Raw genomic sequence first — 57,671 nt, 5'->3', positions numbered from 1 at the left:
CCCCCAGCTTGCTGAGCTTTGGCGCTTTCCCCTCCGAGCCTATGTACTTCTGTATCAGATCAAGCTGATTTGTTGGAACATAAAGATAGTCCCCTTCATTGTACTGAATTTTGAGGTAGTCTTTTTTTATGTTTTCTACCACCAGCTGTTGAATTCCTACATATTTTCCTATTCCATGAAGCTGATGAACAACATAATCACCGACATTCAAATCGGTAAATACACTTATTTTCTGCCCCTTGGTGGATTTATGCTTTCTTAATTTCTTGTCCTGACCAAACAGTTCTTTTCCGCTCACTACCACAAAGCCAATACCCGGGTATTCAAAGCCCCGGTTTAAAATACCATGGGTTATTATCACCTCTCCGGGCTGAATCTCCCGATCGGGCTCTTCCATGTATACAGCTTCGATATCTTTTGTCCTTAAAGTCTCGGCCAACATTTCACCGCGGCTCTTGGTGCCTGAAAGTATGACCACTCTTGCATGGTTTTTCTTCCAGTGATTTATGTCTTCCGCCAGTATCTCCAGATGCCCCTGATAGGAATTTAGGAGTTTGGACGCTATGTTTTCCCTCTTGCTCCTCTCCTCATCGTTTGAAGGAAGGGTGCTTAAATACAATGTATTTTTGCTTTTCTCCAGCCTCTCCCACAAATGATTATAGTCGAAAAAGATATCAAAGCTTCCCGCAAGAAGCTGTCCGTTTTCCATGAAGCTTTTGCACATCTCGTTGCTTTCCATCAGAAGGGTCTCAAGTCTTTGCTCAAATCTTTTCGGCTCGTCCACAAAGGTGAGTATCTCAGAGCCTATATACTCGGTTATGATAGATGGCTTTTCGATAATATAAGGTATATACCTGTCCATCCCCGCAAAATAGTACTCCTGTTCAAATCTCTCGATGTCAGAACCGATTTTGGCTTCTAATTTTTCTATCTGGCTCTTACTGTTTTTACCCCCCATTTTCTTTATTTGCTCTTTAAGGTCATAGGATATCTTTTCTAATATGCTATCCCTCAAGCTTAAGGGGTAAATCAACTCTCTTGCAGGCAAAACAGTTATCCCTTCATGATTTTCCATCGATCTTTGTGTCATGGTGTCAAAGCTTCTTACTGAGTCTATTTCGTCGTCAAAGAGCTCAATTCTAACAGCAGTGTCACTGTTTACCGGGAAAATGTCTATTATCCCTCCCCGGACTGCAAACTGGCTTTTCCCTTCAACTGTTGTCACTCTTTCATAACCTATAGATACAAGCTTCTGAGTAAAAAGGCCGAGATCAATCCGATCCCCCAAGGCGAGGCTTATTATGCTTTCTTTAAAAAGCTGCTTATCAATCAGTTTCTGGCACAATGCTTCGGCACTTGTTACTATAAAGCTGTAGTCATCGTTTACAATCCTGTAAAGAGCACTTATTCTTTCATAAACCGAATCATAGCTCTTTGCCTCCACATCATGAAGCATAATCTCCTTTGATGGGAAGAATACAGCATCTCTTCCAAAGAAAAATGAAATATCCTCGAACATTTTTCTTGCCTGCATCTCATTAAAAGCTATATATATACCTTTTAAACCCAAATGGCAGCATAGCCCGCAGGCCACATGAACCTTTTGGGATTCCGAGGGGCCTGTCAGAGTTGTAGGTATTCCCCTTTTGATGTTCTCAAGCACATCAGTATACTCCTTTATCTCAAAAAGGGGCTCTACCAGATACTGCTTATCCTTTAATATACTCATGATTAATAAACCTCTTAGCACCAGTATGTTATTTGTTGAATTTATTCATTGCACTGTCAATACCCGATTTTATTATAGTCTCAATAGCATCCGCCGCACTCTCAATAACTTCTTCCATCTTCTTTTTTTCGTCACCGGAGAACCTTCCAAGAACATAATTGGCCAGGTCCCATCCCTCCGGAGGCTTGTCAACACCGATTCTTACTCTGGGAAATTCATCGGATTGTATCTGATATATCACAGATTTCATTCCGTTATGTGTTCCGGCACTTCCTTTTGGCCTTAATCTAAGCTTTCCCACAGCCAAATCTATGTCATCATATACTATTATAATATTTTTTACAGGAATCTTATACCATTCAATTATTTCCCGCACACTTTCACCGCTGAGATTCATAAAAGTCTGCGGCTTGACAAGAATTACTCTCTTTCCTCCTATGTCCCCATCGCCGATAAGCGCCTTATGCTTAAGCTTTGTAATCTTTATATTGTGTCTTCTTGAAAGAAGTTCCACCGTATCAAATCCCACATTATGTCTTGTATTCTCATATTTAGTCCCCGGATTGCCCAATCCGACTATTACAAGCAAATCCTCCAAATTCGTCACCTCTTCTCACAATGTTTACACGACCGTATTTAAAATAAAACGACCACTAATAAATTGCCTCCCTAATTTTCTTAAGGAGGCAATGTAAAATTTTATAATATGTCATTTATGCACAACAACCGCTTAATTAATATTTACCAATAATTAATCCTGCTGGGTAAAGAGTGAGCTTATGGAAATATCCCCATATATCCTTTCGATAGCTTCAGCAAATACAGAAGCAACGGACAACGAGACTACTTTGTCGATTCTCTTATTCTCATCCAACGGGATTGTATTTAATGTAACAAGCTCTTTCATTCCGGACTCTTTGATTCTGTCAATTGCAGGCCCCGACAAAAGTCCGTGAGTACAGCATGCATATACTTCCTTTGCCCCTATTTCGATAAGAGCATTTGCGGCATTAACGATTGTTCCTCCTGTGTCAATAAGGTCATCCACCAATATTACTCTCTTATTGTTAACGTCGCCAATTATGTTCATTATTTCGGAAACATTGGCCTTTGGCCTTCTCTTATCAATAATAGCCAGGGGAACATCCAACCTCTGGGCAAATTTCCTTGACCTCGAAACGCTGCCTACATCAGGTGATACCACGACAACATCGCTTGTATCCTCAAATTTCTCCAAGAAATAGTTCGCCAGTATAGTACCTCCAAGCAGGTGATCCAGCGGGATGTCAAAAAATCCCTGCAACTGAGGTGCATGAAGGTCCATTGTAAGTACCCTGTCTGCTCCCGCAGTTGTGAGAAGATTTGCTACAAGTTTTGCTGAAATAGGATCCCTTGCTTTAGCTTTTCTATCCTGTCTTGCATAGCCAAAATACGGCATTACAGCAGTTATCCTTCCTGCTGAAGCTCTTTTTAGAGCATCTATCATAATCAATAATTCAACAAGGTTATCATTAACAGGCGGACATGTAGATTGTATAATAAATACATCGGACCCCCTCACAACCTCGTTAATGTTAATTGCAGATTCGCCATCGCTGAACTTCCCTACATTTGCCAACCCAAGCGGAAGACCAATTTTCTCTGCGATTTCTGAAGCCAACTCCTTGTTTGAGTTCCCTGCAAAAATTTTAATATCCTTGCCATGTAAATTCATCTTATGTTCCCCTTCTTACTTTTATATTTTATTAATAATAAAAATTAATAAACATAATTAATTAATAATTTATTTGCTTTGATCTTTCTCTTGCTTATTTAGTATTCTCCTTTTTTCAACCCAGCCTTCCTTGATCACCTGCCGGCTTCTGGCAATAGCAAGAGAGTTTTCCGGTACTTCATCTGTAATCGTAGAACCGGCTGCCACATATGCGTTGCTTTTAACTTCAACCGGTGAAATTAGGTTTACATTGCAACCCACAAATGAATTGTCTCCAACAATTGTCTTATTCTTTTTCTGTCCGTCATAATTCACCACTACAACGCCGCATCCAAGATTAACATTGCTTCCGATTTCGGCATCTCCCACATAAGTGAGATGGGATATCTTGGTTTTGTCTCCTATTACGGACTTTTTAACCTCAACAAAGTCACCAATCTTAACCTTTTTGCCTATCTTGCTTCCCGGTCTTAAATATGCAAAGGGACCTACTTTTGTATCATCATCTATCGAACTTTCCAGCACAACAGAATTCTTTACCTCTACCCTGTCGGATATTTGAGCACTCACAATCCTGCTTCCCGGACCAATTATACAATCTTCACCTATTTTTGTCTTCCCCTCGATAATTGTTGAAGGGTAAATCACCGTATCAATACCTATCTCCACATCCTCATCAATAAACGTTGAAGCAGGGTCAATTATCGTTACACCATTATCCAAATGTCTTTTCAAAATTCTGTTTCGAATTATTCCACCAGCCTCAACAAGCTGAGCTCTGTCGTTTATGCCCAGTATCTCACTGCTGTCCTCAACTTTTATTGCTCCAACCTTTTTTCCTTTGCTTATAAGTATTTCAATAGTATCTGTCAGGTAGTATTCTCCCTGACTGTTGTTATTATCAAGCTCCTTCAATGCTTCTGTCAAATCTTTTATACTGAAGCAGTACATCCCGGAGTTAATTTCTTTTATGTTCCTTTCCTCCGAAGAAGCATCCTTGTGCTCAACAATTTTCTTTACACTGCCGTCACTGCTCCTTACTATCCTACCATATCCATCAGGTTTATCAAGCTCTGCAGTGATAATCGTAGCTGAATTTGCATTTTCTTTATGATAATTAATGGTATTTGAAATGGTCTCAGAAGAAATTAGAGGTGTATCTCCGCACAACACTATAACATAACCGTCTTTATTATTCAGGTATTCCTGGGCCTGCATCACTGCATGTCCTGTACCCATTTGCTTTTCTTGAAAAGCGTATAGGGCCTTGTCTCCCATTTTTTCTTTTACCTCTTCTGCCTTATGCCCAACCACAAGTACAACTTCATCTACTCCTGCGTTTTTTACCGATCTATAAACCCATTCAACCAAAGGCATACCGAAGATTTCATGCACTACCTTTGCTTTTTTGGACTTCATTCTCTTTCCCTCTCCAGCTGCAAGAATGACTGCCATCAAGCATCCCATTAAAAGTTTCCTCCTTCTTAGCTCCATGAAGAAAAAAAGCTCTCAAAGCACTTTGAAGATTCCTTTATATTATTCTATTAATATCTATAAAAGAAATTCTGCAATTAATCTATGAAGCTTTTTAAATTTAATATTCAATAATATTATTATGCATTAATGAGTATTTTAAAGCCACATCTATTTTCTCATTTTTTAATAAACTTTTCAACAACAAAAGCAAATTTTCGCACAAATAAAAATCGTCAAAAGTACGCATTAAATTACAGCATATTCATCGGAACATTAGTCCCCTTCACATTCTTTCCAATCCGACCAAAAGTCCGGTTGACAGGACAAATAGCCGCACCATGAAAAAACGGAATAAACATGGATTTAATGCAGTGCTTTTCACGATTTAGTAATTTTAAATTTCATTATCTTATTATTTTTAATATGGTTTTGGAATAATTTGATTATTATTCTATACCTTCTTCTGTCTCAATGCTGCCTGAAGAAATTGACTCATATTTATCCAAAATGGCACTCTGGATCTTGCCCCTAGTTTCTGCATTGATAGGATGAGCAATATCCCTGAATTCCCCATCTGGCGCTTTTCTGCTCGGCATTGCAATGAACAAACCATTCTGACTTTCAATAACCTTAATGTCATGAACAACAAATTCATTATCAAAGGTTACAGAAACGACAGCTTTCATTTTTCCTTCTGAATCGATTTTTCTGATACGAACATCGGTAATTTCCATGAGATGTTACCACCTTCCGTAAATTGTGTATTCATCGTGTACTTAATAATATATTCGGCATTATTTCTGATTTTCCTTCTTATTTTTTTATCATTTTTATTTTTATTTTAAATTTATAAAGTAAAACCTTTTTATAGCATTTCTCTTTATAAATATATTATTCATGATTTAAGGAAATCCGGTTGAAAAGTATCTATATATTTTGCAATAAACATTTTACATTGATTTTGGATATTGCAACATATATACTTCTACAAATGCTTGACTTGGCCTATAAAGAAAAAGGGGGATTGGGCAAACTTTCATAAAAATTTGTTTGCCCTTTATATTTCTTACCTTTGCCCATAAATATTCTTAACAAAATACTCCATAGCAACAATATTCTCTTCTGAAATCTTTATATATTCTTTTCCCATGGATTTTATCATATAATAAATTTGCGCAGTGACTTCAAGCACAGTTGATACTTTAAACGCAGCATCCATTGTTTCCCCTACGCATACTGCACCGTGTGACATTAAAAGACATGCGTTTGATTTCGTCCCAAGTGCTTTTATACAATTGTCAGCCAGTTCCTGCGAACCAGGTAGAGCATATGAAGCTGTTTTTACAACATCGCCTAGCGTTTGGGCTGCTTCGTCGATTATAAGGGGAATGTCTTCTCCAATACATGAAAAAACAGTTGAGTAGATAGGATGGGTGTGTACAACAGCATTTACTTCCGGTCTGGCTTTATAAACCGCCAAATGCATTCCTTTTTCTATAGTCGGCTTCCTTTTTCCTTCAACTATATTGCCGTCTAGATCACAAACTACAACATCATCTTCAATAATAGCTGAGTAATCCATTCCGCTAGGGGTAAGATAAACTAAATTTGATTCCTTGTCACGAAAACTGATATTTCCCCATGTTCCGACCGTAAGTCCCGAATTTAGCATGCGAATTCCGGAATCCACAATGATTCTTTTGATATTCATATTTCTCCTCTTTTCCAACTTTTTATAGACATACCATTATCGGTTATGACATGCATATTTCCCATTTGACTATAGAGGCCACCACAACAATTGTGATGACCACTATAGTATAGGAAAATTTACTGATGTTATTTATTCTGCAAATTGTTTAACATATTCCTGATGCTCGTCTACATTTGAAGGTATAATGAGTTTTGCACCTGTGTCAATATACTCTTCAACTTTCTGACCTTTTATAAGTTTTACTGCATTTTCTACTCCGAGTATCCCCATTTCGGCAGGATACTGAGCAACAGAGCCATAGAGTTCACCGGATGAAATTAAATTAAGAGCTTCCGAAATACCGTCAAATCCAATTACTTTAATCTGGTCGCTTTTCTTTGCCTCCTTAACAGCACGAAGTGCACCGATAGCCATGCCATCATTACCACAGTAAATCAATTCCAAATCCGGATTGGCTGTAAGAATATTCTGAGTTGCTGCATATCCCTGATCAACCTCCCAGTTTGCAGATTGTTCCGCAACGATTTGAATCGCATCCCCCGCTCCCTCAATGAAGCCATTTTTTCTGTCAGCTGCATTCTGTTGTCCCGCTATACCGGTAAGAATCGCTGTCTTCGTTCCAGTCTTAAAGTTAGCCTTTACATATTCACCGGCACGCTTTGCCCCTTCATAGTTATTTGTTCCGTAGAACGGTACGCTCATATCCGCTTCCTTAAGAATATCCTCACTTAATTTTGTGTCAAGGTTAATAACAGGGATATTTGCTTTTTTACATTTCTTAAGTGCAGCAGCCAAACCTTCTGAGGAACTGGGAACTATACAGATAGCATCAACACCTGATGTTATCATATTTTCCACTATTGTTAACTGATCTGCCGCATTTGCATGTTGGTCACCGGCTTGCACTTTAAGCTCAACGCCAAGCTCAGCAGCCTTTTTCTTTGCTCCATTAACCATTGTGATGAAGTACTCGTTGTTTAGTGTCATTGGTATAAAACCAATAACGGGTTTTGATGCATTTCCTCCTGTATTTGGCGAACTCCCGGATGGATTATTATTTGAACAGCCCGTCAGCATAACAGAAGATGCCAGCATAAGAACCATAACAACCGCTAATAATTTTTTCATAGTTTTAGCCTCCATCTTTTTTTATCTTAACACCATAAAATTTGGTGTTAGACACAAAATTTTACTCTGCCTTTCTTTCTTTTGCCTTATCCATATAAACAGCAAGTATAATTACGACACCTATGATTATTGTTTGATAGTAAACCGGCACATTTAAGATTTGCAGACCGCACTTGAGCATTCCAAGTATAAGTGCGCCAACGAGGGTATTTCCTGCCTTTCCTTTACCACCGGAAAGTCCTATTCCCCCAATAACAACTGCTGCAATTGCATCCATTTCATATCCCGATCCTGCATTGGGGTCAGCATATGATAATCTAGAAAGCAACAGTATTCCTCCCAATGCAGAGAATATCGCGGCCAGCATATAAGTTAACATCTCGATTTTATTGACTTTGATACCGGAAAGTTTGGCAGCGTTTGCATTTCCGCCTATTGCATAGATTCTTCTTCCGAATTTTGTTTTCTTCAGTGTGAACATAATAAGCGCGTAAAGAACAAAAACATAAAAGATAATAATAGGAATACCGAATATTTCAAATGCTGTCAACTCTGAAAGTGCATCCGGGAACCCAGCAACCGGCTTGCCCGAAGTTAAGACTTTTGTAACGCCCCTTATGATTTGCATAGTACCCAATGTTACTATAAATGCCGGTACCTTCCCATAACTTACAATATATCCGGTCATCAATCCAATAATTGCAGAAACCGCAATACATATTAGTATTGTGAGTGGCAGAGATATACCGTTTTTTATAAGCATACCGCCGAAAATCCCTACGAAGCCTACAATTGAACCAACCGATAAATCTATTCCTCCTGTCAGTATAACCAAGGATGTACCGATAGCAACAACCGCTATAACCGATGACTGAGCAATAATATTCTGAATGTTTGATGTTGTCAAAAAATCCTTCCCATTAATCTTGCAAATTATAGTAAATGCAACAAGGATAAGTACTGCACCGATATATAGGGTTATTGACTTAATATCAATTTTCTTAAGTCTGTTAATCATATTATTCAATTTGTCCACCTCCGGAAAGAGCATAATACAATATTTGATCCTGGGTTAATTCATCGGTATTTTCCAAATCGGCTGTGACTCTGCCTTCTTTGAGAACGATAATTCTGTTGCACATTTTCTGAACTTCCACCATGTCCGAAGATATCATGATGATCGATGCTCCATTCTTCACCAAATCAACCATGATATTATAAATTTCATCTCTGGCACCAACATCTATCCCCCGTGTCGGCTCATCAAAAATGTAGATATCCGCATTTGAATACAACCACTTTGCAATAACCACCTTTTGTTGATTTCCGCCAGACAAGCTTTTTGCTTCTGCCATATGTGAAGAAGACTTAATCTTTAATTTGTTAATATATTCTTTTGTCACCGTGCACACTTTTTTATTGTTAAGCACAAATTTACATAACTTTTCATGGTTTGGCAGTGCAATATTGTCTGTTAACGGGTGTATTTGCACAAGTCCTTCATCTTTACGATCTTCGCTTAGATAGACAATTCCTTTGTCAATTGAGTCTTTAATATCCTTATCCTTCAACTTTTTCCCTTTAAGATAAACCGTTCCATTGCTCTTTTTGTAAGCTCCTATGATGCATTTTGCAAGCTCTGTTCTTCCTGCTCCCACCAGTCCGGCTAATCCTAATATCTCGCCTTTTTTCAGCTTGAAACTTATATCCTTCAAAACATTCTTATAGACGATATTGTTAACCTCAAGGACCACCTCATCCTCGACAATATAGCTATTTTTGAATCTTTCAAAAGATACTTCTCTTCCAACCATAAGCTTGGTAAGCTCATCAACATTGGTTTTATCAAGATCAAGAGTTTTTACATATTGACCATCCCTCATTACAGTACAGCGGTCTCCAATTTCAAACAACTCACTCATTCTGTGAGAAATGTATATAATCCCAATACCTTTTTTCTTAAGATTCCTCACAATTTCAAAAAGCTTCAAAGTTTCCTTTTCCGTTATGGATGCTGTAGGCTCATCCAGAACCAGTAGCTTTACATCCGTCGAGATTGCTTTGGCTATTTCAACCATTTGCTTTTGAGCTACACTCAATTCCCCCACTAAAGTCCTCGGATCAACTTCTAGGCCAATAAGGTCAAGGTACTTTTGGGCTTCTTGGATTGAAGATTTATGATTGATGATTCCGTACTTGCCGATCTCCTTGCCCAGCATGATGTTTTCATAAATGGGGACATAAGGGTTTAGATTGAACTCTTGGTAAATAACACTAACTCCCTTTTCTATCATCTGCTTCGGAGAACAAGCATTTAGTTCTTCGCCATCAAGAATGATTTTTCCACTTTCTTTTTGGTAAGCACCTGACAGGATCTTAATAAGTGTTGATTTTCCGGCGCCATTCTCACCAAGCAAGACATGAACCTCTCCTGACCTTACTTGTATTTGAGCGTTATTTAGAACCTGTACTCCAAAAAAACTTTTATTGATGCCACTCATTTCAAGTAAGATTTCTTCCACTCGCCTCACCCTCTCTATGGCATTTTCCTGTAACGTTCAACAGTTTCCGTTCCGTCTTTTGCTTCTACATATTCCTTTAAGGAAATAGAATTAGCTATAACTTCCCTAATCTTTCTGTAATCCAAACTCTCATCGAAGGCTTTAAGTTGTGCTGCAATGTTTCCTAAGGCTGTGCTTTCCTTGCTGCAAGCGATGACCTTTTTGCCGGTGCGTTTAGCTGTAAGTTTGTTTACCATAATATTTTTAGAACCGCCGCCAACGATATAAATACTGTCAAAGTGCTTTGACACTGTCTTTTCAAGCTGTTCTACGGTTACAGCGTAGCAGCAAGCCATAGACTCGTGAACAGCCTTAATGATTGCTCCCCAATTTAGTTCTCCCTGTACCTGACCCGTCTCTAAGAGATAATTCCATATTTCTTCGCTCATTTTGAAAGGATTAAAAAATCTTGAATTGTTAATATTGAAAAGAGGTGTTTGGCCGTCGTACTGCTCGGCAAGCTCATCAAGTTCGTCCCAAGTACTTGTCCTATTCATTACTGAATCAAACTCTTTTTTTATTCTCTGAATAATGAACATCCCAGCGCTGTTTTTCAAAAGAGTGATTTTATTAAAAGCGCCTATCTCATTTGTTAATGATGATTCCAAAACAATGTCATTTATAATCGGTTCTTCAACTTCTGTCCCTATAAGAGACCATGTTCCCGAGCTGATGAAAGCAAAGTCATTTTCCTGGGTCGGAATAGCCAGAATTGCAGACGCAGTATCATGAGATGGAACACATATTACCGGAATATCATAATTTACGCCTATTTCCTCTAATATATTTTTCTGCACCAAACCTATCTGCTTTCCGTGTTCGCCTATTTCGCAAAATAGCGTTTCAGAAATCCCAAATTCCCTGCAAATGTCCGGGCATATTTTTCTCGTCCTTGAACTCATAAGTTGGGTAGTACTCAACTCACTAGGTTCATTCATCATAACTCCTGTCATAAAATAATTCAATATGTCGGGTACCATCAATACCTTATCTGCAATTGAATAAACGTCGGGCATAATATCCTTTAGCGCCATTAAACGATAAATTGAATTGATCTTGTCACATATAATACCCGTTTTTTGAAACATTTCTTTCTTCTGCTCTTCGGTAAACTTATTTAAATAAATTTCACCCATATCATTTCTATAGGAAAGCGGATTGCCAATCATATTTCCGGATTTGTCAAACAGAGCAAAATCGACACCCCAAGTACAAATTCCGATAGAGTCAATGGTATCTACTTGACGAGCTATTTTTTTCAAAGATACTTTAAATCCTTCAAATATTTTCAAAATATCCCAGTAGAAATAGTCACCAATCCTTATCATATCATTTTGAATTTGATCGATAACCTCTGTTTTTATTGTTTCTCCATCGTATTTACCAAGCAAAACTCTGAACGAAGAATTTCCGCAATCCAGGCCAACGATATTTTTATTTACCATATTGAACCGTTCCCTTCGTTAGACTTTTATTGCTACATTATACTTTTTTTCATAATCTTTCAGAAATTGGATTTCAGTAAATTTCAAAGAACTCATGTCCGGCATTTCATATTTTCTGCCAAGACCCTGGTATTTTGAAATGCCCAACTTGTGATAGGGTAAAAAGTAGACTTGCTTTACATTTTTAAGTTTGCTGATATAGTCAAGAAAAGTTTCGATATCTTGCCTATCGTCATTGCATCCAGGAATGTATGGGTATCTTACCGACAGCTCACCCATAAAATTGCTATTCAACCATAAGAGGTTTTCTAGAATCAGCTCATTTCCCACCCCCGTTAATGTTTTATGTTTATTTGTGTCCATATGCTTTATGTCAAAGAATATATAATCTATATTCTCTGAACATACTTGAATATTCTTTAACGGAACATGCCCACAGGTTTCAATCAGTATAGATATTCCGTATTTTTTTAGCTCCGACGCACATTCATTAATAAACTCGTAGTGAAAAAAAGGTTCCCCGCCACTGAAAGTTACGCCTCCGCCTGACATTTTGTAATATTGCTCATCCTTCAGGACTTCTTTTATTACTTCGTCCACAGTATAATCAATTCCCACAATACTTCGCGCGTTTACGTAGCAATTATCAACACAAGCTCCGCACTGGTTGCATTCCTTTCCGGTAGTGATATAACCGTACCCTTCCATATCCTCTATGCATTTTCGCGGACAAACTTCCAAGCACTTCCGGCAGTTTTTGCATAAATTGCTTTTAAACATAATCTGTTTTTCAAAGAGCTGTGATTCAGGGTTGGCGCACCATTTACACCTTAAAGCACAGCCCTTTAAAAACACAACTGTTCTTATACCTGGTCCATCTTCAATTCCATAGCGTTCAATTTCGAATACAGTGGCCCTATCTATCTTCATTTTCTATCCCTACTTTTGAATACTAGGATTATTTTAGTAACATCTACAAACTGAATAATTCTATACATCAATCTCTGCCCGATTAATTACATCCATTTGACATTCAGGAGCAAGGGCTGTAAATAGTGCACTGTATCCAGATACTCTAACCATTAAGTCCTTATATTTTTCAGGATGCTCCATAGCGTCCTTATAAGTTTTGCTATCCACTACATTGAATTGGATCTGTTGTGCATACTGGCTAAATAATACTTTGATCATTGCTACGACGCGTTTACGCTGTTCAACTGTCGAAACCGCATTCTTTGTTAATCTCATGTTGAAAATAGCGCCCTTTTGGAACCAAATACTCGGTAGCTTTGCAATAGAATTGCAAACAGCAGTGGCACCATTTTTCTCAGAGCCGTTGGCAGGAGAGATACCATTATTAACAGGTTCTCCTTTCTTTCTGCCATCAGGTGTAGCGCATACCGAACGTCCAAAGGCTATATTTCCTGTAACGGGACTCTGGCTGTATGAATAACAGCAAGGTATAGGACCTTTGCCATATTTCGAACTCTTATACTCATGGCGATATCTGGAGCCTATAAAATCTTCAATAGCAACAACCCATTTATCTACCCTGTCATCGTCGTTTCCAAACTTGGGGGCTTTGTTCAGCATTATGGCTCTAATTTCAGGGCCCGTGGGTGTCGTCGTCATATCTTCATAGTTTGTTCTGCAAGCATGCAAAACCTGTTCTAAAGTCAATAATTTTTTGTCAAACACAATATAGTCTAGAGCCGCCATCGCATCTCCTGCGCTGATTGTTCCCGCGGTCGGACCACCATCAGCAGAATATACCGAACCACCTTCTACCAAGTCAAGACATCTTCCGATACAATCCTCCACAAGAGATGATCTGAATGCATTAATATCGTAAAGGCAATGGAAGTAATCATTAATATGTTCAGTTATAACCTGCAAATCCATAAAGTATGTAAGCATATCTGTATACTCTTTATAGATTTCTTCTATACTTGTACAATCTTCTATGTTTTTGCTCGTCTTTTTAAACAGTATACCTGTATTAAGGTCATATCCATTGTTCAAAGTGATATCCAACACTTTTTCAACACTTAGCCACGGACCTTTTGCAGCAAAATCCCATTTCCCTGGAATTGAGGCTTCGATACATCCATCCGGAGCCCACTCAACCAAATCCTCTTCGGCAATCCCCATATCTCTTAGTGTTCTTATGAACGCAAGGTCATTATAAAAAGCCGGCATGCCTCCCTGGTGAACAAGTGCGGCCTCTAAAGCTTTGAGCATGAAATCGTCATCGGTCTTTTCAAACCATTTAACAGAAATTGATGGAGTTACCAGTTTTAATTCTTTACAGGCCTCAATACAAAGATGGGATACCTCATTTACTGCATCTTCGCCATCCCTTGTCTGTCCACCAATCGCTAGGTTGATAAACATCTGATAACCCAGGAAGAATTCTGTATCGGGCCACGAACGCAGTTTGTTGAGTTCATTACATTTAATAAAGAAACATTCAATGATCTCAAGAGCTTCTTCCCTTGTAATTCTACCCTCTTCAATATCTTTATTATAAAACGGATATACATACTGATCAAATCTACCAAGAGAAATAGCATGTCCATTAGATTCGAGATGAACTGCCAACAATATAAAATATATAGACTGGACTGCCTCATGAAAAGTTCTTGCGGGATTGAGCGGCACATTTCTGCAAATTTCGCTAAGGTTTAAAAGCTCAGATTTACGTTTTTCATCATTACATTTTTGAGCTTCTTTTTCACACTCATCTGCAATCCTATTGGCAAAATTTACTACAGCCATATTGCTCTTTAATGCTGCATCAAGAAAAAACTTCTTTTTAACATTGCCAGGCTCTTTTAAATCAAGCTCACTCATTCTCTTTTTAATTCTATCAATAACATCTCTCAAACCTTTTGTAATAACGAGTCTGTAATCAGGAATCACATTTCCAAGCCCAGCAGCACTTACCCATGTATCGTCAATAACCCCTGCATCCCATGCCTTATTTATTTCATCAGGCAGAGTTTTCCTCAAACTCTCGTAAAGGGTCTTGTCTTTCCAGTACTCTATGCACTCAAGCAAATCCTTCTTAACGTCATCGTCAGCATAAAACTTGTCACCCGGTCTCTTATCCCACTCATAAGGGTTGCCATTTAATTCTTCGACAATCCACTCATTAGAGTATTCAGGATAGATAGGAGAGGCCTTTGGCCACTTTGCCTGATTTCCAACAATTAACTCATCGTCTTTGACCCAAACCGTCATCTTGTCTAAAACGTTATAGAATCCATTAGCACGTTGAATTGCAATTGGTAAACCCGCATCATTTTTTACTGATTCAGTGAAAATTTTACATCGTTCAGAGCATACCTTTGGTGTCTGATCAAATAGCCTTTGTCTTAACCTTACTATTCTCTCATTCATATTCAACACCCCTCTATTCGTGTAACAAGTTTCCTTAATTCTATTTTACCATAAACATATTTTATGTCAATCCTTTTTTCGTGGCTTTTTTTATGGATTATCATTCCTGTCCGCAAGCACTATTGTATCTCATCAAATAGCAAAGCCGAGAATATCAGTCGAATTGATTGTTTTTGTGTAACGTTACATAAATTTTATTGAAACATGTTGATTTTTACGCAAAAAAACTATATCATATTCTTAAGGGGTGTTACAAAGCAAATATCCATTAAGGAGATTGGAATATTATGAAGAAGAATTATATAGGCATACGGGAAATAGCACAACTGGCAGGTGTTTCGATTGCAACTGTTTCACGAGTTATTAATGGATCACCTAAAACATCAGAAGAAGTTCGCAATCGAGTCAACAAAATAATTGAGGAATATAATTATGTCCCAAACATAACAGCCAAGAGTATGTATTCAAAAAACTCCAAATCCATAGCTATCTTTGTTTTTGATTTGGACAACCCTTTTTTCGTTTCCCTTGTGAAATCTCTGAATACCATTGCCTTTGAAAATGGATACACCCTTTTAATTTGCAATACGGAAAACAATTCCCAAAAAGAAATTGAATATTTAAAATACTGTGAAGGAATAAGAGCTAAAGGAATTGTTTTAACTGAAGGATACAATAAAAATGTGTTCTGGGAGAAATTTCAAAATCAAACTTTTGTTTTTCATGACCGACAAATTTCCGAAAAATATTCTTCTGTAAAAAGTGATAATACAAAAGGAATTCAAATGCTTGTTGATTATTTATATAATCTAAACCATCGTCAGATTGCCTTTGCTGGCTATACCCCTGCTGCCAAGTCATGTGAAGAAAGAAAGCAAGCTTACGTTTTTGCACTTGAAGAAAAAGGTCTTAACGTTCATTCTGAATACATCTTTCATGGAGAACTAGTATCAAAAACCGGTGCTTATGCTTTTGATTATTTTTGCTCATTGGCAAATAGACCTACAGCCATTGTATGCGCCAATGACCAAATTGCAAGAGGATTTATTACCAGAGCAAACAAGATAGGAATGAAAGTACCTGACGATTTTTCTGTTGTGGGATTTGACGGCTGCAATCCCGAATACTTCTATCCAAGAATAACTACAATCCGACAGGATATAGATCTTATTGCGCAGAAACTGTTTGAATGTATAGTTAATTCAGCAAATGAACCAAAACACTATATTCTGGACGTTTCTTTAGAGATTGGAGACTCCTGCAAAAAGGTCTAATAGCCGATACTTTATAGATATCAGCTTTTTCTATATCCATTCTTTGCTGGGCTTTAAATCTATAATCTTATCCTCTGTATTTACAATGTTCAAAGTTAATAGGGATACATAATCGTCAACCAGCTTTTTAGACGGCTCCAAGGTCTCAATAACCACACCAATCCCAACAACCTCAGACTCAAACTCTCTTACCATATCAATTATACCTTTGGCGGTACCTCCCCCTTTCATAAAATCATCTATGAAAAGGAGCCTTGAATAGCCCTTGAGAGCCCTCATAGGAAGAACCATTGTCTGAATCTTCTTTGACGAACCGGACACATAATTTATGTTTACCGACGGTCCATCAGTGGCTTCACTGTTGTGTCTTGCTATCACCAGAGGTACACCCAACTGCTTTGCGGTGGCAAAGGCAAGGGGAATACCCTTTGTCTCAACCGTAATGACACAATCTATTTCTCTTTTATAAAAATGCCCTGCAAAAATATAACCAATATCGGATATCTTTTTGGGATCATAAATAATATCCAGCATATATAGATACCCGCCCGGAAGAATTCTCTGACTGTTTGACAAGTCTTGGCACAGGGAGTTTAGGATGGATTTTATCTTATCTTTTTTATAGCTTGGGACAAATCTTATACCTCCAAGAGAACCGGACATGCTTTCGATTGACCCCAAATCAAACTTTTCAAGTAAATTCTGTACAATATCTATATCTTCACTTATTGTGGACTTTGCGGAACCAAACATATCAGCGAAGCTGCCAAGGGTAAAGGTTTCCCCCGGTGAATCACACAGGGTCTTCATCAAAACAGCAAGCCGTTCATTCCTATGAAACTTTTCCATCATATCCCTCCAAGCTTATTTTATATACGTTTCTCAAAAAGTAATGTGTGGATTAACCAAGAAAGTCAACTTTTTCTTTTAATTAATCTGCGTATATTATACTATAAATTTCCGAATATTTTAAGTATTTTTAGTTAAATCGTTCAGCTCTATACTCATTTTTATTGTTTTAAAATTAAATATACGGAAACACTTATAAATGTGTTAAAATTTTCATATAATACTAATTGGGTATTTTTATTGTTATATCAGCTGGTTAGTATTAATATAAAACTATAAAATATGTGTTGGAATTTAATAAAATATAGATTATGATGTTATCTGGCTGTAGATTAATAGTTAAGGAGTGTTGGCATTGGAACAATCAAGTATATTGGATTCAAAGAAATTTAAACATGTGCATTTTATCGGTATAGGCGGAATAAGTATGAGTGGACTGGCAGAGATCCTTTTAAAACTGGGATTTAATGTATCCGGCTCTGACATGAGATCTTCGAACATAACCTCAAAGCTTGAGAATAAAGGAATTAAGATATATACAGGACATAGCGAAGAAAACATTGGCGATGCAGATCTTGTTGTATATACAGCCGCCGTAAAAAGTGACAATCCCGAGCTTATGAAAGCCAGAGACCTCGGAATCCCCACTTTAGAAAGGGCAACCTTGTTGGGCGAGATAATGAAGAAATATCCTTTCAGTATTGCCGTATCCGGTACCCACGGCAAAACAACCACCACATCCATGATCTCGTTGATCATGCTTAAATCGGCTCTAGATCCTACTATTCATATAGGCGGAGAGCTGGATGCCATTGGCGGAAATACACGCATAGGAGGAAACGACTACTTCGTTGCCGAAGCATGTGAATATGTGGAAAGCTTTCTTAAATTTCACCCCTATCTTGCCGTTGTGCTAAATATTGAAGCCGACCACCTTGATTATTTTAAGGATATAGAGCATATTAAAAACTCATTTTTAAAGTTTATACATCTTATCCCTGAGAACGGCTATGTAGTTGCATGCGTTGATGACGAGAACATTTCGTCCCTTCTTAAAAGTGTACATTGCAACATAATTACCTATGGCCTCAATTCAAAGGATGCAACATGGAGAGCCGAAGATATTTCCTTCAATGAGAACGGATGTGCGTCCTTTACCGTACTTAAAAACAATGAAAAAATCACACACATAGAGCTTAACGTTCCGGGCGTCCACAATATCAGCAACTCCCTTGCAGCAATTGCAGCATGCCATGCCTTAGGATGCAGTATTGAAGGTATAAAGAAAGGCCTTGAGAGCTATATAGGCATTCATCGACGTTTTGAATTAAAGGGAATCGAAGACAATATAAAGGTTGTTGATGACTATGCTCATCACCCTTCGGAAATCAAGGCAACACTAAAAGCTGCAAGAGGTGGAAACTATCCGAGGATTTGGACTGTGTTTCAGCCCCATACCTATACCAGGACAAAACTCCTATTGGATGAGTTCTCAGAAGCCTTCAAAGACGCGGATAAAGTTATTATTGCAGATATTTACTCTGCCCGGGAAAAAGATACTGGCGAAATACATTCAAGCACTCTTGCAGAAAAGATACGGGCAAACGGTCAGGATGCCATATATCTGCCTGACTTTGAAGGAATTGTTGAATACCTCAAGGAAAATGCTTCCTCAGGGGATTTGATACTTACCATGGGAGCCGGAGATATATACAGGGTCGGCGAGATGTTTCTCAAAGATAAGCAAATAGCAGCAGTCAGTTGATGAATTAGTGATATCTCGAGCTGATTAAAAGGCAGACAAACAATAATAAGTCCGATGACTTCACAATACCCTGTGTCGTCCTCGGACTTCTTGATATAAATATTATTAATATTAACTATTCTTATTTATTGGGATCAATCATTGCAAACTTTATCTGGCCCTCCGCTGCAACCTGCTCATCTACAGTAGCCAGAACCTTTACTTTTCCCATTCCCATCTTAAACATCAAAAACTCTGCCTCAAGCTTCAATGTATCCCCGGGAACCACCTGTTTTCTGAATTTCATCGACTCAATACCTGTAAACACACCTAGTTTCCCTTTATTCTCTTCAAGCATCAGCCCTGCAACGCATGCAGTCTGTGCTAAGGCCTCAACTATAAGAACCCCCGGCATAATTGGGTTACCCGGAAAATGACCCTGAAAGAACGGCTCATTTATTGTAACATTCTTTATTGCCACTGCCTTCTTCCCCGGTTCAACCTCTATTACTTTATCGATCAATAAAAAGGGATATCTGTGAGGAATAATATTCTGAATTTCTGCATTGGTCAGCACCAAATCACCTCTTTCCAAAAATAGTTATGTTCGAAATACATTATAGCAAAGAGTTGTAAATAAGTAAAACACTTATACCCGAATAATCTAATAAACTTAATAATCTAATCGGTATTTACAGTGACTACAATTCCTCCTCCCAGCATTCTTTCCCGCGCCGGAAGGCTGTTTACCGTCTCATTTTGAATAATCATCTGAGTTGAAGCCCCGCCGTCCAGCATAGCAGCATCCTTGACCCCCAGACTTATAAGATAGCTTGCAAGCTCTCTGGATGAAAGGCCCAGACTGTATCCCGGCTGCCTACCATCCACCGTAATAAGCAATACCCTTCCGTCATATTTTATACCTATGGCTGTCCTCGGATCCCGATTGGTCAAAAGGCCAACCCACTCGTCTTTATCAACGGCTACGGACTTTCCATCCCTCACAAGCCAACTTCCGCACTCGTACGCCTGAAATCCCGGCTCAAAATCCGGATCAATATCGATTCCTACCCAATCTCCCACTTCAAATTTTTGAGTCAATGAAATTGGCTCATAAAGGGTAATCACCATTCCATTCGGAGGAATTTTACACTCCGTATCGCCCCGGAATTTCTTTACAACCCTGTTATTTTCGACAACATATGAAGTATTAAGCCTGTTTGCTCTATTGGTAGGACCAAATACCGGTGTATACACAACTATTTCCCCGGCTCTTCCCTCTCTGTTTATATTATCCGCCGCAATCCTTCTGTTACCATGTAATATCCATATATTGCTCCAAATTTCACTCAAAATGGCCTTTTTCCCCTGCACAACAAACACAGGGAATCTTCCCGTAGACTTTGTATAGATTTTCCCATCGATGGCCACCATCCCGGAAGGCTCTCCATATGAGTGGAAGAATCCTGCATTGACAGCAGCATAAGCATTGTTATTAATTGCAATATCCTTAAGGCTCTGAAAACCATATATCGTATTAAAGGATAGGGCCGGCTTTATTTTGACGCCGTCCGAACTCAAATCAATCTCCAAAAGATTTATTTCTTGCTTCATTCCATTGATTTCTGTACTAATAGCCCTATGCTCCACGGGAAATAATTTACCTTCTGTCGAGATTGTATCGCCAACGGCGGCATTATCTGACCCTCTATTGTCAGACGGTTTTCCTTCGGCAAATAAAAAACGCCCTGCATAAATAATTATGAGGGTCGATATTATTAATAGCATAAATATAATTGTATTAACAGAAACCTTACTCTTCATCAATATTTTTATACTCCCTTAGCCAACAATTTCAGCCGGAATCTTAGCAATTAAGACATCAACCAGACTTAAGATTCCTCGAAAGCTGTTTGTAAAGGCTATCTGCAAGGCCTAAGTTGGTATGCTCGGTCGACTCCTTTACCAGTTCCTCATCCAGCATATCTTCGAAAATTTCCCTTCCAGGGTCAGTGGGTATCAAATCTGTTTTGGGAACTGTAGCTTTCATCTGTTTGTACATAATTTCCAACAGAATTCCTTCAAATTCTTTGCACACTTTTTTCAGCTCTTTTTCGTCCTTGTTCTCAAGAGCATTGGTAAGTCTTTTCTCAAAATCATCATCGGTAGACTTAGTACTGGTACTCTGTACTGTACTGTTAAAATATTTATTGTTAATCGCGCTTATATCCATTATAATCGCTCCTATTCAATTTTTCCAGTCAAAATATTGAAGGGTTTCAACAAAACACTAACTTATATTATCTTTTTAAATTATTCGCTATGCTGAGCATCTCATCTGCCGACTGAATTGCTTTAGAATTAATTTCGTATGCCCTTTGCGCAACAATGAGCTTAACCATTTCCTCAACCACCTGTACGTTTGATGATTCAAGGTAATACTGCCTCACATTGCTCCTTGTGCCCAATTCCTCATCAGGAACCGCCTCACCGGATGCGGAGTTGCTTGCATAAAAATTGCTTCCAATGCTTTCTAAACCATTCCTGTTCGGAAATTTTACAATACCTATTTTCTGTCCTAATGGCACTACTACCCCATTTTCGTCGGTGTAGCTCATCTCTCCGTCCGATGAAATATTCAGCTTTGACACATCTATATCAAGTATTATTTCAACTCCGGATTCATCCAGCACCGGATATCCATCCGATGTTGTAAGGATATTGCCGTTGTCCGATACACTGATTTTAAAGCTTCCGTCCCGGGTATAAACTATATCCCCCCGCGGACCCAATACAGTGAAGAATCCATCCCCATCTATGGCAAGGTCAAGAGGATTATCGGTCTTCTCCAAGTTTCCGCTCTGGAAATTCTTCAGCGTAGCCATTGGCACTGTTCCATACCCTACCTGCAAATTTACCGGTCTTCCTTCCCCATCGAGGATATATGCCCTATTTAGGGTATCATAAAGCATATCCTTAAACTCTAGTCTTTCCTTTTTATATCCGGTGGTATTAACATTTGAAAGATTATTTGATATGACATCGACATTAAGTTGTTGAGCCGTCATTCCTGAACCTGCAGTCCACAGTGCTCTCATCATAATAATTTATCCTCCTATCTCACAACTCCTATTTCGTTTACTGCTTTTTCAAGTGTTCCATCTTGGGCCTGAAAGATTTTTTGATTTGCCTCATAAGAACGCATTATTGTAATCATATTAATCATTTCATTAATAGAATTGACATTTGATTGCTCAAGATAACCCTGCCTCACTATACCATCAAATTGCTGCTCTTGCGTATTCTCTGTTCTTTCCACAAGGTTTGACCCCATTTTCCTCAGTGTTGTTGCATCGGTAAAATTTCTTATTAAGAGTCTGTCAACAATTTGTCCGTTTTCAACAATCGAACCATCATCACTAACGCTAAAATCTTCCGAATTAATAGTAATGACACCGTTTTGGCCCATTACTGGATATCCTTCCTTTGTTACCAGCTGCCTATTGGAATTCAACGTAAATGAACCATCCCTTGTGTAGCACTCTCTGTACGCTCCGTTTCCGGCAGGTACCGCTACAGTAAAGAAAGCAGTATTGCAATTTTCAATCGCCATATCAAAGCTATTGTCTGTCTTCTGGAGCTGTCCCTGATTATAGTACGTAAATACCTCTCCTACATCATTTCCAAGCTGTACGTTCCCCAACCTTCCCGAAGGATTGCTGCTGGATCTGTCGTTTACTCGCCTCACCAGTGCATCGGGAAAGCTTTCCAATATCACCGTATCTTTCTTGTATGCAGCGGTATTGACATTTGCAAGGTTATTGGATACAACATCCATTTGCTTGCTGTTAGCCAGCATACTCCAGCCCGAAGTGTAAAGACCTCTAATCATGATTCAATCTCCTAAAAACGTATTTATCTAATTCAATTTATCTTACTTCTCCTGCAATATAGAATATCGGAAATTTATCGAAATGGTTTAATAGAAATTATTTTTTGGAAAGGTAATAAATAAATAAAAAAGGCCGGGTTTAAAACCTGACCTATCACATCTTCGAATTTAAATATAATTTACAGTGCTATCGCCCATCTCACTTTTCTCAAGGGCTTCTATATGTTCAAGCGCCTTGCCTGTCCCAAGAGCGACACATGACACTGCATCATCTGCAATAACAACATTAATACCTGTCTTTTCCTGTATCAGCTTATCAAATCCGTATATAAGACTTCCGCCACCGGTCATTACAATTCCACGGTCACTAATATCCGAAGCAAGCTCAGGCGGTGTTCTTTCAAGAACTGAATGCACAACTTCTACAATGCTTGAAATCGGTTCTTCCAGGGCTTCCATAATCTCAGTGGAAGTAACGGTAATCGTCTTCGGCAAACCCGATATGAGATTCCTTCCCCTAATATCCATAGATACTTCCTGTACTCTGGGGTAAACTGTACCGACATTGATTTTCAACTCTTCGGCAGTACGTTCCCCTATCATTATATTGTGTTTTTTCCTCATATATCTTGAAATAGCTTCGTCAAACTTGTCCCCCGCAACCTTAATGGAAGAGCTTACAACAATACCGCCTAGAGATATAACGGCTATGTCGGTGGTACCTCCACCCACATCTATTACCATGCTTCCACAGGCCTTTGAAATATCGATACCAGCTCCAATTGCAGCCGCTATCGGCTCCTCAATAAGATATGTCTTTCGTGCGCCAGCCTGCATTGCTGCCTCTCTGACCGCTCGCTTTTCCACCTCAGTAACTCCACTGGGCACACATACAATAATCCTTGGCTTGAAAAACTTAAAGGCTTTATTGCCACATACCTTGGCGATAAAATGCTTTAGCATTTTCTCCGTAATATCATAATCGGATATTACACCTTCCCTAAGTGGTCTTATCGCGACAATATTCCCCGGAGTTCTGCCGAGCATTCGCCGTGCTTCCTCTCCTACAGCCAGAAGTTTATTTGTATTTTTATCGATTGCCACAACTGAAGGCTCTTTTAATACTATTCCTTTTCCTTTTATATAAACAAGTACTGATGCCGTTCCCAAATCTATACCTATATCTTGTCCAAGCCCAAACAAAGCGCATCTCCCTTTCAAAACTGTATTGAAAACAATACTCATAATTAATATTATCATATTATTTTATTATTGCAACAATTTTTACAACATATGAGCAAAAAATCCGGCAGTGTATTTATCCCAAAATTAAAAGTCGGTTTCCCGACTTTTATGTTTGATTTGCTTTTATGTTTTATTTTACTTTTATCTTTATGCTTTTCCTTCCATACTTCCTTTATACTTTGCTTTTGTGGCCAACCCACCTCTTATGTGTCTTTCTGCTTTATTTTTGTCCAATACCGCCTTTGCCTCTTCAGCCAGGGCAGAATTGATTTGCAGCAATCTTTCAGTTACGTCCTTGTGAACAGTGCTCTTGCTTATCCCGAATTTCTTTGCAGCAGCTCTAACGGTCGCCTTGTTTTCAACGATAAAATTAGCAAGTTCCACAGCTCTCTCTTCTATATAACCTTTCAACGATACGCCCCCCTTACAGTTGATACTCTATTGACTATTCAACCAAGCTTGATATTTTTTTATCTATTACCGCTGACTTGCTGCCGACGTTATCGAAGCTGTCAAACTTAATCTATTACAGGCTATTTTAAGTCAGGTAATTTTGTATATCCATGCTTAAGAATTTAGTTCCTATCTGTATGCGTAAATTACATACCCTAAAGGCTTTAGTTGCTACACTAATATATATGCCTCTTTAAATTCACTTATGATTGGTGGACATTTTAAAATTGTACGATTTTGAATTGCTGCATAACTATGTATTTAAAACTTCAAGCAAATGAGTAAATTATTGTCTATAAACGAGCCTTATTTTGATTTCTCCTATAATTGAAGGAAACCTTTCCAAGGGGGATATAATAAAACTGGTTCAAACAGGCAGAATTGTTGGCGATCAAGAAACGAGCATGATGGGAAATCCTATTTTTAGACCCGGTGATGAAATGGTGCTTTTTCTAGCAAAATGTCGATTTTCCTATGCAAAAGATGTATATGACATCGTAGGAATAAGCGAAGGCAGATTCGATGTCATAAACTCAAAAATTTATGCGAGGGGACCAAGTTATATTAATTATGTATCAACGCCAACAGTAAGGAAAGAAGTTAAAAGATCTGATTCGATTGCCGAAATGAGTTATTACGATATTACTCACTTTGGCTTTACTGTAGAAGAGTTTGCCCAAAAGATTAGAGAATTAAAAGATTAGAAAGCATTAAAAAGCCGGTGGAGTTGTATATATACAACACTGCCGGCTTTTAATATTTCAAATACGTCTTACTGAACTAATATCTATTTTTTGTCATCCGAAGGCAACTGGAGATAACTCTTCGGGTCAACAGGTTTGTTGTCTTTCAAAACTTCAAAATGAAGGTGTGCAGGTTCTGCTGATTCAATTATTGCTGTATTTCCTACGCTTCCGATTATTTCTCCCTGTTTGACCTTTTGGTTTGGAGTCACCATGTCTCCACTGGCAAGATTTGCATACAACGTTTTAATACCGTTTTCGTGTTCTACAATTATTGTTACACCAAACCTTGGATCGTTTTTAACTTCAGTTACCACTCCGTCTGCGACGACTTTGACCGGAGTACCTCTGTCCGCTCTCAAATCCACTCCACTATGAGCGCGCCATTCATCCAAAGTTTTTGAATAAACCAGCCTGTCCATAGCATACTCAAAGGTTACTTCTCCAAAAACAGGCATTGCAAACGTCACGTTCTTGTTGCTCTCAGTCTTGCCTTCGGACTTGCTTGCGGATTTTTCTGCTGTCTTCACTGCTTCAACCTTCTCGCCCTGAGCCTCTGTCTTTGACTGTGTCTCTGCTTTCTGAGGCTTGGCCGAGGGTTTAGGACTTTCTTCTGCTTTAGGACTTGCCGCCGGGCTAGATGGCTTTATCACTTCGATTGCCTCTCCCGATGTCTCTGTCGCACTTTCGGCGTCAGAACCATCCTGCGGTAATAAGTAAGTACTGTTGCTTGCGTTTTCATTAATTATGCTGCTTGCCATGTCCGGTGAGATTATATCTTCTTCACCGATATCCTTTGATGAGCGTACGTTATGTGCTGTAATTAGCGCTGCTGTGGCTCCGATGACGGTTATACATAATACCAAAACAATATAAAATCCTTTTTTATCAAGAAAATCCAAAACCTTCTTTTGTGAAATCTTCTTATCAGGAAACATTTTTTTAAAATCCACTTTTTCCACCTCCATATATTATTGTTACCGCATATGGCAGCAATATACATGGATAAGAAAAAATATTTAATCTTTTCGCTACTTGCTATCCAATTCGATATTCTCGATAGTGTCAAGGGATATCCCCGTATAATAGTGCTTTAAAATCTCCTCATACGTTCCGCCGTTTTTAGCCAGGCTATTTGCTCCCCATTGGCTCATCCCGACTCCATGACCGTATCCGATTGTTGTTATTATGACTTCATTGTTATCTCCCTTTTCAATATTGAAATTTGTAGATCTAAGGCCCAATAGGGACCTCAGCTGTGTCCCCTTAATGACCACATCCTCTATCCTAATTTCCTTTACCCTTCCCGCTCGGGTTCTCTCCAATATCTCAATCTCTTCCAAAAGGTCTTCCGCTTCTATTTCTATATCCGGGTATTCTTCCTTTAGTTTTTTTGTTATTTCCTCTTCCTTAAACACCGTCTCAACCTTATATCCCGAACTTTTATCTTCACCTTCACTTTTCACGCTCTTTAGATAGGGTACTTTTGTGCCCTCCCAGACATCTTCCGCATTCTCGGTCATCCCTCCGCTGTTTGCGTGGAATACGGGATTTACCACCTTTTTATCATACAAAATGATTATCCCCTCGGTTTCCCTTACAGCCCTCTCAATTTTGCCCCAGTTGTCAAAGGCTTTGAGTGTTCCCCACTTCGCCATTGCATCGTCCTTTTTTATCCATGCCTGACAATGTGCCGAGTCGGTACAGATATCCGCCCCCTTATGGGTATCATCCTTTGGTGAATAGATTTTTTTCATTCTTCCGTATACATAGGTACGGGCAGCAATAGCCTGTGCCTTAAGAGCTTCCAACTCAAAATCCGCAGGCATTTCAGCAGCCACCACGCCCATGAGATACTCTTCTAGGGACATTTCCTCCACTTCATCCTGTCCCTTTATGTATACCTTTAGTTTCATATCCTCTTTTTCTTCGGGCACAATATCCTCAATTACTGTACTGCACCCCCTCACGATAATTAGAGGAAGTATGACCACTATTATTGTCATTAATAAAACATATCTAACGAATCTTTTCATTGTCTATACCTTTTCCTGGTGTTTGGTAGATTCTTCCTTGCAATGCATGTCAATACTAATAAATATGATTCTTTATCTTCACTTATTCTTCTTTAGTGACAATGAAAAGTAATAGAAAGGATACTATGATTAAAGGACGAAGGGAATACCCCATCGTCCTTTAATATGTACAGCACGAAGTTCTTTTGATTGTGTTTCTTTTCACCTTAATGAAATTTTACTATTCATCTTCTACTCTTTGAATGTTTGCTCCAAGGGAATTGAGCTTTTCGTCTATTCTTACATAGCCTCTTTCGATATGCTCTATTTCCGTAACCTCGGTAACGCCTTCTGCCACAAGGCCTGCCAATATAAGTGCAGCGCCAGCCCTTAAGTCTGTTGCCCTTACCTTTGCCCCCGTAAGCTTAGGCTTGCCTTCAATAATCGCGCTTCTTCCTTCGATTTTAACATTTGCTCCCATTCTTTTGAGCTCCGCCAAGTGCATAAACCTGTTTTCGAAAATGGTCTCAATAACCATACTGGTTCCGTCTGCTTTGGTCATCAAAGAAGTCATCTGCGCCTGCATATCGGTTGGGAAACCAGGATAGGGATGTGTTTTTATATCAATAGGCTTTATTATATCATTGGCTCTTACATGTATACTTGAGAGCTCCTCAGATACCTCAACGCCTGCTTCCCTCAGCTTTGCAGTAATCGGCTTTACGTGATCGGGTAAAATATTCTCAATAATCACATCTCCGCCAGTTACTGCTGCAGCGACCATAAATGTCCCTGCTTCAATTCTGTCGGGTATTACTGCGTGATTGGTTCCACTCAAGCTGTGGACACCGTGTATCTTAATTGTATCGGTGCCTGCCCCCTTAATGTCAGCTCCCATAGCAGTAAGATAAGTGGCAAGATCCACAATTTCCGGTTCGATTGCCGCATTTTCAATAATTGTCTGACCCTCTGCCAAAACTGCAGCCATCATTATATTTTCCGTAGCACCTACGCTGGGAAAATCCAGATATATCTTGCTTCCTTTCAACCTTCCATTTACTCTTGCTTCTATAAAACCATGCCCCTGGTCTATCTCAGCGCCCATCGCTGCAAAGCCTTTAAGGTGCAAATCCACAGGTCTTGTACCTATGGCGCATCCTCCCGGAAGAGAAATCTTGGCTATTCCTGTTCTGGCCAAAAGCGGCCCCATAACAAGAATAGATGCCCTCATTTTGTTTACCAGTTCATAAGGTGCTGTTGTATTGATGATATCAGCTGTGTTAATGCGAAGCTTTGACTTGCTTTCTGAGAATTTAACGTCTACTCCGAAGGATTCCAGTAGATCACACATGATTTTTACGTCAGTGAGATCCGGAACCTCCTCAATAATACTTTCCCTGTCACCTAAAATTGATGCGGCAATAATAGGCAGCACAGAGTTCTTTGCGCCGCTAATCCTTACCTTTCCCTGTAAAGGCTTTCCTTCAGTTACAATTAATTTGGGCACGTCAATTCTTCCTTTCGTTTTTTATTGTAATTTATCTTTTGTATTCACCTTGCGCGGCTGCTTATATCAATATTCAACGGTTATCACAGGTGTCGCAAGCCATATGTATGTCTTATTTTCATAAGAATTATATCTAATTGCAATATTCATATTGACCCTTTCGCCATTTACCATTATTGAATTATCAATACCCGGAGCGAAAGCCGAAACACTTATTAAATTTTTTTCTGCAATACCGTTTACCTTTTTAGCCCCTGCACTTTTGAGTATTTTCTTACTCATTTTATTTAAATCTTCGTAATCCATCTTACCGTCAAAATATCCGGTAATACAGATATTTAATTCCGAATCAATTTTATACTTATTAAGTACATTAATCAAATCATCATGTATATCTTCAAGTCCAAATTCCTGCGGACCGGAAGTGAGGCTTACCGAAATGTAGGACTTTTCGGCATCTTGCTGACTTCTATTGGATTGGGCCGATATGTTTATCCTCTTTCCTTTGCCAACAGTGCCAATTATCTCTATTTTATCAACTAGGTCATTCGTTATAAGCCTTCTTGAATATAGGTCGTTATTCTCTACATTCATATCTTTTACAAGATTGTCCACCATCTTTGACAATTCTTCAAAGTTGTTTCCCGTTTTTGCCCATACGTAAAATTCCGTATTGGCAAGGGTTGCTCCCGAGGCTATAAAAGCTTCTTTAAGGGCAGTGGAAGAAGACCCTTTATTATAATATAGCTTTGCATACCCAATTGTAAATAGTATAATTAAGATTATTAGCAAATAAAAGTATTTTAACGAAAGTTTCATATATATCCCCCTCTTCTACCATTCTGTAATGCTTCTTTAGAAATGGACATAGCTATAGTAGAATTATTGCCTTTTCGCAAAAGGGATATACATATATTATTTTTTTATAGAACTGCTTGAAATTTTCAATTGCTTATAAGATGTGCTGGTCTATCAACCACCTCCTAAAAAGCGGCATTGAATTATTGTAAACATTTTTATCACGTAATACAAAATCGTAAACTAAATAGTTTAATGGAACAAAGGAGCTAGCTTCTTAATTAATATGTGGAAAGTGCCCTGCTTACCATCATTGAGCAGTTGGCTCTACTTATCATGGCGTCTTCATCAAAATATTTATACAAACTGTCATTAACCGATAAAATCCCAACATCAAACATTCTTTTAACTGATTTGCTGTACCATTTGTCCGGAGTTAATTTTGAATAAATCCCATTTTTTGTAGTTTTAAATTCAAACGCTCTCCCAATAACCGAGCAAGCTTCAGCCAAGGTTATAGGACGATCGGGTCTTACTGTCCCGTCTTCATAGCCTGAAATCAGTCCGTGTTTTGATGCAATAAGTAATATATTCCTTGCCCAATGTCCGTCAATATCGGTAAACCCAGCAGTATTCTCCGCCGTCCCCTCAATATTTAATGCTTTTACCAGAAGAACCATAAACTCTGCTCTGGTAATCTCACTATCGGGTCTGAAGGAACCATCCGGCATTCCGTTTACAATTCCTGCGCCATGGAGATGAGTAATATACTCCTCGGCTTCAATTCCTCTTATGTCGTTAAAAGGTATCCAATCAGCATCATCAATGTTTGAAAGGATTATCCTTAACGGCGGAACTGCACCGGTCAAGTCGTAATCGATGTATGCCCTAGATGCTTCGGTAGTCGTCTCATACCCTATATGCAGCGTTTTGCCGTTTACTAGGTAATAGTGGGTAATGGCAATACCTTTGTCTCTATTTTTCTCTTTATCCTCATCAGACCACTTTAGTGTAATTCTTATTTTGTTTTCATCTATTTGCCGTGTCTCATACAAAGCTCCATGAGCATTGACATTTTGCATGCTCACAAAGAAACTAAGCAATATAATTATTATGCGCAGACATACAGTCTTTATATTCATTATTTCCTACCTCAAATCCTCTTTTTTAGAGTGCAAATTCACCTTGTTTTTTATTCCAATTCTCCAACATATACCAACAGTTTTTCAATAAGTGCAAGAACTTCATGTCTTTTCACCGGCTCATCGGTCATGGCTACTTTATCGCCATCTCTTACCAGTTCGAATCCATTTTCTTCAATGAACGCTGATTTGGCTTTGGTATCCAATAACTTTCCGGTTTTTAGTTCAAACAGCCTGATTATCATTTTGTAAGACTCGCCCACAGTGCAGTTTCTGCTTGAAGCCTTAATATCACCGGAGCTTATAAATCCAGCTTTCAAAGCCTTATTCATAAAATCGCTTCCATACTCGTAATCCAAGGCATCCAACATGAACTTTACTGTGTCGCCCAAAGATGCATAATTATCCGGTTCGAAGAGCCTTGAAGATACACTCTTAAGCTCATGCACAGATGCAACGTTATTTATGCTGGTCTCATAGGGATGATAGTATATATCATCAAAAAAGTCCTTGTCCAATTCTGCTATCGCAGTATTTCCCAATTTAACGGTTTCAAATGCAAGTGTTCCTGTGCTTGTGTCATAATTGTAGTCATATGCGGTATTTAGCCTTTTCCACTTGGCAATTCCACTGTCGTATAAAAAGCCGGATGTCTTGCCCTCGGTGTACCCGTCGGTATCATCATACTCGGAAAGAACCTTGAGAGGCTTTAAGACAGAATCTAAAGGCAATACATTACCACCTTCGACTATACCTATTTCAATTTTTATCGTCTCAGTTTTAAATAACATGTTCTTTACCTTCGTCCCAGTATTCCCAAGATGAGAAATACATATCTCGTAATCCACTCCGGAAGCTTTTCCAGCGAGAGGATTGAAGCTGTCCGTTGTTATTGTGCCCGGTCTAATAACAAGGGAAATATCTTTCATTTTAAAGGTGACATTTTCCGAAAGCTCGGTCAGGGCTTTAAACACGCGGTCCGAAATCCGCATTCTCAATTTCTTATATGCTTGAGGCGGATCATTAAGCTTGACTACCACATCCAGCTTATTGTCATTTATTACATATTCTACAAATCTGTCTGCATCAACCCCAACTATTCTAACATCCCAGATTCCGTCCTTAACGGTATTTCCCTTTTTCACAAAATCTCCTGTAATGACATTATCAATATCCTGGTCGGAATCATAGTCATCACTGCTTCTTTTGGTCCTCACAGTTATGCTCTGGGTAGGGTTGGACCTCATATTTTTTACAGGATCGTAGGAATACAGCCTTGCATAATACCTATGGTTTGACAAAAGTCCTCCCACAGTAAACTCCGAGACCATTCCCACCTTGTATTCCACAGAATCCTTGTAGTCTATGTCACTGGCAACCTCAAGAATATATTCGATATTCTCTTCCTGCATCCACTCATATGTTATGCTGTTCTTTGTAATGGCGTCAATGCTATTCTTGATACCGAATCCCTTTGGCGTATCCGGCGGAATATAAGCAAGTGTCCTTACGAGATATGAATCACTCCATTCGGACTTTATTGTCTGGCCATCTTTGCTGACAGCTTCCGCCTGTACCCAGAAATAATACAGGGTGTTTGGAGTCAATCCTGTTATTCTGGTGTATATGGAATTCTCGAAATCTTCCGGAGTAACTTTCACACTCCCTGTTGCTTTATTGATATTGTCTTCAAGCCCATATTTTAAATAGTAATTGTGCTGCGGGTTCAATTCCCAGCCCAAATCAATGTACGTATCTCCAGCCAGATTATAGTTGAATGAAGGTACTACCGGCTTTTCTAAAGGAGGTATTATAACAGGATTTGTTGTAATTATTATTGGATCCGACGGTTCTGAGACAAGATTTGCACTAGGTCTTGCAGCCCTAACCCATATAACATACACTGTATTGGGCTCAAGATCGGTAATTGTAATATCTACATTGTGTTTCTTGCCGTCAGGATTTAGATCCGGGTTTTCCCATGGGTCATTTGGGTCAACCGGAAAATTGACCACCTTATTCGCCGGAAGATAATAGAGCTCCTCATAAGACATCCCTTCCCTATACTCGACGCATCCAACATTTATCTTTACGCCGGGATCATAGGATACTTTTCTGTAATATACATCATCAACAACGGATGTCAAAGGGTCAAAGGGAAGTATCTCACTATCATGAAGTTTCTCAGTCCGTATATATTCCCATTTGTTTTCAGCAAAATTATATTCTTCATACCATAGATTCTTAAGCTGTATAGTCGCCGAATTTTCTGTAACCATGTGCTGGTCCTTCAGATCCTTCTTTACTTTAAGAGGCGGCTTTGCCGGCACATTGGGCTGGTTTATCGGCTCATCGGTCGGAGTAATAATAACCTTTATGGCAGGATCAGATATATATTCAACATTTTGGAGTATATCATCAACATATTCGACAAACTGCTTCTTTGCAACTATTTTTAAATAATAGGTGGAATTGGGAGTCAAATTAGGAACAACGTATTTATATCCTAAAATAGTATCTCCGCTGATTATATTGTTACTGCTTCCCATTGTTATGTCGGATGCTATTTTTTTGCCTTCCGGGGGATTATCAATAAGGTTCGGGTCATCGATTATCCATATATCATAGGTAATATCGTTATCCACCTGCCCATCTCCACGAGTAGGGGCTTCCCACAAAATTGTCGCACTATTGGGCTTGAGTTCTTCTTCATAGCTTATTATAGTTTCTCCCGGAATCCTTTCAAACTTGTCAACCAGTACGGGAGCTGCAGGATGGAAAGGGGCTTCATGTTCCTTAACAATTACCCTCTCGGATTCTATTTTTATGCCATTATACACATCAATCCCATCTTTGGTTACAACGGCTCTAATTATAAAGTAGTGTTCAACCTTTCCGGGCGGAAGCGTGACGAAAAAATCGGTACCGTCCACGGCTGCCATATATTGCGCCAAGTCAGCAGAGTCCACTTCACCTCTATAAATTTGATAGCGGACTTTTACATTGCTGTCGCCCAATCCAGTAACCACAGGGCTCCATTCCAGCTTCCAAATAACACCCGAGTCCGCGGAAGATATTTTTGTTGTCTTAACCAGAATATAGCTGCTGACAATAACAGTTCTGCTATACTGATTCATCTTCAGTTCTGAATCATTTACATCAGGTTCAATTCTGATATAATAAACCCTTCCCGCATCTCTGGCAGTGTGAATATACTCCAGTTTTCCTGTCGACTCATTCACCTTGACCGGCTTATCCGCTCCTATCTGATCTTTCCCTATGTATATAGGTGGTGTATTGGTAAAATTGCTGTTTTCAGAAATATAAAGCTTATAATCTATCCTGCCGTTGCTGTTCCAGACATCATCCCATTCTATCTTAATCTTATTTGTAGAGATGGAATATGCCTCGACAGCTATATCAGTCAAAACCTTCACCCTGTTTGAAGCCGGCGATTCCGCGCTTCTGTACAACTTACTGTCCTCCGTAAATGTGTGATAGGCAGTCATATCCATATAGTAGATTGTACCTGAATCTAGCTCCTTCAAGCGGTATGAGTCGACATTGCCGGAAACGTCCTTTGCTTTTAAGGTACGAGGTCTGGCTGCCCTGTAGGGCTTTGAAATTTCCTGCACATAGACGTTAAGATATTTCGAAATGGCATAAGAGGGAAAAGTTATATTCCACTTCAGGTCCACATAATATTTATCAAATTCATTATGGCCAATGGCAGGCTCACCCAAATTTTGCGGCTCAATCCTAACCTTTGAAGGAGCCATCTGGGGTTCTACATCAATTGCCCAAACTGTATTAATAATATTAAATTGAAGTATAAGGCTTACTATCAATATTAGTCCGATAATTCTTCCAGCTCTTGGCATCTTCATCATGTCTCCTTATATTTCCTTAGTAATCTCAAGTATTTTCACAAAAGACTCTACCAGCTCTGCCCGGGTAACAGGATTTTTAGGTTTAAACCTACTCTCCTCACCAAGTCCCATTACCTCCATATCCAGTACCAACAGAACAGGCTTTAGGAAATTGTCCGTAATATCCTTTTCATCACTTATATAGATATACCTGTTGGGTACCAGGCTCTGCGTATTTGCACCGGTTTTTTCAGAATACACTTTCATTATTATAAACGCTATTTCCTGCCTGCTTATATCCCTTGTGACGCCGCCGACACCTACAAGGCTTTTTAGCCCATATTTTTCTGCCTTCTGGCCTATGCTAAGCCCCGGACTTCCACCATCTTTGCTTGTCACCTTTTCATAAAGCAAGATAACTTCCTTTACCTTAACATTTTCCTCAGGATAAAAGGACTCTAAGTTTCCGAAAACATCTCTTAAATCATACTTTGACATAAGTGTCTTTATATCCCCGGAATAGGAGTAATCATCCGGTATATCTATTGGAGCTGCCTCAAAAACAAGCACAGCGTATTCACCGGTTTTTATTGTATTAAACAATGCGCTGTTGGCAATGTAAACCGTATTTGATGATAATTTCTTCCATTTACTTTCCCCTTCGTAACTTACGCCGGGAACCTTCAGTCCTTCTTTATCCGTAAAGGTCAGCTTTGTCATCATAGGCTTTTCAAAGTCCCTAATTGTTCGGGTACCCACTATAATGGAATAGGAGCTGTTTGTGCTTTCAAGCCTGTTTTTCAGGAAAACAGACAATTCTTCCTCGATCTCTCCTATCAGCTCTAAAATAGCTTCATCAACACCAACTGAGCCTTTACTCTTTTGGGTATTCTCATTCAAAAGTTTACTTAGCTTTTCCTGGACAAGCCCCGATTCTTTATTGTACAACCGGTTGTGTATTTCATCCTTAATCTGGGAATAGGTTAAGCTTGTCCCCACGACCTCCAGGCTGACATTGTTTATTTGAGATACGGGCTCAGCTCCTTCTGGCATACTCTTAGAGGATTTCTGCAAACGCTTTATGGTAAATTTGTAGTATATGCCCTTAACATTTGAGTTGTCTTCAAGAGCAACTACTTCCTTGCTGTTTGTATCAATAGTTCCCGGCCTTAGGGTATATTCGGCACCTATCGTCTTTAATACAAGACTTGTGTTGTCTGTGTCAAGAACCTCTATTACACTGCCCGGTACATATATTATGTCTGTGCCTGCCCCTTCCGTAATATTGGATATATCCAATATAAAGGGATATGGTCCGTTGTTTTGAATTGCATTTACCATTCGGTCTTCCTTAAGGAGCAGCTTATTGTAATTGCCGTTTCTTATATCGACCCTCCAGTACAACGCCTCCTCAAACTCACGAATTTTATCCATAAACAAAGCTTCTTTTTTATTGTCGTTATCCTCTTTGTCGTAATCATCCTGATTGAATTCTGTCCTGATGTCAACAGGCCCTAAGTATTTCGAGTACGAGACAATAGTGGAATCCACAGGATCAATTCTGACAGCGCGTACTTTGATATAATATTTTGTGTTTGATTTAAGTTCAACATGCTTAATGCTTCCGTCCTGCATTTTTACCGGAAAGGTTTTTATTCTCGCATAGAAATGCTCATAGTTTACGGTGCTTGCTTTAGCATCCTTCTCCTTATAGTAAGGAAGTATTTTTCCGTCATAATTTATGTATTCTTCCAAATCTTCGTCAGAGAGCTCAATATAGTCATCGTCTGCCAAGGATTTTATTGCAAGCTCATATTTGTATCCCGGAAGACCTCTCCACTTAACTTCCAGTTGATGGCTTCCCTCCCTAGTTTTCAAGGATTGGGATGTGAAGATCGGGTCGGCGATATTGCTTTTATATACATTTATATCGTAGTATGTATCGAATTCAAGGTTTGAAAGTCTTACATAACACATTGTTCCCAACCTGACGATGTTGTACCTGTTCCTGGTCACTTGGCTAAATCTCAAGTCATCCTGATGTTTTATATATATGCTGTAGTCCTCAGTCTTTGCATTAATATCGTTGTCATTAAAGTAAAATCCCAACTGTGCATCCTTGACTGCCTCCAGCATAGATGGCTGCTCTATCATAATAGTAGTAACCGGAATTGAAACCCACAAGCTATAATTTGTTGGCTCATCTTTCTTTATTGCCCTTATGCTAAAATAGTAAAGTCGATTTGGAAATAGCCAGGAATCTACTGTAAACCTGCACTCTTTGTTCATAGAATTATACTCAAAGTTTTTTGGAAGATCCTGCAATGAAGGATCTAAGATTATGCTTCCAAATTCAGCATTAAAGCTTTGGAATACGGCATCCTCCGATCCGTCATAGTCGCCTTCATTGGGCTCAACTCTTCTTGAGGTGCATATTATTTCATAAATCACGTCATTTTCTGCTCTATTCCATGAAAATACCGCACTCAAGCTGTCAACCAACGGATTTCCGTCCTCATCCTTCGCAATATTAAAATCCGTTGGAGAAAGGGGCTTCTTTGCGGATTCATCCGGTTCTCCCATTACGCCTCGAACTGTGGTCACCGAAAGAATTGCTGAGGGTTTTGATACCTTGTCCTCAGACTCAGTACTTATCACTAACCTTGTCTTTATTACAAAATAATATGTGCTATTCGGTCTTATTTTTTCTCCAAAAAGCGTATAGGCACCTGTTCCAGGGGAGAAATTTCTTATGGCTACTCTTATGGAGCTGCTGTCATCATTTGCTCCTATAAACACCACATCACCTTTTGGATTTTCAGTTGTGCCAACCAGCCTGAAGGAGTTTATATCCGCTCTTGTACTCATATATAAATCGTAATAAACAGCTTTTGAAACTGTAGTGTCTGTGACATAGTTTTTCCAGTTGATCTTCACCTTGTCAAATTCAAGCTCTATATAATTGGATACAATAGTTTCATCACCAATTGTGACATCAGCATCATTTTTTGTTACCTTTAAATTCTTTGGAAGAGGAACATCCATTTCCTGTCCTGCACGGGTTGTAAAGCTTACTATTACGGATTTGTCCGACATTTCCTCAATATTGGTGGTATTTATGTGGTCTGCGCTTGTTGTGTACATTTGCATATAATATACCTTATTGGGCAGCAAGTAATCCGGATATCCCTCAGTATTATCTATATCCTGTTTTATAATCACAGGATTGCCATCAACATATCCTGTAAAGTACTCTCCTTTGAACAGTTCAAATCCTTTTATTGTATACTCAAGGCGGTTGCCAACCTCTTTTACAGCTTTTGAAGAGAAATATATCACTCTCCTGTATTTTGGAGCAAACTCCCCATAGGAAACATCTCCATCTTTCAGTTCGGGGTATGGTTCAGTGGTTATTTCCTCCTGATTGGTATTTAATAATATATGGAAAACAATATCCTTGCCAACTTCAGTATTTGCTTTGATTTCATTCCAGTTGATTGGTTTTTCCCAGGAAATAGTAATGTTACTGGACTTCTGGAGCACCTCTTTCCCATTAGTATCAATAGCTTTTCGGGTCACCAGTTCTCTATCAACTATTGTTATCCCACTGGGAACAAACCACTTGCTTGAGTCCTCCCCAAGAGCATAGGGCAGTTTGCCGGACTCAATTCTGTCAGTGGATGTATCCGTTTTTACCACTATTCTATAATAAATTGTATTGTTTAGGCTAACACCGGATATAACAGTCAGAGCATTGTCGGCCCCTTGCACAAAAAAGCTGTCGTCCAATGTCTTCCTAACCGTCCAGTCCCCCGGTATCGTTGGGTCATCACTGGACTGGATTTCATAGAACATTCTGGGCATATTAAGGCTTCCCTGATTTACCTTGTATATTTTTACGTAAATGTTGTTTGAAGCATCCCTGGATAGCTGAAATCTAATTGGCGTGTAGGTATAAGGGTGGCTTCCCGAAAGAATACTTCCGTTCATGTCCGAAGGTTTGCCGACAGAGACAGCGTATTTTGTTTCCTTGGCATCATTATAAAAGGCAGGTTTAATATTCATATAATAAACCGTACCAGGAAGAATATCCCCATCCGGAAGACCGTTTGTCTCTAAAGCAGGGATCGGGGTATTCTCATCCTTTCTTCCTATAAGGTCAACACTCATATAACCGTTTGCATCGGGTTGCAAATTGGAAACTTTTACACCTTCATGCCCCGAAACATGGGCAGTATAACCCGAACCCGAATACTCAATTATTATTGCTGACTGGGAAGAACCACTGTTTAGATTTAATGCGCTGGTAGATATATTTATTCTAAAGTTGAGACTTGTAATATCCAATCCATTGCCATACACTCCATTTAAACTATTCCTTATGTAGCTTACCGTACTTGATTCACTGGCATAACCAACACCAACGCCATTCCAGACCTTTGGCATCATCCACTTAAGGTTCAGTCTCGGCTTGTCACCAATCTCAAAACCTCCTGCCGGAAGGGCTGTCCTCGTCTGCTCCACACTTGATGCAAAAAATGTAATGCTCGGAAGGAAAAACAAAAGTCCCTCGGCTATTACGCTTCCAGTAGTATCCGGACTGTTGAATAATTCCACACGAATATCGTATATAAAGTCACTTTCCAAACCGGTTATTGTATATGTATTTACACTGTCATTGCTTTCAATGATATCTACTCCTCCCAAGGGAGTATGATAGCTTATACGAAATGACTTTGCACTGGCAATATTATCCCAGCGTATTTTCAAATCTCCATTTGAAAAATCTTCAACATAGACATTTATCGGAACCGGAGCAGCAAATACGTTCAATTGTGAAAAAGGCAAAAAAACATTTAACAGACATACTGTAATTACCATGGCAAGAATTTTTTTGAATTGCTTCATAGGAACCCCCCACTTTGCGGCCTATAATAATTTTAACACAAGCTACCCCCATTGCTAGTAGTATGAAATGACTGTTATTTCCTTCGAAATTATTCTCACAATAGCTTTATGTCATATTATTTATCGGCTAATTACAGTATATATTTAATATTGATTCTATGCGTATTTCTATCTTGCCGTACGAACTTCTTTGCTGATGTTCTCTGCCGCAAGGACCTGTTCTAATATTCTATTTGCACCATCAAATTCCGAATAGACAACAGGGATATCGGTTATCTCTTTCTTTACTCTCCACATATTGTCATGGGATATATGGGAAGTTACTACCACTACAACGTCGGTATCTCTCAGCTCATTACTGATTTTTGCCCACGGTTCAAAGCCTTCGAGAACTTCTGTCTTATAGCCAAACTTTAGAAGGCATAATTTGTAGGAGTTTTCGTAAGCTTTATTTCCAAGAATCAAAACCTGCTTGGTTACCTCAATTCTTTCCTTTTTACTTACTCTCTTAAAGGTACTGATATTGGAAACATTCCTCTTTACAGCATCAACCTCTAGACCGTCCCCGTCATCTTCTATCCCACAGAAATTATTATTTTCGTCTACATAGGCTACCTGACCAGGTCTTAAATAGTCCGGTGCATCATTTATCATCACAATCTCGCCTGATAGCTTTTTAAGAAAAGTCAGGCCTTCTTTTATTTCTACAGTACCATATTCAAATCTGTCATAAAATGAAGATAAAGTATAAAACTTGCATGAAGTTAAAGTGTGAACTATGTTGCCCTCATGAAGGCATAGAATTTGCTGCTCCTTAAAGGTTATGCCCTCAGTATCCATGTCCCTGAAAAATTCCTTTCCGGTTTCAATATCCCGAAGTAGAACTCCATCATCCAAAATTTTAAGCACAAAGGCCAGGGTATGCCCCTTGGCTTTTGCCGACATCATAAAACTATCCGCATTGTGTCTTACCTGCTTGTAGAATCTCAAAAAGTTGTTCTGACTATCAACAGATACAATGTTTTTATCCCGCAGTTGAACACTGGAGGGAATATTATTTAACTTCAACAACACGTTATCGCCTCTGTCAATAAAAATGCTCGAATCCTTCAGCGAAACCACTGCAAAGCTTGCAATATTTGAGCTTAACATCTCATTGTCATTTAACCAATAGGGAAAAGCGTACTGGAATCGGTTGTATTCATCAACCAGCACGAACTGATTTTGAGCTAGATATATCGAAATCGGTATTTCAAATATCTCGCATTTTTCCTTGCCGGGAAATACCGCATAGTGCTTGCCGTCCTGTATCTGGCAATAACCGATCCTTGGGGTCGGGCTTATCTTTGTATATCTTTTTGCTCTATTCTGTTCAACATTGGGAACAGTAGCTTCCAAAGATGCAGCTATTGGTCTGCTGAGCTTTGCCCCTGCCGGTTTGTAAACTGTCTCTATGATGAGAATATCCCTATCATATTTTTTACATCGAATCAATTCAATATTCCGGTCAATATGCGATACTATGTATTGATCATACTTGGTGAAGTCTCCTCCAATGCACAATAGCCCTGCTTTTGGCCAATCTATACTGTCAATATTTATATTGGGCATGGCTTTTTGTGCCAGTTTGTTAAACAGGCTCTTATGGTTTATTAGCCAATCCAGATAAAATACAGCTTTTGCTGCCACGCTTTCGCTTTTCACTGTCTGAAATAATACAATCAAGGGGTTATTCTCACTGCCCATGGCAATAACATCTATTCGCTCATTATCTCCAGCATCTACATCTACTTCTATAAGTCGCACATTAAGTAATGATTCCAGATTGCTTTTTATCTTATCCCTAATCGAGCTGTCTATATACATATTATGCTCCATTATCTCCTTAAAAGTTTTAGCGTCAAAAAGTCTTGCACCCTCCATATATATCCACCTTTCATATCCTCTAACTTATCTTTAAAAATTCACAGTATCTGCCATTATATGATATGTTGTTGTTTTGTTCCACATATTACCTCAACAACTATATAGATGTTACATCGTTTTCATTTTAGTTTCAAGCTAATTTTTTATCCCTAGTAATATGCTATTTACTTCCGAAGTCTTTCATTCTATATAGTTTATGCCTCAATTCGCATTAGTTACATCATTATCACCATTAAATATATTTCCCGCTTATAGAAGCTGTAAGCTAAGCTCTCTTGGTAAAAACTTCGAATGGGTACAAAGATATTATTGACTGAAATGTGAATAATTAACCGAAGCAAGGTAAAAAACCCTTGCTCTTTTAAGAAAATATAGAAAAGAATAGAAATAAAGATTATTACTTGAATATCATAGAGGTTATTTGCCTTTGACCTTAAGCCGTGCCATAGCCCTTGCCAGGGCTGCCTTGGATTGGATATACTCCGTTTCACTTCTTTGCCTTTGGAGTCTCTCTTCTGCCCTTGCCTTTGCAGCTTTTGCCCTATTTATATCTATTTCGTCGGGCCATTCTGCAGTATCCACAAGGATGATTGCCTGATCCTGTTTTACTTCCATAAATCCTTCACTTAGGACAGCTTCAAACCATTTGCCGTTCTTTTTGATTTTTATTGAGCCAATGTCAATTACTACAACAGTAGGGATATGACCTTTCAATATCCCCATCTCTCCTGTAGGGGTTTTGACAATGATGGTCTCAACATCACCCCAGAAAAACTTTCTTTCAGGTGTCAGAATTTCTACATAAAATGTTGATGACAAAATAGCACCCCCTACATTTCCTTTGCTCTTTCGTAAACTTCATCAATGGTTCCGGCCATATAGAACGCCGCCTCGGGAATATCGTCCATTCTACCTTCAATGATCTCCTTAAAGCCCCTTATGGTGTCCTTTATCCGTACAAATTTCCCCTTATATCCTGTATAGGTTTCCGCCACAAAGAACGGCTGTGAGAGAAACCTCTGTATCTTTCTTGCTCTAAATACTATTAGTTTGTCTTCTTCCGACAGTTCATCAAGCCCAAGTATCGCAATTATGTCCTGAAGCTCCTTGTACCTCTGCAAAATCTCCTGTACCTTTCTTGCAACCGTATAGTGCTCATTGCCGACAATTCTGCGGTCCAGTACCCTTGAGCTAGAATCAAGAGGGTCAACGGCAGGGTAAATTCCCTGTTCAACAATATGCCTTGATAGTACAGTAGTGGCATCAAGGTGGGTAAAGGTTGTCGCCGGAGCAGGGTCTGTCAGGTCATCTGCCGGCACATAAACCGCCTGTACGGAGGTAATTGATCCCTTTTTGGTAGAGGTTATTCTCTCCTGAAGAGCTCCCATGTCCGTAGCCAAAGTTGGCTGGTATCCCACAGCAGACGGAATCCTTCCCAAAAGAGCCGATACTTCAGAGCCCGCTTGAATAAACCTGAATATATTGTCAATGAAAAGAAGCACATCCTGACCTAGCTCATCTCTAAAATATTCTGCCATGGTAAGTCCCGAAAGGCCCACCCTCATTCTTGAACCCGGGGGCTCATTCATCTGTCCGAACACCAGAGCAGTTTTTTCAATAACACCGGATTCATTCATCTCATTCCAAAGGTCATTACCTTCCCTTGATCTTTCTCCAACCCCAGTAAATACGGAATATCCGCCATGCTCTGTTGCAATGTTTCTTATAAGCTCCATAATAAGTACTGTTTTACCGACTCCTGCACCGCCAAACAAGCCTATTTTTCCACCCTTGGCATAGGGAGCAAGAAGATCGATTACCTTTATTCCTGTCTCCAAAATCTCCGTTACCGGTTTCTGATCCTGAAAACCGGGTGCCTCTCTATGAATCGGAAGATATTTGTCCGTTTTTACTTCTCCCTTGCTGTCAACAGGCTCTCCCATCACGTTAAATACTCTTCCCAAAACCTCTTTGCCCACTGGAACCTTTATCGGATCCCCGGTATCAACAGCCTTCATACCTCTTTTCAGGCCGTCTGTTGAGGTCATTGATACGCACCTTACTGTATCATTTCCCGTATACTGCATCACTTCAGCAACCACGTTGGCGCCATCCCCATCGATTTTTATTGCATTGTATATCGAAGGAAGATTTCCCCTCTCAAATCTTATATCTATAACAGGTCCCACTATCTGTACCACTGTGCCTATGCTCCCGGCCGCCATTTTGCTTCACTCCATTCGTTCCTATTCTAATGCAGGTCAAATTTATCAATTTTAATCACTTTTCCTATTTTAAGGCCTCTGCTCCGCCTACGATTTCCGTAATATCCTGTGTTATTTTTGACTGTCTTGCCCTGTTGTATGAAAGATCCAGCTTTTTTAGCATATCATTTGCATTGGAAGTCGCATTATCCATTGCAGTCATCCTTGAGCTCTGTTCACTTGTAAAGGATTCTACAAAGGTTCCGTATATTATTCCTTTAACATATTTTTTAACCAATATGTCAAATACAAACTTAGGGTCCGGTTCATATTCCATGCTGTCATCAACTATCCTGCTGCTATTTTCATCAATTTGAAGTTTTTCCTTCAAGGCATCCAATTCCAAAGGCAGCAGCTTCATAATCTTCGGTTCCATCTTCATGCTGGAAAACATATGGGTATAAATTATATATATTTCATCAAAAACACCATCGCCAAAAAGCCCCAGGATAATATCTGTTATTTCCCTAGCCATATATATACTGGGGTTTTGAACCGGATAGTCAAACTCCATATTTACATTGTACTTATTCTTTGCAAAATAGTCTCTTCCTACGTTTCCGGCAATGAATAGCAAAGCCTCTTTGTCTTGTTTAAGATGCTCTTCTGCAAATTTAATTATGTTGTGGTTATACCCTCCGGCAAAGCCTTTATCTCCGGTAATAACAATGTAAACCTTTTTCTTGTCTTCCTTTTCGTCTCTGACATAGAAGTACTTGTTTTCTATTTTCCCGCTTCTCAAAAGAATATCCGCCATAGTGGATCTAACCTTTTCAAAGTAGGGACTTGACTGTTCCAGCTGCCTCTTGGCTTTTTTAAGCTTGGCTGCCGATATAAGTCTCATTGCATTTGTAATCTGTTTGGTCTCCTTAACGCTCTTCATTCTGAGCTTTACTTCGTTTATATGAGCCATCTTAAATCACCGTCCCTATATTTAAAATCCACTTATTGCTTTGTTCTGGAATACTGTGCCTTAAATTCCTCTGCGGCTTTCCTGAGCATACTCTCGGCTTCCTCGCTGAGTTCTCCCGTATTCCTTATCGCATTAATCACATCGGGATAATTGCTGTTTACAAACTTCACAAAATCCTTGTTAAAATTCCTGACTTCCTTCACCTGTAAATCCATAAGATATTTATTTGTAGCTATAAAAAGCACTATTACCTGATCTTCCACCGGCATAGTTGCGCGCCTTGACTGTTTTAAGCTCTCCACAAGCCTTTCCCCTTGTATGAGCTTATCTTTTGTGGCCCTGTCAAGGTCAGATCCAAACTGCGCAAATACAGCCAGCTCTCTGTATTGGGCAAGGTTGATTCTCAGTGCTCCTGCCACCTTTTTCATAGCCTTGTTCTGTGCTGCACCACCCACTCTCGAAACCGAGAGCCCCACATTTACCGCAGGTCTCTGCCCCGAATAGAACAGCTCCGTCTCGAGATATATCTGACCGTCGGTTATAGATATTACATTAGTCGGAATATATGCCGAAACATCTCCCACCTGAGTCTCAATTATAGGCAAAGCGGTTATTGATCCGCCCCCCAGCTCGTCACTCAGCTGTGCTGCCCTCTCAAGCAGTCTCGAATGAAGATAGAATACATCCCCCGGATAGGCCTCTCTTCCCGGCGGCCTTCTCAAAAGCAAGGACATAGCCCTATATGCAACTGCATGCTTGGACAAGTCGTCATATACTATCAGTACATCCTTATGTTCATTATACATAAATTCTTCCGCAATAGAACAGCCGGCATAGGGAGCTATATACTGCAATGTGGGCATCTCACTGGCTGTAGATGATACCACCACCGTATATTCCATGGCTCCTGCCTCCTCGAGAGTACTCACCACTTCTGCAACCGTAGAAGCCTTTTGACCTATAGCAACATAAATACATATGACATCCTTACCCTTTTGATTAAGTATTGTATCTACGGCAATAGCAGTCTTACCGGTCTGTCTGTCCCCAATTATAAGTTCCCTTTGTCCTCTACCTATGGGAACCATTGCATCAATTGCCATAATTCCTGTCTGAAGAGGTCTATTTACCGATTTTCTGTCCATTACTGATGGAGCTGCATTCTCTATAGGTCGATATTTTTTAGCCTCAATTTTACCTTTGCCGTCCAGTGGCATTCCAAGAGGGTCAATTATTCTTCCGATAAGAGCATTTCCTACAGGAACTTCAACAGTCTTTCCCGTCCTCTTTACGTATGAACCCTCTTTTATCTGTCTTTCTCCACGAAACAGCACACAGCCTATGTTATCCCCCTCAAGGTTCATCGCCATGCCGAATATACCGTTTTCAAACTCCAGAAGTTCGCCAGACATGCAATTATTGAGCCCATATACCCTTGCAATGCCGTCCCCGGCCTGCAACACATAGCCCACATCCTCGACATGGGATTTGTTTCCATAATTATCTATTTGTTGTTTTATTATCGAGCTTACCTCTTCAGGTCTTAATACCATTGTTCATCACCCCAAGCCAAAAAGCTTTTCATTTTATTTGAGCATCTTTTATTTCAACATTATTTCTTTTAAACTCATAAGTCTTGCCTTTATCGAATCATCAATAATCTTATCGCCTATCTGTATCCTGATTCCGCCAATTAGAGATTCGTCAAGGACGAATTTGGCTTTGACATCAGTCTTGTTGTAAAGCTTCCTATACTTTTCTTTTATCTTATCAATCTGCATATCCTCCAGAGGAAACGCAGAAATTATTTTCATCCTCAATATGTCTTTTCTTTCATCCGCCATTCTCGAATATTCATCCATTATACTCCTAATATTTTTCAGCCTGCCTTTGTCCAAAAGCAGCATCAATAAATTCAGGAGTTCTTCTTCAATCCGGCCTCCAAATACGTTTTGCATCGCCTTTTTTTTAGTCTCAATCAGCACCTGCGGATTAAGTAAAAAGGAGTAAAATTCCGGATTTTCCTCAAACAACTTTAAGATTGTGGCGAAGTCATTCAAAACCTCATTGGTTGAATTCTTCTCTTCCGTTACATCTATTAATGCCTCAGCATACCTGGTATTGACCAACTGCATTATTTTCACCTTCCTTGCGAAGCACACTTTTGCTCTCGTCAAGAGTCTTTATATCGCTTATGCCACGCCCTGCTCATCAATAAATTTGCTTACCAGCTTCCTATTCTCTTCAGTATCCATATTAGCTTCCAAAACCTTTGATGCTGCCTCTAATGCAAGGCTCACCACTTCATTTCTGATTTCCTTAAGCGCTTCATTTTTTTCGAGTTCAATTTCTTCTTTTGCTTTTATTTTTAAAGCTTCAGCTTCATTTTTGGCATCCTGAACTATTTTTTCATATTCCTGCTGTGCTTTTTCCTCTGCTTCTTTAAGTATCTTTTGAGCCTGAGCATATGCCTCTTTCAGTTGGCTCTCATATTTGTCCTTAAGCTCCAAAGCCTCGGATTTTTCCCTTTCCGCATTTTCCATTGATTCTATAATTGAGTTCTTCCTATTCTCCATAAACTCCGATACCGGCTTAAAGAGAAGCTTTTTTAATATCAAATAAAGTATAACGAGATTTATTGCAGTATAAATAAACGTTGGAATGCTTATAAACTCCGAAATCATTGGCAATAGCACCTCTCTTTCTTTGCTGCAAGAGACTGTTTCTCTCTTGCAGCATTTTATCTTCTACACATCTTTTACTACTTGCCTTCTACTAACATTTCCTATTTCAGCAAAACCATCAACAGCGCTATTACAAATCCGTATATTGCAGTTGCTTCTGCCAGCGCCGCACCCAAAACTACGATATTTCTTATCTTGTCTGCAGCCTCAGGCTGCCTTGCCACAGCATCTACCGCCTTGGATGTTGCTACGCTGATGCCTATTCCCGCAGCTACTCCTGTGAGCACACATATACTCGCCGCAATTGCTACTATTCCTGCCATATAATCACCTCCTTATTCAATCGCCTCACCTATATAAATCGAAGTCAGAAATACAAAAACATACGCCTGCAAGATACCGTCAAACAAATCAAAATATATACTTAAAAACGCCGGTAAAATAGCCGGGAATGCAAAATACACAAGCTCCATGATAATTACAGCCCCAAGGACATTTCCAAACATACGAAAGCACAGTGATACAGGTCTTATCACATAGTCAAGTATCTTAAAAGGCAACATCAGGGGTACAGGCTCTATAAAGCTCTTTAACCAACCCGACACCTTTCTTACTTTTATTCCGGCCAAAGCCACCGCAACCATTGACATCAATGCCAATGTCAATGTTACGTTCACATCCTTTGTAGGCGGCCTTATGGCAAAATTCAAATCCTTAAAAAATTCAATTCCAGTCCAGTGATAAATATCTTCACTAGAAGGTATGACATTAAAAACAGCTGCCATATTGGAAATAACCAAAAACATTAAAACAGTGCCTATATACGGGGCAAACAGCTTCCCATTGTGTCCCATGGAATCCTTCGCAAAATTGTACACAAATTCCACAAGAACCTCAACTACATTTTGCTTACCCTCGGGGATTGTTTTAAGCTTTCTTGTAAAGACAAGAGAAAAGATTATAAGTGCAGCCATCACAATCCACATCATGACTACAGAATCGGTAATTGACATGTCAAAGCCAAAAATAGAAATGTCAAACACCTTATTTGGCTTTATTAATCTCTGTAATTCGCTTCCGAAACCTTCCATCTTCATTCGCCTTCTTATTCAAAGTAGTTATATGTGTTTTTTACTACAGTTATTATCGTCACATTTTACCTTTAATAATATAAATAATACGGAAAAACATATTAAAAAAGGCCGAACACCTCATAGTTTCGGCATCTTCGGCAAAACTCTCAAATATACATAAATATATTCAACTGTAATTATATAACAATCTCTTCAATGTTTAAAAAGATATTACCACAGAGTTATTTACTATTCAATAGCTATTTTAAACAAATTTAATCTATTTTTTACCTCTATAGTTTATATTTATACACTAAATCCCTCAGGCTTTGTTTTTGACAATCCAAACTCAAATAAGAGCGCCTTAACGATTCTTTCGGAAGCAAAACCGTCTCCATAGGGATTAACTGCTTTTGCCATCTTGTCGTATTCCCTGTCGTCATCTAAGAGTTCCTTCGTCAAACGTATAATATTTTCTCTTTCGGTTCCCGCCAGCTTAACCGTACCGGCTTTCACTGCCTCCGGTCTTTCTGTCTCGTTCCTTAATACCAAGACAGGTTTACCCAGGGATGGTGCCTCTTCCTGGAGGCCTCCGGAGTCCGTCATAATAAGATGGGACCTTGCCATCAAATTATGCATATCCTGAACATCCAGAGGGTTAATTAGATGAACCCTCTCATGGTCACCGAGAATCTTCCTCGCCACCTCCTGCACTGCAGGATTTAGGTGAACAGGGTATACTATCTGTATATCATCATAGCTGTCGGCTATATATTTTAGGGTCTCGCAAATGTTGTACAGAGGCTCGCCAAGGTTTTCCCTTCTATGGGCCGTAACGGTTATAATCCTCTTTTCTAAATCCAGCTTTTTAAGGCTGTCATCTGCAAAACTATAATCCTCCACCACAGTAGTCTTTATGGCATCAATTACAGTATTACCGGTTATATATATTTTGCTTTCGTCTACGCCCTCCCGGACAAGATTATCCCTGTTGGTCATAGTCGGCGCAAAATGCAGATCGGATATCACTCCCGTAAGACGTCTATTTATTTCCTCGGGATATGGGAAGTATTTGTCATAAGTACGAAGCCCAGCTTCCACATGTCCCACGCTAATCTTTTTGTAGAATGCAGCTAAACTTCCCACAAAGGTGGTAGTGGTATCTCCATGAACCAATACTATATCGGGCTTAGCTTCATCAAGAATAATGCTTAAGCGTTCCAGCGCCCTCGTGGTTATATCTATTAATGTCTGTTGATCCTTCATTATATCCAGATCATAATCCGCGTCTATATTAAACATTCCCAGCACCTGATCAAGCATTTGCCTGTGCTGTGCCGTAACACAAACAATAGTCTCAATTTGACTGCACTTCTTTAACTCATTGACTAAAGGTGCCATTTTTATGGCTTCAGGCCTGGTTCCAAAAACAGTCATTACCTTCAGTTTCTCCAATTTTTATTCTCCTCGCTGCCTACTGCTGATTTTCCAAGTCTTTCATTTCATTGATAACTGGACTTACCAACTCTTCAGTTGGTTTGTATTTTTCAGGTATTTCTACATCATCCATCTCCAGCATATATCTTGACCCGCCGATTACAAATGCCGCAACGGTTATTACAAGTATAATGGCACTGACAAAGCCTTTATCTGCCAGCACTATAGCACTTAATCCCAATGCTCCGCTTAGCGAATACATAACCAGCACCGTCTGCCTTTGACTGTATCCCATATCTATAAGCTTGTGGTGCAAATGTCCCCTGTCTGGCTGCATAATAGGCTTTCTGTTTAAAGCCCTACGGAATATGGTAGATATCGTGTCAAACAGTGGAAGTCCCAGCACCAGCAACGGAACAGCAATCGAAAGAGCTGCATAGGATTTAAGCATGCCTTGTATGGAAATAACCGCCAGTGTGAATCCCAAAAATGTAGCACCGGTATCCCCCATAAATATCTTCGCAGGATTAAAATTATACGGCAAAAATCCCAAGGTAGAACCGGCCAGTATCACGGTAATCATTGCACTTCCCACATCACCTGTAATAAGCGAAACAAAGAATAAAGAAAGATATGATATAGAAGATATCCCCGCTGCAAGACCGTCGAGCCCGTCAATCAAATTGATTGCATTGGTTACACCTACTATCCACATAATGGTGAGGGGATAGGAAACGAAATCGTTAAACTGGGTCGTTCCTCCCTCTGCAAAAGGATTTGTAATATTTACAATTCTAATATCCGATATAAATACAACCGAAAGAGCAGCTATTATCTGAAAGATCAGTTTGAATCTAGGTCCGAGCTGTTTTATATCATCAACAATACCGATAGCAACTATAATAAAAGCACCAATAAGCATTCCCAAAAGCTGTCTGTTAGGTATAATTCCCTTCATATTCAGATATGTACTTAACATTCCAAACAATAAAGATACAATAAACCCAGTGAATATAGCTAATCCACCAAGTCTAGCAACAGGCTTTTTATGCATCCTCCTTGCATCTTTGGGTACATCGACAGCTCCTATACTAAATGCTATTTTTTTAGCAATCGGTGTAGAAGAAAACGCTACGATAAACGCCAGTGCAAAGAATATGATATATTCATAAACCACAACCAACACCTTCTTCTTTATTAGTAGCCTTAATCTTTTGTATATAAAATTTATCTTAAGTTATGTCTATTTTTCAAAATCAATACTAAACCTTAGAACCGGCATCGAATTTCACAACTCTGATACCGGCTTCTTTCAATATTTCCATGGACAGTTCGTCCGGATAATCACCTTTAAATACAATCTTTGTTATTCCCGCATTTATAGCCATTTTAGCACACAATATACATGGCTGGTTTGTCACATACAGTGTACCGCCCTTCACACTTGTACCGGAGTATGCCGCCTGAACAATTGCATTCTGCTCCGCGTGTATAGCCCTACAAAGCTCGTGTCTCTGTCCGGAGGGCACCTTGAGCTTATCCCTCAGACAACCAACCTCACTACAGTGTTTGCAGCCCATCGGTGCTCCGTTATAACCTGTTGCAAGAATTCTCTTATCCTTGACAATCAAGGCACCTACTTGACGCCTTAGGCATGTAGACCTGGTTTTTATAAGTTCAACTATTTCCATAAAATATTCATCCCAGGATGGTCTCATAAGCTTTCCCCCCGATTAATGCTAAGATTAATGCTAAAAAGTCTTATTTTGTGCCAAAAAGTCTTATTTTGTGCCAAAAAGTCTGTCCCCTGCATCTCCTAATCCCGGAAGTATATATCCGTGTTCATTTAATTTATCGTCTACAGCAGCACAATATATTAACACATCGGGATGTTCGTCATTTATTTTTTTAATTCCGTCCAAAGATGCAATGAGGCACATCAGCTTTATGCTGGTTACACCTTTTTCCTTTAAATATTTAATTGCTGCAGATGCGGAACCACCGGTTGCAAGCATAGGATCCAACACAACAATTTCCCTTTCGACTATATCACAAGGAAGCTTGCAATAATACTCCACCGGCTGAAGAGTCTCAGGATCCCTGTACAAACCTATATGTCCTACTTTTGCCATAGGCAAAAGCTTCAACATGCCGTCAACCATACCCAATCCTGCTCTTAGAATCGGAACAATACCAAGCTTTTTACCGGATATAACCTTAGTTCTGGCCACACCAACAGGAGTCTCAATCTCAACTTCTTTAAGAGGCATATTTCTCGTTACTTCAAACCCCATCAACATAGAAATTTCGGAAACCAATTCACGAAACTCCTTGGTCTGGGTATTTTTGTCCCTCAATAATGATATCTTATGTTGAATTAACGGATGATCCATAACAAAAACATTATTCATATATTTTTATCTCTCCTATTTGCTGTATTTTTTCTCAATTTCACCAATCTTGCCAACCCTGGCTGCATGCCTTCCGCCCTGAAACTCAGCTTTCAACCAAGTATCAACAATATCTAAGGCAAGGTCAAGACCGACAACCCGTTCTCCTAAGGCCAGTATATTGGCATCATTATGCTCCCTGCTCATTCTTGCCATGTAGCTGTTGGTGCATACAGCAGCTCTGATGCCCGGAACTTTGTTTGCAGACATTGATATACCAAGTCCGGTACCGCATATTACAATACCCTTGTCACAATCTCCGCTTTTTACAGCCTCCGCAACCTTAAGTCCATAATCCGGATAATCTACCGAGTCATTTCCGCATGTTCCAAAGTCTATAACCTCATAATCTCTTTTTTTGAGAAAATCTATTACTTCTCTTTTTAAATTGTAACCTCCGTGATCGCTTCCAATTCCAATTTTCATAGTATCCTCCAAGAATATATTTTATAGCATTAATATGCTCATGTCAAAGATTGTTTTAAGACAAAAAAGCCGTATTTGCCTTAAGGCACAAAAGTAATTGTCATTTAAGCTTCATTATTATTCTATCCAAAGCGTCCTTTATTTCCTTAGCACATTCCTTGTACACTTCTTCAGGAAAACCGTAAGGGTCGCCAATATTCATATTATGCCCGTATCTACGCTGATGGTTCATAGAGTTACTGCTCACGTCATCCTCATAGGCATATTCTTTAATCGTATAGGTTTTATCTGCCGCGCCGGGAAACATTCTCAAAACCGCATTCTTATGTTCCTCGGTCATCGTCAGTATTATATAGGCACTCTCCACATCACTTTTTGTAATTCTCCTAGCTTTGTGAGACGAAATATCCACATTGTATTGTTCTTTTAAAACCTTTTGTGCCTTTGGATTGGCACAATCATTTTCAAAAGCGGAGAGCCCCGCCGAAAATGCCTTAAAATCCTTAGTTCCGTCCTTATCGTTCTCTACTATATAATTAAACAGGCCTTCTGCCATACTGCTCCTGCAGGTATTTCCGGTACAAACAAAAAGTACTCTTTTCATATTTGGGCTCCTTTGCAGTCTACAACTCCAATAATCTTATGTAATTTTTTTGATTACTAAATATCAATCCACTACGTAGCCTTTATTATATTATATCCGGCAGCTTTTTTCATCCTGTTCATCACTGCCAGTCCAATTCCTTCGTTATTAATTGCTTCTGCAAGTATAACCTTAATACCAATATCGTCAAAATCCCTAAAAGCCTTAAACAAGTTGGCTGCTATCGTCTCCGGCTCCATTCTGTCACCTAGTGTAATGGAAGGTATACCCTTGTAAAGCTCCCTGGTCTGCTTGGTTGACAGCACGCCCACAGGAATATTCTGGCTTTGATATTCCATAATAAGGCTGTTTATCTTTTCCGCAACCTTTAAGGGCTCTCCCTCGACCACAATCACATCAGCTTTTGGAGAATAATGGGTATATTTCATTCCCGGTGCCCTAGGCACAAGATCCTCCGAAGGCTTTTTCATTAACGATGGATCTATTGACACATTTCCCACAACGTCTCTCAGTTGCTCAAAGGACACGCCTCCCGGCCTTAAAATTACAGGCATGTCGGTGGTAACGTCCAAAACTGTGGACTCAACACCGATATCAGCACTGCCGCCATCGATTATAACGTCTACCCTGCCGTTCAAATCATCTATCACATGCTTTGACGTAGTCGGGCTTGGCTTTCCCGACAAATTGGCACTGGGGGCAGCTATGGGAATACCAGCCTCCCTTATCAGGGCAAGAGCTATGGGATGCGACGGCGCCCTAAGCCCAACAGTAGAAAGCCCTGCTGTAATAACAGGGGGTATTTTATCGGATTTTTCAAGAACAAGGGTAAGAGGTCCCGGCCAGAACCTGTCCATTAAAACTTGAGCTTTTTCGGAAACTGCCATGGCCAGTCCGCCAACAGATTCCTTTCCCGTTATATGAACAATTAATGGATTGTCCGAGGGCCTTCCTTTTGCTTCAAAAATCTTCTTTACGGCATTTTCATTTAATGCGTCCGCTCCAAGGCCATAAACCGTTTCGGTGGGAAAAGCCACAATGCCTCCCCCTCTTAAGACCTCTGCAGCATACTTTATTTTCTCAATATCAATATTATCTGATTGTATCTTAAGTATCTTTGTTTTCACTTTACTACTCCTACCCGTGCTTCTTTATTGTAAAAAAGCATTAAAACCAACCTTCTATAATCCTTTTTTTAATTTAGTAATGTAACTATTATACCACAAATAATCCCCAAAACATTCCCTATTGACGATAATCTGCCCAAATATAATCTTTTCGACTCTACCACCAATTCTCCGTATACCACATAAAGCATTGCTCCCGCTGCAAATCCGAGGCAAATACCGATAAATTTTTGGGATATTCCTCCAAGAAGAGCTCCAGCCAAAGCACCTACCCCCATAGGAGCTCCAGAGAGCATAGTAATGATAAAAGCCTTTGATCTGCTAAAGCCTCCCGCACGCATTGGAACTGCCATGGCAATCCCTTCGGGAATATCATGTATCATGATGACAGAGGTTATCATGACTCCTAAGCTTATTGAAGCGCCAAAGCCCGAACCCACAGCAAATCCCTCGGGAAAATTATGAAGAGCGATTCCCACTGACATCAATATGCCCGTTCTAAGAAGACTTGAGCTGTTTTTCTTGGGCTTTGCCCTCTGGTAACGCATCATCAACTCTTCCACCGCAAGCATGGTCAGCACTCCGGCAAAAACTCCCGCAAAGGTCAACCCCCTGCCCCCATAAGTAAATGCCTCAGGAATAAGCTCGAAACATACGACAGACGTCATCAGCCCTGCTGAGAATTCTAGTATGAAGCTTAGAAAGCGTCGGTTCACATCCTTAACAAAAAAAGCCGTTAAGCCTCCGATACCAGTTCCCGTGATACCTGAGACAAGGCCTATCAAAGTGACTTTAATTAAATAATCCACAATTATCCCCCAGTTTTGTTCTTTTACTAACATTCTATTCCCATGGGGGACAAATTATTATACTATCTTAATCCTCGCCGTCATCAGCACCGCTTCCGAGTCTGTCGGCCTGATCCGTAGTAATCAGCGCATCCAATATTTCATCAATATCACCATCAAGTATATCCTCTATCTTGTAAAGGGTAAGTCCAATCCTATGGTCAGTTACCCGTCCCTGAGGATAATTGTACGTTCTAATCCTCTCACTTCTGTCACCAGTACCGACTTGGCTCTTCCTCTCCTGAGCAATCTCGCTGTTCTGCTGCTCCTGAGCAATCTCATAAAGCTTGGACCTTAACACTCTCATTGCCTTGTCCTTGTTTTTATGCTGAGATCTCTGGTCCTGGCAACTGACAACCAACCCCGTAGGCAAGTGGGTTATTCTTATGGCCGAATCGGTCTTATTAATATGCTGTCCACCGGCACCGGAAGCTCTATAAGTATCAATTCTCAAATCATTTGGGTTTATTTCCACATCAATTTCTTCAACCTCCGGCAGTACCGCCACCGTAACTGTGGATGTATGAACCCTTCCGTTGGCTTCCGTAGATGGAATCCTCTGTACCCTGTGAACACCGCTTTCAAACTTCAACCTGCTGTATGCCCCACTCCCATCAATGGAAAACACTACCTCTTTAAAGCCACCTATTTCCGTAGGATTGGAATCAAGGATTTCTGTTTTCCACCTGTTTCGCTCAGCATATCGGGTATACATTCTAAATAAATCCCCTGCAAACAGCGCAGCCTCTTCGCCTCCCGCACCGCCTCTGATTTCGACAATAACGCTTTTTTCGTCATTGGGGTCCTTCGGAAGAAGAAGTATTTTCATTTCCTTCTTCAGAACTTCTAGCTTTTCCTGCGCTTCATCAAGCTCCATTTCAACCATTTCACGAAATTCTTTATCCAGCTTTTCATTCAGCATTTCTTTGGCATCGGAAATTTCCTTATTTACTTTTTTATACTCACCATATTTAGCTACAAGCAATTCCAATTCCGCATGTTCCTTCATAAGCTTCCTGTATTCATCCTGATTTGCTATTACAGTTGGGTCGCTTAATCTGTGATTTATTTCATCATATCTATTTTCTGCCGCCTGAAACTTCTCAAACATATTGCACCTCTTACATCATCATTATTAAATTCACAATCACATATTATACCATGTATCCGTGTTTTATTCTACACAAAAATGTTTTCTTTAATGCCCTTATGTTTTGCCGGGCAGGATATATTTAAATATCTCCCAATTAACCAGAGCAAAGATAACCGTTATTACCATTACTCCGTTTATCAGATATCTTATAGGCTTTAGCAGAATCCAGTTGTTTTTTGTCAAAACCCTCAGAACTCTGTATATTAGCTCCAATATACACCACGCATACGCGAAGATACCCGCCATGTTAAACCTGAGGGCATCTGCAAAATCAAAATGACTTATAGAAACAAAACTTCTTGTCATGCCACAACTAGGACAATTATAACCGGTAGCGTTTTTAAAAAGGCATGTACCCGGAATCTCGAAATCAAAACCCGGAAGTTGTAAGTAAGTATAATTATCCCTGACTTTCAAAAGAAAGGAGCACAGAATAACAAAAAACAGGAATAAAATCAGTAATACATCATTCCTGTTATTATATGAATATATCTTTAAATTTTTGCCGTTATTAGAGTTTACGGACATTTTATATACTACCCCATTTTTCTTATGGATAAATAAAATCTAATTATTTAATAATCCCTATTACAAAACTGATAGCCCACAGAGCCAAACCAATTATGCCCAGAATTTTCCCTGCGTTTCCCATTGAGCTATTGGACTCGTTTCCTTTAATTATAGCTAAAGGTCCAAAAACTATAGCTAAAGGTCCAAAAACAATTGAACAGCAAAAAATCGACAATAGACCGAAGATTAACGCCTGAGTACCTGCTTTGTCGCTATCAGCCGTATAATGGGTATTTCTTCCGCTATTCGAATTATAGCTTGAACTATAATTTGTGTTCATGCTTGGATTCACATTCATATTCGCACTTGGGTTTGAATCAAAATTTTCATTGCTTCCTTCAAAATACTCTGAATTGCCTTCCGGAATCTGTGCACCGCACCATTCGCAGAATGAATTAAAATCGTTGTTGGTGTTTCCACAATTTGGACATTTCCTCATTAACATACCCCCATTCTTTAGCAGTTAGTGTAAAGTAAATTACACTAGTTATATATTGAATATGCTATTTATCAACGGTTTCAAAGTTTTTTGATATAAAAAAACAATGACCCCCTTTTTTCTGATATAATTGAGTTCACCACAAACAA

At 39.4% G+C, this 57,671-nt stretch carries 50 protein-coding genes (1 of these 50 running past the window's edge); 3 read left to right on the top strand and 47 right to left on the bottom strand.

What is annotated here, in order from left to right; translation table 11 throughout:
* The 12 genes from mfd to EFD62_RS06915 form a co-directional block, all read right to left on the bottom strand.
* Positions 1-1,729 carry the 5' portion of a transcription-repair coupling factor gene (mfd, locus tag EFD62_RS06970; protein ID WP_069195677.1) on the bottom strand. 1,796 nt of this gene lie to the left of the window's left edge, so only the first 1,729 of its 3,525 coding nucleotides appear in the window; the start codon lies at positions 1,727-1,729; the stop codon falls past the left edge of the window.
* 28 nt (positions 1,730-1,757) lie between these two features.
* Positions 1,758-2,318, bottom strand: a complete 561-nt coding sequence (gene pth / locus EFD62_RS06965; RefSeq protein WP_172405983.1) for an aminoacyl-tRNA hydrolase — start codon at positions 2,316-2,318, stop codon at positions 1,758-1,760.
* A gap of 162 nt (positions 2,319-2,480) precedes the next feature.
* Positions 2,481-3,443 carry a ribose-phosphate pyrophosphokinase gene (locus EFD62_RS06960; protein WP_069195675.1) on the bottom strand — a complete coding sequence of 321 codons (963 nt, stop codon included), beginning with the start codon at positions 3,441-3,443 and terminating at the stop codon, positions 2,481-2,483.
* A 69-nt stretch (positions 3,444-3,512) separates the two neighbouring features.
* Positions 3,513-4,910, bottom strand: a complete 1,398-nt coding sequence (glmU, locus tag EFD62_RS06955; protein ID WP_069195674.1) for a bifunctional UDP-N-acetylglucosamine diphosphorylase/glucosamine-1-phosphate N-acetyltransferase GlmU — start codon at positions 4,908-4,910, stop codon at positions 3,513-3,515.
* Positions 4,911-5,365: 455 nt separating this feature from the next.
* Entirely contained in the window at positions 5,366-5,653 is a 288-nt protein-coding gene (gene spoVG / locus EFD62_RS06950; protein WP_069195673.1) for a septation regulator SpoVG, read from the bottom strand.
* Positions 5,654-5,985: 332 nt separating this feature from the next.
* Positions 5,986-6,630: a class II aldolase/adducin family protein gene (locus tag EFD62_RS06945; protein WP_128705902.1), complete on the bottom strand. Its 645-nt coding sequence runs from the start codon at positions 6,628-6,630 to the stop codon at positions 5,986-5,988.
* Positions 6,631-6,762: 132 nt separating this feature from the next.
* Positions 6,763-7,761 (bottom strand): sugar ABC transporter substrate-binding protein, encoded by a 999-nt coding sequence (locus tag EFD62_RS06940; RefSeq protein ID WP_069195671.1) that lies wholly within the window; start codon positions 7,759-7,761, stop codon positions 6,763-6,765.
* A gap of 61 nt (positions 7,762-7,822) precedes the next feature.
* Positions 7,823-8,779, bottom strand: coding sequence for an ABC transporter permease (locus EFD62_RS06935; protein ID WP_069196395.1), 957 nt, complete (start codon positions 8,777-8,779; stop codon positions 7,823-7,825).
* 1 nt (position 8,780) lies between these two features.
* Positions 8,781-10,283, bottom strand: a complete 1,503-nt coding sequence (locus tag EFD62_RS06930; protein WP_128705901.1) for a sugar ABC transporter ATP-binding protein — start codon at positions 10,281-10,283, stop codon at positions 8,781-8,783.
* A gap of 14 nt (positions 10,284-10,297) precedes the next feature.
* On the bottom strand, positions 10,298-11,767 hold the full coding sequence (locus tag EFD62_RS06925) for a rhamnulokinase (RefSeq protein ID WP_069195669.1): 1,470 nt from the start codon (positions 11,765-11,767) through the stop codon (positions 10,298-10,300).
* 18 nt (positions 11,768-11,785) lie between these two features.
* Positions 11,786-12,697: a glycyl-radical enzyme activating protein gene (locus tag EFD62_RS06920; protein WP_128705900.1), complete on the bottom strand. Its 912-nt coding sequence runs from the start codon at positions 12,695-12,697 to the stop codon at positions 11,786-11,788.
* A 60-nt stretch (positions 12,698-12,757) separates the two neighbouring features.
* On the bottom strand, positions 12,758-15,169 hold the full coding sequence (locus EFD62_RS06915) for a glycyl radical protein (RefSeq protein ID WP_128705899.1): 2,412 nt from the start codon (positions 15,167-15,169) through the stop codon (positions 12,758-12,760).
* Positions 15,170-15,456: 287 nt separating this feature from the next.
* Between EFD62_RS06915 and EFD62_RS06910 the strand changes: the two genes are divergently transcribed.
* Complete coding sequence (locus EFD62_RS06910; RefSeq protein WP_069195666.1) at positions 15,457-16,443, top strand: LacI family DNA-binding transcriptional regulator; 987 nt, start codon at positions 15,457-15,459, stop codon at positions 16,441-16,443.
* A 30-nt stretch (positions 16,444-16,473) separates the two neighbouring features.
* Here the strand turns inward: EFD62_RS06910 and purR are convergent, their stop codons facing one another.
* A complete protein-coding gene (gene purR / locus EFD62_RS06905; protein ID WP_069195665.1) occupies positions 16,474-17,292 on the bottom strand; it encodes a pur operon repressor in 819 nt (272 codons plus the stop codon).
* Between the two features lie 355 nt (positions 17,293-17,647).
* Between purR and murC the strand changes: the two genes are divergently transcribed.
* Positions 17,648-19,057 carry a UDP-N-acetylmuramate--L-alanine ligase gene (murC, locus tag EFD62_RS06900; RefSeq protein WP_069195664.1) on the top strand — a complete coding sequence of 470 codons (1,410 nt, stop codon included), beginning with the start codon at positions 17,648-17,650 and terminating at the stop codon, positions 19,055-19,057.
* A gap of 121 nt (positions 19,058-19,178) precedes the next feature.
* Here murC and fabZ read toward each other — a convergent pair whose 3' ends face one another.
* From fabZ to spoIIID, 7 genes are all read right to left on the bottom strand, one after another.
* Positions 19,179-19,613: a 3-hydroxyacyl-ACP dehydratase FabZ gene (gene fabZ / locus EFD62_RS06895; RefSeq protein WP_069195663.1), complete on the bottom strand. Its 435-nt coding sequence runs from the start codon at positions 19,611-19,613 to the stop codon at positions 19,179-19,181.
* Between the two features lie 104 nt (positions 19,614-19,717).
* A complete protein-coding gene (locus EFD62_RS06890; RefSeq protein ID WP_235832594.1) occupies positions 19,718-20,860 on the bottom strand; it encodes a phosphodiester glycosidase family protein in 1,143 nt (380 codons plus the stop codon).
* A 58-nt stretch (positions 20,861-20,918) separates the two neighbouring features.
* Positions 20,919-21,269 (bottom strand): rod-binding protein, encoded by a 351-nt coding sequence (locus EFD62_RS06885; protein WP_069195661.1) that lies wholly within the window; start codon positions 21,267-21,269, stop codon positions 20,919-20,921.
* A 67-nt stretch (positions 21,270-21,336) separates the two neighbouring features.
* Positions 21,337-22,137: a flagellar basal-body rod protein FlgG gene (gene flgG / locus EFD62_RS06880; protein ID WP_069195660.1), complete on the bottom strand. Its 801-nt coding sequence runs from the start codon at positions 22,135-22,137 to the stop codon at positions 21,337-21,339.
* Positions 22,138-22,151: 14 nt separating this feature from the next.
* Positions 22,152-22,928 (bottom strand): flagellar hook-basal body protein, encoded by a 777-nt coding sequence (locus EFD62_RS06875; protein ID WP_069195659.1) that lies wholly within the window; start codon positions 22,926-22,928, stop codon positions 22,152-22,154.
* Between the two features lie 168 nt (positions 22,929-23,096).
* Positions 23,097-24,131, bottom strand: coding sequence for a rod shape-determining protein (gene mreB / locus EFD62_RS06870; RefSeq protein WP_328590673.1), 1,035 nt, complete (start codon positions 24,129-24,131; stop codon positions 23,097-23,099).
* Between the two features lie 189 nt (positions 24,132-24,320).
* Positions 24,321-24,584: a sporulation transcriptional regulator SpoIIID gene (gene spoIIID, locus EFD62_RS06865; RefSeq protein ID WP_069195657.1), complete on the bottom strand. Its 264-nt coding sequence runs from the start codon at positions 24,582-24,584 to the stop codon at positions 24,321-24,323.
* Between the two features lie 353 nt (positions 24,585-24,937).
* On the opposite strand from spoIIID, the gene EFD62_RS06860 reads away from it, so the two are divergent.
* Entirely contained in the window at positions 24,938-25,330 is a 393-nt protein-coding gene (locus EFD62_RS06860) for a hypothetical protein (protein WP_069195656.1), read from the top strand.
* 83 nt (positions 25,331-25,413) lie between these two features.
* Here the strand turns inward: EFD62_RS06860 and EFD62_RS06855 are convergent, their stop codons facing one another.
* From EFD62_RS06855 to EFD62_RS06725, 27 genes are all read right to left on the bottom strand, one after another.
* Positions 25,414-26,322: a M23 family metallopeptidase gene (locus tag EFD62_RS06855; RefSeq protein ID WP_069195655.1), complete on the bottom strand. Its 909-nt coding sequence runs from the start codon at positions 26,320-26,322 to the stop codon at positions 25,414-25,416.
* A gap of 78 nt (positions 26,323-26,400) precedes the next feature.
* Entirely contained in the window at positions 26,401-27,405 is a 1,005-nt protein-coding gene (spoIID, locus tag EFD62_RS06850) for a stage II sporulation protein D (RefSeq protein WP_069195654.1), read from the bottom strand.
* Between the two features lie 220 nt (positions 27,406-27,625).
* The gene (gene murA / locus EFD62_RS06845) at positions 27,626-28,891 is read right to left on the bottom strand and encodes a UDP-N-acetylglucosamine 1-carboxyvinyltransferase (protein WP_069195653.1); all 1,266 of its coding nucleotides are present in this window, start codon (positions 28,889-28,891) and stop codon (positions 27,626-27,628) included.
* Between the two features lie 66 nt (positions 28,892-28,957).
* Positions 28,958-29,710: a YwmB family TATA-box binding protein gene (locus EFD62_RS06840; RefSeq protein ID WP_069195652.1), complete on the bottom strand. Its 753-nt coding sequence runs from the start codon at positions 29,708-29,710 to the stop codon at positions 28,958-28,960.
* A 260-nt stretch (positions 29,711-29,970) separates the two neighbouring features.
* A complete protein-coding gene (locus EFD62_RS06835; RefSeq protein WP_069195651.1) occupies positions 29,971-30,831 on the bottom strand; it encodes an S-layer homology domain-containing protein in 861 nt (286 codons plus the stop codon).
* 50 nt (positions 30,832-30,881) lie between these two features.
* The gene (locus EFD62_RS06830; protein ID WP_235832589.1) at positions 30,882-34,712 is read right to left on the bottom strand and encodes a fibronectin type III domain-containing protein; all 3,831 of its coding nucleotides are present in this window, start codon (positions 34,710-34,712) and stop codon (positions 30,882-30,884) included.
* Positions 34,713-34,727: 15 nt separating this feature from the next.
* Positions 34,728-39,608 (bottom strand): ferrous iron transporter A, encoded by a 4,881-nt coding sequence (locus EFD62_RS06825; RefSeq protein WP_128705898.1) that lies wholly within the window; start codon positions 39,606-39,608, stop codon positions 34,728-34,730.
* A gap of 168 nt (positions 39,609-39,776) precedes the next feature.
* Positions 39,777-41,531: a DUF2325 domain-containing protein gene (locus tag EFD62_RS06820; RefSeq protein ID WP_128705897.1), complete on the bottom strand. Its 1,755-nt coding sequence runs from the start codon at positions 41,529-41,531 to the stop codon at positions 39,777-39,779.
* 420 nt (positions 41,532-41,951) lie between these two features.
* Positions 41,952-42,353, bottom strand: a complete 402-nt coding sequence (locus EFD62_RS06815) for a F0F1 ATP synthase subunit epsilon (RefSeq protein WP_069195647.1) — start codon at positions 42,351-42,353, stop codon at positions 41,952-41,954.
* Positions 42,354-42,364: 11 nt separating this feature from the next.
* Positions 42,365-43,759, bottom strand: coding sequence for a F0F1 ATP synthase subunit beta (gene atpD, locus EFD62_RS06810; RefSeq protein WP_069195646.1), 1,395 nt, complete (start codon positions 43,757-43,759; stop codon positions 42,365-42,367).
* 64 nt (positions 43,760-43,823) lie between these two features.
* Positions 43,824-44,711: an ATP synthase F1 subunit gamma gene (gene atpG / locus EFD62_RS06805; RefSeq protein WP_128705896.1), complete on the bottom strand. Its 888-nt coding sequence runs from the start codon at positions 44,709-44,711 to the stop codon at positions 43,824-43,826.
* Between the two features lie 32 nt (positions 44,712-44,743).
* A complete protein-coding gene (gene atpA, locus EFD62_RS06800; RefSeq protein WP_128705895.1) occupies positions 44,744-46,264 on the bottom strand; it encodes a F0F1 ATP synthase subunit alpha in 1,521 nt (506 codons plus the stop codon).
* Positions 46,265-46,312: 48 nt separating this feature from the next.
* Positions 46,313-46,846, bottom strand: coding sequence for a F0F1 ATP synthase subunit delta (locus EFD62_RS06795; RefSeq protein WP_235832588.1), 534 nt, complete (start codon positions 46,844-46,846; stop codon positions 46,313-46,315).
* Between the two features lie 57 nt (positions 46,847-46,903).
* On the bottom strand, positions 46,904-47,395 hold the full coding sequence (gene atpF, locus EFD62_RS06790) for a F0F1 ATP synthase subunit B (protein ID WP_128705894.1): 492 nt from the start codon (positions 47,393-47,395) through the stop codon (positions 46,904-46,906).
* 101 nt (positions 47,396-47,496) lie between these two features.
* Positions 47,497-47,718, bottom strand: a complete 222-nt coding sequence (atpE, locus tag EFD62_RS06785; RefSeq protein ID WP_069195641.1) for an ATP synthase F0 subunit C — start codon at positions 47,716-47,718, stop codon at positions 47,497-47,499.
* A 12-nt stretch (positions 47,719-47,730) separates the two neighbouring features.
* On the bottom strand, positions 47,731-48,486 hold the full coding sequence (locus EFD62_RS06780; protein WP_069195640.1) for a F0F1 ATP synthase subunit A: 756 nt from the start codon (positions 48,484-48,486) through the stop codon (positions 47,731-47,733).
* Between the two features lie 288 nt (positions 48,487-48,774).
* The gene (gene wecB, locus EFD62_RS06775; protein ID WP_069195639.1) at positions 48,775-49,923 is read right to left on the bottom strand and encodes a non-hydrolyzing UDP-N-acetylglucosamine 2-epimerase; all 1,149 of its coding nucleotides are present in this window, start codon (positions 49,921-49,923) and stop codon (positions 48,775-48,777) included.
* 19 nt (positions 49,924-49,942) lie between these two features.
* Positions 49,943-51,082 (bottom strand): MraY family glycosyltransferase, encoded by a 1,140-nt coding sequence (locus EFD62_RS06770; RefSeq protein WP_069195638.1) that lies wholly within the window; start codon positions 51,080-51,082, stop codon positions 49,943-49,945.
* A gap of 85 nt (positions 51,083-51,167) precedes the next feature.
* Positions 51,168-51,623, bottom strand: a complete 456-nt coding sequence (locus tag EFD62_RS06765; protein ID WP_069195637.1) for a deoxycytidylate deaminase — start codon at positions 51,621-51,623, stop codon at positions 51,168-51,170.
* A 63-nt stretch (positions 51,624-51,686) separates the two neighbouring features.
* Entirely contained in the window at positions 51,687-52,316 is a 630-nt protein-coding gene (gene upp, locus EFD62_RS06760) for a uracil phosphoribosyltransferase (protein ID WP_069195636.1), read from the bottom strand.
* A gap of 15 nt (positions 52,317-52,331) precedes the next feature.
* Positions 52,332-52,781, bottom strand: coding sequence for a ribose 5-phosphate isomerase B (gene rpiB / locus EFD62_RS06755; protein WP_069195635.1), 450 nt, complete (start codon positions 52,779-52,781; stop codon positions 52,332-52,334).
* 100 nt (positions 52,782-52,881) lie between these two features.
* Complete coding sequence (locus EFD62_RS06750; protein WP_069195634.1) at positions 52,882-53,385, bottom strand: low molecular weight protein arginine phosphatase; 504 nt, start codon at positions 53,383-53,385, stop codon at positions 52,882-52,884.
* 71 nt (positions 53,386-53,456) lie between these two features.
* Complete coding sequence (locus EFD62_RS06745) at positions 53,457-54,512, bottom strand: L-threonylcarbamoyladenylate synthase (protein WP_069195633.1); 1,056 nt, start codon at positions 54,510-54,512, stop codon at positions 53,457-53,459.
* 68 nt (positions 54,513-54,580) lie between these two features.
* Entirely contained in the window at positions 54,581-55,321 is a 741-nt protein-coding gene (locus tag EFD62_RS06740; RefSeq protein ID WP_083225231.1) for a ZIP family metal transporter, read from the bottom strand.
* A 67-nt stretch (positions 55,322-55,388) separates the two neighbouring features.
* Positions 55,389-56,471, bottom strand: coding sequence for a peptide chain release factor 1 (gene prfA, locus EFD62_RS06735; protein ID WP_069195631.1), 1,083 nt, complete (start codon positions 56,469-56,471; stop codon positions 55,389-55,391).
* Between the two features lie 96 nt (positions 56,472-56,567).
* Positions 56,568-57,041 (bottom strand): DUF2752 domain-containing protein, encoded by a 474-nt coding sequence (locus tag EFD62_RS06730; protein WP_069195630.1) that lies wholly within the window; start codon positions 57,039-57,041, stop codon positions 56,568-56,570.
* Positions 57,042-57,084: 43 nt separating this feature from the next.
* The gene (locus EFD62_RS06725) at positions 57,085-57,522 is read right to left on the bottom strand and encodes a DUF4190 domain-containing protein (protein ID WP_128705893.1); all 438 of its coding nucleotides are present in this window, start codon (positions 57,520-57,522) and stop codon (positions 57,085-57,087) included.
* Positions 57,523-57,671 lie beyond the last annotated feature (149 nt).

The sequence above is a fragment of the Acetivibrio mesophilus genome, from assembly GCF_004102745.1.
GTDB lineage: Bacteria > Bacillota > Clostridia > Acetivibrionales > Acetivibrionaceae > Hungateiclostridium > Hungateiclostridium mesophilum.
The sequence above is the reverse complement of the archived record's forward strand: the minus strand, read 5'-3'. Positions and strand labels throughout refer to the sequence as shown.

Coding starts and splice junctions, on each gene's coding strand:
- EFD62_RS06960 (WP_069195675.1), bottom strand. CDS start 3,443: ATGAATTTACATGGCAAGGATATTAAAATTTTTGCAGGGAACTCAAAC.
- glmU (WP_069195674.1), bottom strand. CDS start 4,910: ATGGGATGCTTGATGGCAGTCATTCTTGCAGCTGGAGAGGGAAAGAGA.
- spoVG (WP_069195673.1), bottom strand. CDS start 5,653: ATGGAAATTACCGATGTTCGTATCAGAAAAATCGATTCAGAAGGAAAA.
- EFD62_RS06945 (WP_128705902.1), bottom strand. CDS start 6,630: ATGAATATCAAAAGAATCATTGTGGATTCCGGAATTCGCATGCTAAAT.
- EFD62_RS06940 (WP_069195671.1), bottom strand. CDS start 7,761: ATGAAAAAATTATTAGCGGTTGTTATGGTTCTTATGCTGGCATCTTCT.
- EFD62_RS06935 (WP_069196395.1), bottom strand. CDS start 8,779: ATGATTAACAGACTTAAGAAAATTGATATTAAGTCAATAACCCTATAT.
- EFD62_RS06925 (WP_069195669.1), bottom strand. CDS start 11,767: ATGGTAAATAAAAATATCGTTGGCCTGGATTGCGGAAATTCTTCGTTC.
- EFD62_RS06920 (WP_128705900.1), bottom strand. CDS start 12,697: ATGAAGATAGATAGGGCCACTGTATTCGAAATTGAACGCTATGGAATT.
- EFD62_RS06915 (WP_128705899.1), bottom strand. CDS start 15,169: ATGAATGAGAGAATAGTAAGGTTAAGACAAAGGCTATTTGATCAGACA.
- EFD62_RS06910 (WP_069195666.1), top strand. CDS start 15,457: ATGAAGAAGAATTATATAGGCATACGGGAAATAGCACAACTGGCAGGT.
- purR (WP_069195665.1), bottom strand. CDS start 17,292: ATGGAAAAGTTTCATAGGAATGAACGGCTTGCTGTTTTGATGAAGACC.
- EFD62_RS06890 (WP_235832594.1), bottom strand. CDS start 20,860: ATGAAGAGTAAGGTTTCTGTTAATACAATTATATTTATGCTATTAATA.
- EFD62_RS06885 (WP_069195661.1), bottom strand. CDS start 21,269: ATGGATATAAGCGCGATTAACAATAAATATTTTAACAGTACAGTACAG.
- flgG (WP_069195660.1), bottom strand. CDS start 22,137: ATGATGAGAGCACTGTGGACTGCAGGTTCAGGAATGACGGCTCAACAA.
- EFD62_RS06875 (WP_069195659.1), bottom strand. CDS start 22,928: ATGATTAGAGGTCTTTACACTTCGGGCTGGAGTATGCTGGCTAACAGC.
- spoIID (WP_069195654.1), bottom strand. CDS start 27,405: ATGAAAAGATTCGTTAGATATGTTTTATTAATGACAATAATAGTGGTC.
- EFD62_RS06840 (WP_069195652.1), bottom strand. CDS start 29,710: ATGAAACTTTCGTTAAAATACTTTTATTTGCTAATAATCTTAATTATA.
- EFD62_RS06835 (WP_069195651.1), bottom strand. CDS start 30,831: ATGAATATAAAGACTGTATGTCTGCGCATAATAATTATATTGCTTAGT.
- EFD62_RS06830 (WP_235832589.1), bottom strand. CDS start 34,712: ATGCCAAGAGCTGGAAGAATTATCGGACTAATATTGATAGTAAGCCTT.
- EFD62_RS06825 (WP_128705898.1), bottom strand. CDS start 39,608: ATGAAGCAATTCAAAAAAATTCTTGCCATGGTAATTACAGTATGTCTG.
- EFD62_RS06820 (WP_128705897.1), bottom strand. CDS start 41,531: ATGGAGGGTGCAAGACTTTTTGACGCTAAAACTTTTAAGGAGATAATG.
- atpD (WP_069195646.1), bottom strand. CDS start 43,759: ATGGCGGCCGGGAGCATAGGCACAGTGGTACAGATAGTGGGACCTGTT.
- atpG (WP_128705896.1), bottom strand. CDS start 44,711: ATGGCTCATATAAACGAAGTAAAGCTCAGAATGAAGAGCGTTAAGGAG.
- atpA (WP_128705895.1), bottom strand. CDS start 46,264: ATGGTATTAAGACCTGAAGAGGTAAGCTCGATAATAAAACAACAAATA.
- EFD62_RS06795 (WP_235832588.1), bottom strand. CDS start 46,846: ATGCAGTTGGTCAATACCAGGTATGCTGAGGCATTAATAGATGTAACG.
- atpF (WP_128705894.1), bottom strand. CDS start 47,395: ATGATTTCGGAGTTTATAAGCATTCCAACGTTTATTTATACTGCAATA.
- atpE (WP_069195641.1), bottom strand. CDS start 47,718: ATGGCAGGAATAGTAGCAATTGCGGCGAGTATATGTGTGCTCACAGGA.
- EFD62_RS06780 (WP_069195640.1), bottom strand. CDS start 48,486: ATGGAAGGTTTCGGAAGCGAATTACAGAGATTAATAAAGCCAAATAAG.
- EFD62_RS06765 (WP_069195637.1), bottom strand. CDS start 51,623: ATGAGACCATCCTGGGATGAATATTTTATGGAAATAGTTGAACTTATA.
- upp (WP_069195636.1), bottom strand. CDS start 52,316: ATGAATAATGTTTTTGTTATGGATCATCCGTTAATTCAACATAAGATA.
- rpiB (WP_069195635.1), bottom strand. CDS start 52,781: ATGAAAATTGGAATTGGAAGCGATCACGGAGGTTACAATTTAAAAAGA.
- EFD62_RS06750 (WP_069195634.1), bottom strand. CDS start 53,385: ATGAAAAGAGTACTTTTTGTTTGTACCGGAAATACCTGCAGGAGCAGT.
- prfA (WP_069195631.1), bottom strand. CDS start 56,471: ATGTTTGAGAAGTTTCAGGCGGCAGAAAATAGATATGATGAAATAAAT.
- EFD62_RS06730 (WP_069195630.1), bottom strand. CDS start 57,041: ATGTCCGTAAACTCTAATAACGGCAAAAATTTAAAGATATATTCATAT.
- EFD62_RS06725 (WP_128705893.1), bottom strand. CDS start 57,522: ATGAGGAAATGTCCAAATTGTGGAAACACCAACAACGATTTTAATTCA.